Annotated in this window: 51 protein-coding genes (1 of these 51 only partly in view); 29 read left to right on the top strand and 22 right to left on the bottom strand. The window is 58.4% G+C overall.

Annotation, left to right across the window (positions count from 1 at the left end; all coding sequences use genetic code 11):
• Positions 1–31 precede the first annotated feature (31 nt).
• From JI75_RS06800 to pxpB, 6 genes are all read right to left on the bottom strand, one after another.
• A complete protein-coding gene (locus tag JI75_RS06800) occupies positions 32–787 on the bottom strand; it encodes a LamB/YcsF family protein (protein ID WP_039689753.1) in 756 nt (251 codons plus the stop codon).
• A 53-nt stretch (positions 788–840) separates the two neighbouring features.
• Complete coding sequence (locus tag JI75_RS06795) at positions 841–1,665, bottom strand: putative hydro-lyase (protein ID WP_052241661.1); 825 nt, start codon at positions 1,663–1,665, stop codon at positions 841–843.
• A gap of 75 nt (positions 1,666–1,740) precedes the next feature.
• Positions 1,741–3,090, bottom strand: a complete 1,350-nt coding sequence (accC, locus tag JI75_RS06790; RefSeq protein WP_039689751.1) for an acetyl-CoA carboxylase biotin carboxylase subunit — start codon at positions 3,088–3,090, stop codon at positions 1,741–1,743.
• A 9-nt stretch (positions 3,091–3,099) separates the two neighbouring features.
• A complete protein-coding gene (gene accB / locus JI75_RS06785; protein WP_039689750.1) occupies positions 3,100–3,585 on the bottom strand; it encodes an acetyl-CoA carboxylase biotin carboxyl carrier protein in 486 nt (161 codons plus the stop codon).
• Between the two features lie 9 nt (positions 3,586–3,594).
• Positions 3,595–4,698 carry a 5-oxoprolinase subunit C family protein gene (locus JI75_RS06780; protein ID WP_039689749.1) on the bottom strand — a complete coding sequence of 368 codons (1,104 nt, stop codon included), beginning with the start codon at positions 4,696–4,698 and terminating at the stop codon, positions 3,595–3,597.
• Complete coding sequence (gene pxpB / locus JI75_RS06775) at positions 4,698–5,426, bottom strand: 5-oxoprolinase subunit PxpB (RefSeq protein ID WP_039689748.1); 729 nt, start codon at positions 5,424–5,426, stop codon at positions 4,698–4,700. The genes JI75_RS06780 and pxpB overlap by 1 nt, the downstream gene beginning before the upstream one ends.
• 144 nt (positions 5,427–5,570) lie before the next feature.
• Between pxpB and JI75_RS06770 the strand changes: the two genes are divergently transcribed.
• Together JI75_RS06770 and JI75_RS06765 are read left to right on the top strand one after the other, a co-directional pair.
• Positions 5,571–6,377, top strand: a complete 807-nt coding sequence (locus JI75_RS06770) for a sulfite exporter TauE/SafE family protein (RefSeq protein WP_240993151.1) — start codon at positions 5,571–5,573, stop codon at positions 6,375–6,377.
• Positions 6,378–6,514: 137 nt separating this feature from the next.
• Positions 6,515–7,003 carry a MarR family winged helix-turn-helix transcriptional regulator gene (locus JI75_RS06765; RefSeq protein WP_039689746.1) on the top strand — a complete coding sequence of 163 codons (489 nt, stop codon included), beginning with the start codon at positions 6,515–6,517 and terminating at the stop codon, positions 7,001–7,003.
• A gap of 176 nt (positions 7,004–7,179) precedes the next feature.
• On the opposite strand, the gene JI75_RS06760 is transcribed toward JI75_RS06765, so the two are convergent.
• On the bottom strand, positions 7,180–7,833 hold the full coding sequence (locus tag JI75_RS06760) for a TetR family transcriptional regulator (RefSeq protein WP_039689744.1): 654 nt from the start codon (positions 7,831–7,833) through the stop codon (positions 7,180–7,182).
• Positions 7,834–8,109: 276 nt separating this feature from the next.
• Here JI75_RS06760 and JI75_RS06755 point away from each other — a divergent pair, with 276 nt between their 5' ends.
• From JI75_RS06755 to JI75_RS06745, 4 genes are all read left to right on the top strand, one after another.
• The gene (locus JI75_RS06755; protein WP_240993150.1) at positions 8,110–10,251 is read left to right on the top strand and encodes an oxidoreductase; all 2,142 of its coding nucleotides are present in this window, start codon (positions 8,110–8,112) and stop codon (positions 10,249–10,251) included.
• A gap of 87 nt (positions 10,252–10,338) precedes the next feature.
• Positions 10,339–11,523 (top strand): acyl-CoA dehydrogenase family protein, encoded by a 1,185-nt coding sequence (locus tag JI75_RS06750; RefSeq protein ID WP_039689740.1) that lies wholly within the window; start codon positions 10,339–10,341, stop codon positions 11,521–11,523.
• A gap of 66 nt (positions 11,524–11,589) precedes the next feature.
• Positions 11,590–12,438 (top strand): NUDIX hydrolase, encoded by an 849-nt coding sequence (locus JI75_RS09100; RefSeq protein ID WP_144299286.1) that lies wholly within the window; start codon positions 11,590–11,592, stop codon positions 12,436–12,438.
• Positions 12,407–13,228 (top strand): MBL fold metallo-hydrolase, encoded by an 822-nt coding sequence (locus JI75_RS06745; protein WP_144299285.1) that lies wholly within the window; start codon positions 12,407–12,409, stop codon positions 13,226–13,228. Before JI75_RS09100 ends, JI75_RS06745 begins: the two co-directional genes overlap by 32 nt.
• On the opposite strand, the gene JI75_RS09095 is transcribed toward JI75_RS06745, so the two are convergent.
• From JI75_RS09095 to JI75_RS06735, 4 genes are all read right to left on the bottom strand, one after another.
• Positions 13,209–13,976 (bottom strand): phage tail protein, encoded by a 768-nt coding sequence (locus JI75_RS09095; protein WP_144299284.1) that lies wholly within the window; start codon positions 13,974–13,976, stop codon positions 13,209–13,211. The two genes, JI75_RS06745 and JI75_RS09095, sit on opposite strands and share 20 nt — an antisense overlap.
• A 19-nt stretch (positions 13,977–13,995) precedes the next feature.
• Positions 13,996–14,562: a hypothetical protein gene (locus JI75_RS09090; RefSeq protein ID WP_144299283.1), complete on the bottom strand. Its 567-nt coding sequence runs from the start codon at positions 14,560–14,562 to the stop codon at positions 13,996–13,998.
• A gap of 9 nt (positions 14,563–14,571) precedes the next feature.
• Positions 14,572–16,221, bottom strand: a complete 1,650-nt coding sequence (locus JI75_RS06740; protein WP_039689736.1) for an AMP-binding protein — start codon at positions 16,219–16,221, stop codon at positions 14,572–14,574.
• A gap of 312 nt (positions 16,222–16,533) precedes the next feature.
• Positions 16,534–17,745 (bottom strand): acyl-CoA dehydrogenase family protein, encoded by a 1,212-nt coding sequence (locus JI75_RS06735; RefSeq protein ID WP_039689733.1) that lies wholly within the window; start codon positions 17,743–17,745, stop codon positions 16,534–16,536.
• 238 nt (positions 17,746–17,983) lie between these two features.
• Between JI75_RS06735 and JI75_RS06730 the strand changes: the two genes are divergently transcribed.
• The 4 genes from JI75_RS06730 to JI75_RS06715 all read left to right on the top strand — a co-directional run bounded on the left by JI75_RS06730 (position 17,984) and on the right by JI75_RS06715 (position 21,869).
• Positions 17,984–18,862, top strand: coding sequence for an enoyl-CoA hydratase/isomerase family protein (locus JI75_RS06730; protein WP_039689731.1), 879 nt, complete (start codon positions 17,984–17,986; stop codon positions 18,860–18,862).
• Positions 18,863–19,002: 140 nt separating this feature from the next.
• Positions 19,003–20,463, top strand: coding sequence for an MFS transporter (locus tag JI75_RS06725; protein ID WP_144299282.1), 1,461 nt, complete (start codon positions 19,003–19,005; stop codon positions 20,461–20,463).
• Between the two features lie 57 nt (positions 20,464–20,520).
• Complete coding sequence (locus JI75_RS06720) at positions 20,521–21,093, top strand: hypothetical protein (RefSeq protein ID WP_039689727.1); 573 nt, start codon at positions 20,521–20,523, stop codon at positions 21,091–21,093.
• Positions 21,094–21,104: 11 nt separating this feature from the next.
• A complete protein-coding gene (locus tag JI75_RS06715; RefSeq protein ID WP_039689725.1) occupies positions 21,105–21,869 on the top strand; it encodes an SDR family NAD(P)-dependent oxidoreductase in 765 nt (254 codons plus the stop codon).
• A 90-nt stretch (positions 21,870–21,959) separates the two neighbouring features.
• On the opposite strand, the gene JI75_RS06710 is transcribed toward JI75_RS06715, so the two are convergent.
• Positions 21,960–23,270: a CaiB/BaiF CoA transferase family protein gene (locus JI75_RS06710; RefSeq protein ID WP_039689723.1), complete on the bottom strand. Its 1,311-nt coding sequence runs from the start codon at positions 23,268–23,270 to the stop codon at positions 21,960–21,962.
• A 351-nt stretch (positions 23,271–23,621) separates the two neighbouring features.
• Between JI75_RS06710 and JI75_RS06705 the strand changes: the two genes are divergently transcribed.
• Both JI75_RS06705 and JI75_RS06700 read left to right on the top strand, forming a co-directional pair.
• On the top strand, positions 23,622–24,815 hold the full coding sequence (locus tag JI75_RS06705) for an acyl-CoA dehydrogenase family protein (RefSeq protein ID WP_240993149.1): 1,194 nt from the start codon (positions 23,622–23,624) through the stop codon (positions 24,813–24,815).
• Between the two features lie 161 nt (positions 24,816–24,976).
• A complete protein-coding gene (locus tag JI75_RS06700; RefSeq protein ID WP_240993148.1) occupies positions 24,977–26,335 on the top strand; it encodes an MFS transporter in 1,359 nt (452 codons plus the stop codon).
• 115 nt (positions 26,336–26,450) lie between these two features.
• Here JI75_RS06700 and JI75_RS06695 read toward each other — a convergent pair whose 3' ends face one another.
• On the bottom strand, positions 26,451–26,867 hold the full coding sequence (locus tag JI75_RS06695) for a PaaI family thioesterase (RefSeq protein WP_039689720.1): 417 nt from the start codon (positions 26,865–26,867) through the stop codon (positions 26,451–26,453).
• Between the two features lie 276 nt (positions 26,868–27,143).
• On the opposite strand from JI75_RS06695, the gene JI75_RS06690 reads away from it, so the two are divergent.
• Both JI75_RS06690 and JI75_RS06685 read left to right on the top strand, forming a co-directional pair.
• Positions 27,144–27,605, top strand: coding sequence for a universal stress protein (locus JI75_RS06690; RefSeq protein WP_039689718.1), 462 nt, complete (start codon positions 27,144–27,146; stop codon positions 27,603–27,605).
• 109 nt (positions 27,606–27,714) lie between these two features.
• Entirely contained in the window at positions 27,715–28,896 is a 1,182-nt protein-coding gene (locus JI75_RS06685) for a pyridoxal phosphate-dependent aminotransferase (protein WP_039689716.1), read from the top strand.
• A 5-nt stretch (positions 28,897–28,901) separates the two neighbouring features.
• On the opposite strand, the gene JI75_RS06680 is transcribed toward JI75_RS06685, so the two are convergent.
• Entirely contained in the window at positions 28,902–32,351 is a 3,450-nt protein-coding gene (locus JI75_RS06680) for an ABC transporter ATP-binding protein/permease (RefSeq protein ID WP_039689714.1), read from the bottom strand.
• 271 nt (positions 32,352–32,622) lie between these two features.
• Here JI75_RS06680 and JI75_RS06675 point away from each other — a divergent pair, with 271 nt between their 5' ends.
• Positions 32,623–33,138, top strand: a complete 516-nt coding sequence (locus JI75_RS06675) for a ferritin (protein ID WP_039689712.1) — start codon at positions 32,623–32,625, stop codon at positions 33,136–33,138.
• A gap of 134 nt (positions 33,139–33,272) precedes the next feature.
• On the opposite strand, the gene JI75_RS08830 is transcribed toward JI75_RS06675, so the two are convergent.
• Both JI75_RS08830 and JI75_RS06665 read right to left on the bottom strand, forming a co-directional pair.
• Positions 33,273–33,467, bottom strand: coding sequence for a hypothetical protein (locus tag JI75_RS08830; RefSeq protein ID WP_052241660.1), 195 nt, complete (start codon positions 33,465–33,467; stop codon positions 33,273–33,275).
• 181 nt (positions 33,468–33,648) lie between these two features.
• The gene (locus tag JI75_RS06665; RefSeq protein ID WP_039689707.1) at positions 33,649–34,020 is read right to left on the bottom strand and encodes a phage holin family protein; all 372 of its coding nucleotides are present in this window, start codon (positions 34,018–34,020) and stop codon (positions 33,649–33,651) included.
• A 117-nt stretch (positions 34,021–34,137) separates the two neighbouring features.
• On the opposite strand from JI75_RS06665, the gene rlmD reads away from it, so the two are divergent.
• Entirely contained in the window at positions 34,138–35,442 is a 1,305-nt protein-coding gene (rlmD, locus tag JI75_RS06660; protein WP_039689705.1) for a 23S rRNA (uracil(1939)-C(5))-methyltransferase RlmD, read from the top strand.
• Between the two features lie 51 nt (positions 35,443–35,493).
• Here the strand turns inward: rlmD and JI75_RS06655 are convergent, their stop codons facing one another.
• The gene (locus tag JI75_RS06655; protein ID WP_039689703.1) at positions 35,494–36,417 is read right to left on the bottom strand and encodes a Fic family protein; all 924 of its coding nucleotides are present in this window, start codon (positions 36,415–36,417) and stop codon (positions 35,494–35,496) included.
• A 248-nt stretch (positions 36,418–36,665) separates the two neighbouring features.
• Between JI75_RS06655 and JI75_RS06650 the strand changes: the two genes are divergently transcribed.
• Positions 36,666–37,022, top strand: a complete 357-nt coding sequence (locus tag JI75_RS06650; protein WP_205911724.1) for a DUF1905 domain-containing protein — start codon at positions 36,666–36,668, stop codon at positions 37,020–37,022.
• 288 nt (positions 37,023–37,310) lie between these two features.
• Positions 37,311–39,077: a Cys-Gln thioester bond-forming surface protein gene (locus tag JI75_RS06645; RefSeq protein WP_039689701.1), complete on the top strand. Its 1,767-nt coding sequence runs from the start codon at positions 37,311–37,313 to the stop codon at positions 39,075–39,077.
• A gap of 126 nt (positions 39,078–39,203) precedes the next feature.
• Here JI75_RS06645 and JI75_RS06640 read toward each other — a convergent pair whose 3' ends face one another.
• Together JI75_RS06640 and JI75_RS06635 are read right to left on the bottom strand one after the other, a co-directional pair.
• Positions 39,204–39,677, bottom strand: a complete 474-nt coding sequence (locus JI75_RS06640) for a DUF3021 family protein (protein ID WP_039689699.1) — start codon at positions 39,675–39,677, stop codon at positions 39,204–39,206.
• A gap of 21 nt (positions 39,678–39,698) precedes the next feature.
• Complete coding sequence (locus JI75_RS06635) at positions 39,699–40,139, bottom strand: LytTR family DNA-binding domain-containing protein (RefSeq protein WP_039689697.1); 441 nt, start codon at positions 40,137–40,139, stop codon at positions 39,699–39,701.
• A gap of 425 nt (positions 40,140–40,564) precedes the next feature.
• Between JI75_RS06635 and JI75_RS06630 the strand changes: the two genes are divergently transcribed.
• The 8 genes from JI75_RS06630 to JI75_RS06595 all read left to right on the top strand — a co-directional run bounded on the left by JI75_RS06630 (position 40,565) and on the right by JI75_RS06595 (position 50,517).
• Positions 40,565–42,745, top strand: a complete 2,181-nt coding sequence (locus JI75_RS06630; RefSeq protein ID WP_039689695.1) for a MucBP domain-containing protein — start codon at positions 40,565–40,567, stop codon at positions 42,743–42,745.
• A 198-nt stretch (positions 42,746–42,943) separates the two neighbouring features.
• Positions 42,944–43,417, top strand: a complete 474-nt coding sequence (locus JI75_RS06625) for a pyridoxamine 5'-phosphate oxidase family protein (protein WP_039689692.1) — start codon at positions 42,944–42,946, stop codon at positions 43,415–43,417.
• The gene (gene tilS / locus JI75_RS06620) at positions 43,414–44,538 is read left to right on the top strand and encodes a tRNA lysidine(34) synthetase TilS (protein WP_039689690.1); all 1,125 of its coding nucleotides are present in this window, start codon (positions 43,414–43,416) and stop codon (positions 44,536–44,538) included. Before JI75_RS06625 ends, tilS begins: the two co-directional genes overlap by 4 nt.
• A gap of 44 nt (positions 44,539–44,582) precedes the next feature.
• Positions 44,583–45,314: a Maf family protein gene (locus JI75_RS06615; protein ID WP_082019877.1), complete on the top strand. Its 732-nt coding sequence runs from the start codon at positions 44,583–44,585 to the stop codon at positions 45,312–45,314.
• A gap of 137 nt (positions 45,315–45,451) precedes the next feature.
• Positions 45,452–46,012, top strand: a complete 561-nt coding sequence (hpt, locus tag JI75_RS06610; protein ID WP_039689688.1) for a hypoxanthine phosphoribosyltransferase — start codon at positions 45,452–45,454, stop codon at positions 46,010–46,012.
• An 88-nt stretch (positions 46,013–46,100) separates the two neighbouring features.
• Positions 46,101–48,398 carry an ATP-dependent zinc metalloprotease FtsH gene (gene ftsH, locus JI75_RS06605; protein ID WP_082019799.1) on the top strand — a complete coding sequence of 766 codons (2,298 nt, stop codon included), beginning with the start codon at positions 46,101–46,103 and terminating at the stop codon, positions 48,396–48,398.
• Positions 48,399–48,460: 62 nt separating this feature from the next.
• The gene (folP, locus tag JI75_RS06600) at positions 48,461–49,732 is read left to right on the top strand and encodes a dihydropteroate synthase (protein ID WP_240993147.1); all 1,272 of its coding nucleotides are present in this window, start codon (positions 48,461–48,463) and stop codon (positions 49,730–49,732) included.
• A gap of 23 nt (positions 49,733–49,755) precedes the next feature.
• Entirely contained in the window at positions 49,756–50,517 is a 762-nt protein-coding gene (locus tag JI75_RS06595; protein ID WP_039689683.1) for a biotin--[acetyl-CoA-carboxylase] ligase, read from the top strand.
• A gap of 4 nt (positions 50,518–50,521) precedes the next feature.
• On the opposite strand, the gene gltX is transcribed toward JI75_RS06595, so the two are convergent.
• The 3 genes from gltX to JI75_RS06580 form a co-directional block, all read right to left on the bottom strand.
• Positions 50,522–52,018: a glutamate--tRNA ligase gene (gltX, locus tag JI75_RS06590; RefSeq protein ID WP_039690720.1), complete on the bottom strand. Its 1,497-nt coding sequence runs from the start codon at positions 52,016–52,018 to the stop codon at positions 50,522–50,524.
• 220 nt (positions 52,019–52,238) lie between these two features.
• Positions 52,239–53,048, bottom strand: coding sequence for a lipoprotein intramolecular transacylase Lit (locus JI75_RS06585; RefSeq protein ID WP_039689682.1), 810 nt, complete (start codon positions 53,046–53,048; stop codon positions 52,239–52,241).
• Positions 53,045–54,430, bottom strand: a complete 1,386-nt coding sequence (locus tag JI75_RS06580; protein ID WP_039689681.1) for a carboxylate--amine ligase — start codon at positions 54,428–54,430, stop codon at positions 53,045–53,047. The genes JI75_RS06585 and JI75_RS06580 overlap by 4 nt, the downstream gene beginning before the upstream one ends.
• Before the next feature lie 218 nt (positions 54,431–54,648).
• Between JI75_RS06580 and JI75_RS06575 the strand changes: the two genes are divergently transcribed.
• The 3 genes in view from JI75_RS06575 to JI75_RS06565 are tightly spaced (at most 1 nt apart) and all read left to right on the top strand, a layout consistent with a single transcriptional unit that may run on beyond the window.
• Positions 54,649–55,299 (top strand): MptD family putative ECF transporter S component, encoded by a 651-nt coding sequence (locus tag JI75_RS06575; protein WP_039689678.1) that lies wholly within the window; start codon positions 54,649–54,651, stop codon positions 55,297–55,299.
• 1 nt (position 55,300) lies between these two features.
• Positions 55,301–56,020, top strand: a complete 720-nt coding sequence (locus JI75_RS06570; protein ID WP_039689675.1) for an energy-coupling factor transporter transmembrane component T family protein — start codon at positions 55,301–55,303, stop codon at positions 56,018–56,020.
• Positions 56,020–57,370, top strand: the 5' portion of a protein-coding gene (locus JI75_RS06565) for an ABC transporter ATP-binding protein (protein ID WP_039689673.1). It continues 65 nt past the right edge of the window; 1,351 of the gene's 1,416 nt are visible here — the first part of the coding sequence; the start codon lies at positions 56,020–56,022; the stop codon falls past the right edge of the window. The genes JI75_RS06570 and JI75_RS06565 overlap by 1 nt, the downstream gene beginning before the upstream one ends.

The following is a 57,370-nucleotide window of genomic DNA, read 5'->3' as shown; positions in this document are numbered from 1 at the left end:
CCTCTCGTTTTTTGGCGCCGTCGGGCGCGCCCTAGACCGGTTTGATCTCCACGTTCGCCTCTTCAAGCGCACAGCGCAGCTCGCGTACGAATTCGAGGGCGCGGACGTTGTCGCCGTGCGTGCAGATGGTGTCGGCCGAAACCCGAATGGTCTTCCCGGTGATGCTCTCGATGGTGCCCTCGCGCACGGCGCGCACGGCGCGTTTCACCGCGAATGCTTCGTCGGTGAGCGTGGCGTTGGGCATCGAGCGCGGTGCGAGCACGCCCTCGTCGGTGTAGTTGCGGTCGGCGAAGAACTCGCTTGCGCATCTCAGCCCAAGCGATTCCCCGGCTTCGACGAGCTGTCCGCCCGCAAGCCCCACCAGCACGAGCTGCGGGTCGAAGTCGCGCACGGCTGCGGCGATCGCGTCGGCCAGCGCCCGATCGGCCGCGGCTCGGTTGTACAGCTGCCCATGGGGCTTCACGTGATGGAGCCGCGCCCCTTCGGCCGCGCAGAACCCTGCAAGCGCCCCGATCTGATACAGGACGAACGAGTAGGCCTCGTCGGGCGAGAGGTTCATATCGCGTCGACCGAATCCCTGCAGGTCGGGATAGCCCGGATGCGCCCCGATCGCCACGCCCGCCTGCGTTGCCATGCGCACGGTCCTGCGCATGACCATCGGGTCGCCCGCATGCATCCCGCACGCGACGTTCACGCTTGAGACCAGGGGGATCACCTGGTCATCGAGCCCCATGGTGTATCGGCCGAAGCTTTCTCCCAAATCGCAGTTGAGGTCGATGGCGCGCATATCGTTTCCTATCTTTCCAGGTCGGACGGCGGACGGATCTTGCCGCAAGCCGACTATCCCTTCAGGTCGATGTTTTTGGTGTCGGTGACCAGCATGCAGCCGGGGGCGTGCGTGATGGCGAGCGGCGGCTTGGAGTTCATCACAACCGATTGCGGGGTGACGCCGCAGGCCCAGAACACGGGAACCTCTCCTTCGCGGATATCGACCGGATCGCCGAAGTCGGGCTTGGACACGTCGTCGATCCCGATGGCCGAGGGGTCGCCGATATGCAGGGGCGCCCCGTGCACCTGCGGTATGGCCCCCGATATCTGCGTCGCCCGAACAACCTGGTCGTAGGGGATGGGGCGCATGGACATCACCATGTTTCCCGACATCGATCCAGCGGGCCGGCAGGCGACGTTGGTGAGGTACATCGAGACGTTTCTGCCCATGGTGTTGTGCCTCATCTCGATACCGGCTTCGACCAGCTCGGACTCGAACGAGAACGAGCATCCGATGACGAAGGAGACGAAGTCGTCCCTCCACAGCTCGGAAACATCCGTCGTCTCGTCGACCAGCTCCCCGTAGCGGTAGATGCGGTAGCGGGGGAAGTCGGTGGCGATGTCGCAGTCGGTCGCGCAGATGGAGGTCTGGCGCGCGCCCGTCTCGGTCACCTCCAGAAGCGGGCAGGGCTTGGGGTTTCTCTGGGCGAACAGCAGGAAGTCGTATGCCTGCTCTTTCGGTAGGACGATCAGGTTCGCCTGGGCGTATCCGGGGCACAGCCCGCTGGTGGGAGCCGTGTACGCCCCGGTGCGGATCAAGCGGCGCAGTTCGACGGGGGAAGCGCCCAGGGCCTTCTCCCAGGTTTCGGGGGAAACGTTTTCGGGACGAGCGAGCATCGCAGCCTTCCTTTCGTCTCTATCGGGCGCGGTTTAGCCCGTGCGGAGCGGTTCCCGATCGAACGCGACAGCCCGCTACACCTCGCCGCGCAGGAACTTCTCGATGAAGCTGGTGTCGGCGAGCCCGGCCTTGAACGTCTCGTTCTCCATGATGGAGTACTGGAAGTCGAGGTTGGTGGAAACGCCCACTACCACCATCTCCTCAAGCGCCGTGCGCATCTTGGCGATAGCCTCGGTGCGGGTGCGCCCTCGGACGATGATCTTAGCGATCATGGAATCGTAGTAGGGCGAGATCTCGAACCCGTCGTAGGCGGCGGTGTCGACGCGCACGCCGTTGCCCCCGGGAAGGTGCATCTGCGAGATCACGCCCGGGCTGGGGAGGAACCCCTTTTCGGGGATCTCGGCGTTGATGCGGCATTCGATGCCGTGCCCGTCCAGTCGGATGTCGTCCTGCGTGAACGAAAGCTCTTCGCCGGCCGCGATGCACAGCATCTCGCGCACGATGTCGCGGTGGGTGACGAACTCGGTGACCGAGTGCTCCACCTGGACGCGCGTGTTCATCTCCATGAAGTAGTAGTTGCGGTCCTTGTCCATGAGGAACTCGATGGTGCCCGCAGACGTGTAGCCGACGGCCCGCGCGGCCTTCACGGCGTCTTCCATCATGCGTTGCCGGGTTTCCCCGTCGAGGAAGGGGGAGGGCGACTCCTCGATCATCTTCTGATGGTTGCGCTGCACCGAGCAGTCGCGCTCTCCCATAGCGACGATATGGCCGTGGTTGTCGGCGATCACCTGGACCTCCACGTGGCGCGGATCGATAACGGCCCGCTCGAGGTACATGGTGTTGTCGCCGAACGCGTTGATGCTCTCGCGCTGCGCGATGTTGAACTGCTCGATGAAGTCCTCGGAACTCTCGGAGATGCGCATGCCCTTGCCGCCGCCTCCCGACGAGGCCTTGATCATGATGGGCCATCCCACGTCGGCAGCGGCCGCCTTGGCGCGCTCTGCGTCGTGGAACGATTCGCGGCAGCCGGGCACGACGGGCACGCCGGCGTCCATCATGGTGCGGCGGGCCTGGCTTTTGTTGCCCATGCGGTCGATCACCGACGCGCGCGGTCCGACGAAGATGATGCCGTTGTCGGTGCACATCTTCGCGAACGTGGCGTTCTCGGACAAAAAGCCGTAACCGGGGTGGATGGCGTCGGCGCCGCACCCGAGGGCGGCGGTGATGATGGCGGTGGTGTTCAGGTAGGAGTCGCGAGCCGGGGCCGGGCCGATGCACACCGACTCGTCGGCCAGGTACACGTGCAGCGCCTGGCGGTCGGCGGTCGAGTACACCGCGACCGTCTTGATGCCCATCGCGCGGCAGGCGCGGATGATGCGGACGGCGATTTCCCCGCGGTTGGCGATAAGGACCTTGCTGAGCATGGCGGGTCCCTACGCCGATGCTTCGGTGACGATGCGGAACAGGGGCTGGTCGTACTCGACCTGCGTTCCGTTTCCGGCCAAGATCTCGGTGACGATGCCCGGTGCGGGCGCCGTGATCTCGTTCATCATCTTCATGGCCTCGACGATGGCGAGGGTCTGGCCGGTAAGCACCTCCTGACCAACCTTCACGAAGGGCTCTTCGTCGGGGGAGGGGCCGGTGTAGAACGTGCCCACCATGGGGCTGCGCACCAACGCGCTGGAGTCTTCGCTGCTGGCTACGGGCGCGCAGGCGGCGCCGGTGGTGACGTGCGAGTCGTCGTGGCTGGCGATGAGTTCCTTCACGCGGTCGGCCATCAGCGGAAGGGCCATGGCGCTGGCGATGGACGGGGTCGCGCGCTCCAGCTCGATCTTTATGGTGCCGTCGTCGTAGCGCACCGCGCTGAGGTTGGCCTGATCCATGATCTCCAGGAGATCCTTGATGTTCTTGGTTTCCATGACGCTCCTTTACGACTGGCGCTTCTCGCGGTGATGGGCGGTTTCTTCGGTTTCGATCCAAAGCGCCTGACCGCCCGAGGCCAGCGCCTGCGCTTCGAGGATGGGGGTGAGCCTCCGCGCGGTCTTGCGCGGGGAGATCCCTCCGTAACTGGGTCTTCTGACCATTTTAGCAAGAGCTTTGAAATGCAGTGTTTCTCTGCGGTAAAGCTCTTGGGCCTCCTGCACGCTGACAGGGTCGAAGCGGACGGTGCGCCCTGGCGGGCTTTGCACCAGTTTGGGAATGTCGACGCTGGCGATCGTCCCTATTTTCGCATAACCTCCCGTAGTTTGCCGATCGGCGAGCATGATGATGGGACGGCCGTGGTTGGGAACCTGGACGGCTCCCAGGGCGATGCCGTCCGAAACGATGTCGGATCCGCTGACGGTTTCGACGACGGGCCCGTCTAACCGAAAGCCCATCCGGTCGCACTGGGTGGACACCTGGTACGGGCTGCCGTAGAAGGCCTCGATGCCCGCCTGGGTGAACATGTCCTGTTGGGGGCCGGCAACGACGCGCAGCCTTACCTCTTCGCTGTCGAACTCGTAGTAGGAAGCCTCGCCTTCCAGCGTATGGGAGGCCAGGTTGGGGATGAACTCGGTCGAGCGCGTCTCGAACGACAGGTAGTCTCCCGTGGTGAGGGCGCGGCCCTTCCATCCGCCGATGCCGCATTTCAGGTTCGTGGACGCCGAACCCATGACGCGCTCGATCTTCGGGCCCCCTCCCGCGAGGGCGAGGTAGCCGTACACGCCGGCTCGCGGCGCGCTGAACGAAAGGACCGACCCGCGTTTGACGGGGAGGGCCGTATAGGCGGGCAGGGGCACGCCGTCCAGGGTGGGGCGGAAATCCCCGCCGGTCACGGCGATGAACGTGGCCGTGGTGAACCGAAGCGTGGGCCCGGCGAGGCAGAACTCAAGAACCGGGGCGTTCGGATCGTTGTCTACCAGCAGGTTCGCAATGATGGCCGCGCGCTTGTCCATGCACCCCGAGGGCGAGAACCCGCTTCCCAGAAACCCGGTGCGCCCGAGATCCTGGATGGTGGTGCATACGCCGGGCTTGTTGGCGGTCATGCCCATCAGTTTTCCTCCATCGTGATCTCGTAATGGTACGTTCCGTTGTCTACCTGCGCCTGTATTGCCTGGTAGCGCTTTTCGGAGATCGGCGAGAAGCGTATGTAGTCTCCGGCGGCGTACAGGATGGGCTGTGCGCGGGCGGGGTCGTAGGGCAGCACGGGCGTGCGCCCGATGAGCTGCCAGCCTCCGGGCGAGGCCAGCGGGTAGATGCCGGTCTGTGCGCCCCCGATGCCCACCGATCCTGCGGGGATGACGGTTCGGGGGGAGGCGAGGCGCGGCGTGTGGAGGCGCTCGTCGAGCCCTCCCAGGTAGGCGAAGCCGGGGAGGAATCCCAGCATGTCGATGAGGTAGTCGCGCCCGCTGTGCAGCTCGATCACCTCGCGGGGGGACAGTCCCGCATGGTCGGCCACCGTTTGCAGGTCGGGGCCGTATTCGCCCCCGTAACATACGGGGATGGTCACGATGCGGTGGAGGCTGTCGGCCGACCCGGTGATGGTGCGCAGCTTTCCGGTGACGCGGGCGCACAGGTCGTCGTAGCCGATGAGGCCCGGGTCGTAGCACACCATGAGGGAGCAGAAGGTGGGTACCAGCTCGGTGACGCCGAGTATGCGGTCCTCGGAAAGCGTCTGCGCGGCGGCGCGCACCAGGCGGCTGGTTTCCGGCGAGATGGTGCGCGCGAACTCGAGGTTGATAGCCGAGTCGCCCGCGATCGAGATCGAGAATGAGGCCATGTCCTGCCTTTGTTTCGAAAATCAGAATACGCCCGGCCGTTCCGTCGGGCTGTTTTGCGTCAGCTTATAATTCTACTGGTGAAGGGGACGAAACAGTGTTTCCGTTCTCAAAATATTGCCGAAGAGAGGAAAACGATAGCGAGGATGGGCGAGGCGGTATTCTGCATAGCGTTCTTCGTGGCGTACACGATCCAGGGTATCACCGGGTTCGCGGGCAATATGTTCGCAATGCCGGTGGGGGTCCATACGCTGGGCATGGCCGAGTCCATCGCCGTCCTGAACGCCATGGGCGTTATGGCCTGCGGACTGCTCTCCCTGCTGAACTTCAAGTCCATAGACTGGCGCGAGCTGGGTCGCATCATCGGCGTGATGCTCCCGTTCATGCTGGTGGGTATATGGATCGACAGCATCGCATCGCTCGGCGTCCTGCTGCGCGTGTACGGCCTCATCATCATGGGCGTTGGCGTGTACAACCTGGTGTCGCGGCGCCAGAGGTTCCTTCCGACTTGGGCCCAGTGGATGGTTTTGGCCGCGGCCGGTCTCATTCAGGGGATGTTCATTTCGGGCGGGGCCCTGCTGGTGATCTATGCGGTGCAGAAGATCCAGGACAAGCATCGGTTTCGCGCGACGTTGTCGATGGTGTGGACCGTGCTGAACTTCCTGTATGCAGGGATTGCGTTTCAGGGGGGTTCGTTCACGCCTGCGGTGGTGAACGTGGTTTTGGCGTGCATCCCCCTTGCGGCTCTTGCGACGGTTCTGGGGAATTGGTTGGGTGGGCAAGCGCATCAGCAAAGACCGCTTCCTGAGAATCGCGTACGTGGTTCTGGCGCTGATCGGCGCGGTGCTGCTGTTCTCGGCGTAAGGCGCCTGGCTGCCCACGGCGCTCCGGCGGGGTGCCCCCGTGCGTTTCATGGCTGGCGGCCATCTTTTCCGTGTATTATTCAGTTGTAAGATAGTGAATAATATTTTCAACAGAATAATCAGGTAGTTTATCGATCTTTGAATATTTCATGATTAACTAAAGCGAAGGTGCGTTCGGTCGTATAGTGAAAGAAATCCGAAGGTTGACGCTCGAAGGAGGCTTCCCTATGACCGAGGCAGTGCAGACTCTCAGGCAGTTGAAAAAGGCAAGCAAGCTTACCCGGCTCGCTTTTCACGAGAACGGACCGCGCAGCTATCAGCGGGGCGTCGGTGCCCTGATGCGGTTTCTGTTGGAGGCCGATGGCCAGGCTACTCAGCGGGAGCTGGTGGACAAGCTCGATCTGAACCGCGGTCAGCTGAAAGATGTGGTGAAGAAGGCCGTGCGCAACGGGTTCGCCACCATCGAGGACGCGGACGGCGAACGCACCTATGCCGTGCGACTTACAGACGAAGGGCGCGAGGTGGCCGAGAAGCGTCTCGAGGCGAATGAGCGGGCCGCTGAGGAGATCCTGTCTGCGCTGTCCGCCGAGGAGCGCGCGCAGCTCGACGCGCTTACCGAGAAGCTTATCGTCTCGCTGAAAGAGGCCGGTGTGAGCGGTAAGGGGAAGGGACGCCGTGCCCACAAGCACCACGGACATCGTCACGGCTGCCGATAGTTCTTTGCAGCGTCTCACGTGTGGTTTGAAGCGTCCTGCCTGGCAAGGTCGAACGGCTTTGCCAGGCAGGATCGTTTTTTCGTTCGGCATGGTCGCTGAGCGGGGCATGTTCGCACCCGCTTCCGTTTCCTGCTAGAGCATCCGTTTAAGTTGCTCTAGCTTTTTGGCGTCCATCTTTAAGGGTTTCGATTGAGCTGAGCCTCGTTAATTGAAGTCTCAAGGGAGCTGTGGATTATGTTTGCGAAAGGTCCCGCATCTGCAATAAGGTGCTTAATCGCAGGTTGATCGCACTTACGGATGAAGTAGTAGAGAAACGCTCCCGTGTACAGTTCAGCAAGGAACGTTATATTGCTTTGCGGTAGGTATCTGCCCGAAAGAATGAATTCAATGTCGCTCTTGATTGCGGGGAGGTACAGATTGAACAGGTAACTCCTCAGGGAATCCGGTCCGTTATCATCGAGAGCTTGCGCATAAAAGCGTCGGCGGGATTCGAACACCGAGGCAAATACGCTGTAGAACTCGGAATGATTTAAGGATCGTATTCCCGATTTCTTTCTTATGTAATATGGGAACTGGGAGATAGGTTCGCCATTATCCGTCTCATACATGAGGATCTCTTCAGGAAAACGTCGCTTTAAAGCTTGACCGAGGTCGTATCTGAAGATCCAAGCTATCAGATAGTTCTTGTCTACAAAGTGATAGTAGAACGTTTTTCTGTTTTTCCCGGTTTTATGGACAATATCAGAAATGGATACCTTTTGAAGAGGCATCTCATCGCATAGTTCGACGAATGCGTCAACAATCAAGAGCATGGTATTCATTGCAGTCATGATGGACAACTTTCTCTTTTTGTTCTGTTTCATCTATCAAATCAAGAAAAGTGTGAGAAAAGTATAGGTCAAAAATAAATAAATAGGTAATAAAAGAGAAAAATAGCTGGAAAAATAAATGAATAATATATTTATAGGAAAGCAAGTAGGGAATAAAAGTACCTAAAAATAATTTTTTGTCCCTCGATTCCCCTTTCAACACTACATACAATATATCCATCGATTCAGTTGCAGACCGTTTATTTCAGGTTAAAAGATGCTGAACCCTTAAATGAGGTGCAATTGAATTACGGACAAAATAAAAAATGTGGGTATGAATGGGGGAAAGAGGTAGAAGTGAGTAGATACAGTAATCTCCTTGATCCGATTTCTATCGGTAAGGTTGAGCTGAAAAACCGATTCGTCATGCTCCCTATGACGATCGAGAAAGTCGATAATTATCACGTCGGCGATGATCTCGTAGACTTCTATGAGCAGCGCGCTAAGGGCGGCCTTGGCTTGATCGAAATCGGCTCCTGCTATGTGAGCGATTGTTTTAATACAACCCCGAAATACCATACGACTACTGGCGCTTGTGGAGCTTGGGACGACGAGTTTATCCCGGGGTATAAGCGCATAGCTGACTCCTGCCACCAGTACGGTGCGAAAGTTGCCGCTCAGTTGCAGCTTTGCTATGAATGGAGGGCTAGCGGTGAAGACGAGATGCATTCCTATGCCCCCTCGGCCGACGTGATGAGCGGCCCCTTTGTCGGCATGCCTGAGTTTGAACTGACTGTGGAACAGATTCGCATGATTGTGAAGCAGTACGGGCAAGCGGCGCTCCGTTGCAAAAAGGCCGGCGTAGACATCATTGAGATTCATGCTGGAATCGGATATATGGTGATGAGGTTCCTTTCGAAGTACTCCAATCATCGTACCGATGAATATGGTGGGGACGAGCGGGGCCGCGCGAAGCTTCTTACGGATATTGTTGACGAGATTCACAGTACGTGCGGTGCGGATATGCCCATCATTGTCCGAATATCTGCTGACGACTTGATGCCTGGTGGTAATCGCATTGAGGACACACTGAAGATCATTCCCATAGTGGAAGAGCATGGGGTCGACGCTTGGTCGGTTCAGGCTGGCTTCCATGAGGCACCTCGCCCCGTCGCAAATGCTTTGGTTCCTGAAGGTGAGTTCATCGACCTGGCAAAACAAGTAAAAACCGTCACAAGTCTCCCCGTTTTCCCTGGAACTCGAATCACGGGTCTGGAAATGTGCGAAAAGGTGATTTCTGAGGGGTACGGAGACCTCGTCGGTATGGGGCGGTCCTTTATCGCAGACCCCGATATTCCGAACAAGGTTGCCGATGGCCATCCTGAGCTGGTGAGATCGTGCATCGTTTGCAGTCGTTGCCTGGATAATATTTTCATTGGAAAACCGTGCCAATGCTCTGTAAATGCGAACGTTATGCATTCCGATTTGGGCCTTCCCGAGGATAAGCCCGCGGAAGAAAAGAAGCATATCGTTATCGTTGGAGCGGGCCCTGCTGGTCTTGAGGCAGTGCGCGTCGCGGCCATTCGCGGCCATAAAGTTACGGTGATCGATCACAGCGATCGTATTGGCGGCTTGCTGAATATGGCGCAGGTTCTGAATGAAAAAATTGAGAACTACGTTTCGTATTGGCAGAACGAGATGAAACGCTTCGACAACGTTACGTTCATGCTCAAGACCGAGGCAACCGCTGATCTGATTAAGTCGTTGAATCCGGACGAGGTTTTCGTTGCTCCTGGCGGCGGGGTTATTGACTTTGATTTCCCGGGCAGGGATTCGAAGTACGTCGTTTCTTCGCAGGACATCAAGGACATGGTGTCCGGAAAGGTTCCCGAGGGTAAGGGACTTTTGTGGCGTGCCGCTGTAAGTGCTATCAAGGCACAGGGGGGCACGGTTGGGTTCATGCGCATGGGTCTGAACATGGCCTCCGGACCCACGGCTGTTGTTGGAAAGCGCCTCTTGGTTGTCGGAGGCGGATTTGCCGGACTTGAGACCGCGGGAGCTATGAATTCTAATCGAGAGATTACCGTCATCGATACCGCAAAGAAGTTGGGTAACGGGATCGGGATTATCGATAAAAACCCGGAGATCGCAAAGCTGAAGAAAGAGGGCGTGCGGCTGCTTCCTCTTACCGAGCTTGTCGAAGTGAGCAAGAAGGGCGTTGCGACGATTCGAAATGTTGAAACGGGTGAGACTGAGAATCTTGAAGTGGATACGGTTCTGCTGAGTTTGGGAGTGCAGGCTAACACCGATTTGTTCGATTCGATCAAGGCCGATTTTCCGCAGGCAAAGCTTTTGGGAGACGCCACTACCCCCGATGGGAAAGTGTTCCGAACGCTCGAGGCTGTCGAGGGTGGCTTCGTTGCGGCGATGGCTGTCTAGTTCGGGAGAGATCTTTCGGGAGATCAAAAAGGTTTCTAGCACATAGTGCAAGGAATATATAAGGGTTATTAGAAGGAGGATAAGGAAATGGATTTCGGCTACACAGAAGAGCAGCTGCGCATCAAGCGTGGTATCCGCGAGTGGGCAAAAGAGAACTTGACCGAGGAAGTTATCGCTGCGGGCTATAAGAATCGCGGTATTGACCCCAAGGTTGCAAAAGCGTGGGTTGATAGCGGATGGGGCATGTACGGTCTGCCGGAAGAGTACGGTGGAACTCCCGTCGACCATGTCACCATGGCGATGATTATCGAAGAGCTCAATCACGCTGGCGGCAATATCCCGATGGCTCCGAACCTGCTCATCATGTTCGATGTTGTTGAGTTCGGGTCGCCCGAGCAGATCAAGTACGCAATGGACTACTACAAGGAGAATGGTTATCCTCCGTACTGCCTTGCGATTTCCGAGCCTGGCGCCGGATCTGACAACCAGGGCATGACGTGCCTCGCTACCAAGTCTGGCGACGGCAAGGTGCACATTAACGGCACCAAGACCTGGGTTACTCAGGGCGAGCATTCCGACGGCTTTATCGTTGTGTGCAAGGACGAGGATCCTTCCCGCGAGAACAAGAATATGTCCATGTACCTTGTTCCTGCTGACGCCAAGGGCGTGACCATCGAGCCTTTGAACAAGATCGGCATGCAGATCATGCCCTTTGCCATGGTTCACTTTGATGATGTGGTCATCGATGAGGACCAGACTCTCGGTATTCCCGGCAAGGGCTTCCTGCAGTTGATGAAGAACTTCGAGTGGGAGCGCTGCGTTCTTTTGGCTGAGCTTTTGGGTGAAGCTCAAGCTGCGATGGACGATGCGTGCGCTTGGACTTCCGAGCGTCTGCAGTTTGGCAAGGGCATTAAATCCTTCCAGCTGGTCCAGGAACATATCTGCGAGATGCAGATCGCTCTTTCGAACACCCGAAACTTCCTTTATCGGACTTGCTGGAAGCTCGATAACGGCATTTGGGTCAACAACGACGCTGCATTGCTGAAGCGTTATGGAGCTCCTGCATTGACCGACGTTTGCTCTCGTGCGCTTCAACTGATGGGCGGTCTCGGCTATACCGACCAGACCCGCGTTTCCCGTCTGATGCTCGACTGCCGTGGTTTCCAGATCGGTGGAGGCACTGTGGAGATTATGGTTCACATCGCAGGTCGCGGCATCCTCAAGGACTACGAGAAGGCGGCTGCGGATCCCGATTTCCTGTGGACCATTTAATCAAGAGAGGTTTTTAACCATGGAGGGACGAGCTTTGGTTCGTCCCTCTTTTTGTAGGTGAAAGCTATGATCAAAGATATTCCAATCGAACCAGGTTCAAAGGTTCTGGTTAACGCCAGTGAATCTCAAGTAAAACTGATAGAGGCGTTTCAAACACATGGTGGTGTACCCGTAAAACCGAAGCCGGCCTCTACGGTGATGCTGGTGCGGGGGAGAGAAGGCGGAAACCAAATCGAGACCTTTATGTTGCGACGGTGCAAAACCATGGCTTTCGTTCCTGACGCCATGGTCTTTCCGGGAGGCAGTGTGGACGATCGTGACGATATTCACAGGGTTTCCTGGTCTGGCACCTCTCCTGATGAATGGGGGAAGCTGTTCGGCATTGATTCGCATCGGGCTGGGAAAGTCGTTTATGCGGCTATTCGCGAGTTGTTTGAAGAGACGGGTGTTCTTCTTGCGGAAAGAAAAGGGGAGTTGTGCTCCGAAAACCAAGGTTGGATTGCTGATCGCGGGAAGGTCGAATCTCACGAGATTTCATTCAGCAGCTTTTTAAGAAAGCACAGGTTGACGATTCGTACGGACTTGTTGAAAGCACAGGCTCATTGGACTACTCCCGAGTTTTCGTCTAAAAGATACGACACGTTTTTCTTTTCAGCTCGATTGCCGGAAGGTCAGTCTGCTCAAAAGGTTAGCTCGGAATCCGTTTCGGCTGAATGGCTGGATCCAGAGTGGGTTTTGGAGTGCTGGGAGGGTTCAAAACTTGTAGTGATGCCTCCTACGGTCTATAACCTCAAAACAATGAAGGCGGCCGATGGACTGGATTCGTTCATGAGGGGTAGAAAATCAGTGCGGACCACCATGCTTTGTCCGGTGCGCATCGAAGATGGTGGTTATGTTCTCGAAGGGGAGGTTTAGGTTGTCGGTCGCGGCGGAAAAGCCTCTTGAGGTGCTGCCGGGTGTGTACTTGGTCAGAGCGGACAATTCGTCGGCTATGTCGTTTTCGGGTACGAACACCTGGGTGGTTTTCAATCGATCGACCTACTCGTGCTGCATTATAGATCCGGCGGTTTCCAAGCAGAGACATCAGAGCGCCATAGAGCAATTGTGTGCTGATCAGCGAATTGATCCGTCTGTGATTCTTCTGACTCACGATCACCGAGATCATGCTGGAGGAAGCAATCGCCTTTCCAAGGTCTGGCATATTCCCTGCCTTGGATTGAGAAACGGAACGCTTAGCCAAGCAACTCTCGATTCTTTCTTGGGGAAGGGCTTCATTAGGATTATCCCCCTCCCAGGGCATTCGAGTGATTCGGTGGGGTATTACCTTACGGGGTTGCGCGCTCTTTTCACAGGAGACGTTCTTTTTTCGGAGGGATGGAGCTTTGTGGGATCTGAAGATAGCTCCATTGCAGATTACCTCGATACCCTCGATCGAATCGAGGCGATGCTAGAAAAGGGCTTTGTGAAGGTGGTTTTGCCGGGTCATCTTGATCTAATGAATTCTGAAAGAGCGTCTATTCGGATTCGGGAGTACAGACAGCATAGGAAGGATAGGCTCACCAAAATCAAGGTTTTGCTCGAAAGGGATGGGCTTGTCGATTCTGATGCTATCGTGCAGAAGGTGTATTCCGATCTGCCAGATGAGCGCCTGCGTCTATTTGCCAAGCGGAGCGTTGAAAAACAGGTTAAGTATCTTCTCTCTTAAAGGCTCCGGTTTTTCCATGGCACGTCATTCCAATTGAGCGGATGCTACAGAAGTCCCTGAATTTGCACAGGCCGCAGGAGCGCTTAGGACCCTTGTCGGGATCGAATACCGCGACGATTCCAATGGTTCCGGGGCAAGATAAGCCAAGCTTCCCTTCTTCGGTAACATGCATGCCTAATCTCTCCTCGCCTTTCATGTAGAAAAGGATGTCAGAGACAGACTCAAGTGGGAAACCATTTGATTCAGAATATCCGAGGTAGTCATCGGTGTAACAACCCTCTTCGAGAGCACTTTTCACGATTTCAGCGTTCACAACGTTTGCTGTGTGTGCAACCAAGGCTTCGATCGTTTTTGAGAAAATGGCAGCGTCGATTTCGTCGTGCACCAGTTTTTTCTTTAAATCGTCCTCATCGAAGCTAGGTCCAAGACAGGCTCCCATCAGCACACAGTGGGTTGCCTTGCGAAGTTTGTTGTATACCGCTTCGCCATGAAGCACCGACATCGTTCCCACTAGCTTTATTGCAGGTTCGGTATAGTCGGGGGGAAGGGTGCACGGTGCGGGATTGAAAAACTTGTACGTTCCACAAGGACTGGATGCCGATACGATTTCCTTTTTTATATGATCACAGCGTCTTTGCAGATCACCTGTTCCTTCGAACAGTTCAGGTATACTTTCAAGGCCCGCTATGTGCTCGTCTGGTTTTATAGGGCAGTCAACGTCGATGACTGGGCGATATATTCTAGGCAAAGTTCTTCTCCCGTAAATGCTATCGTGATCGAACGCGCGATACGGGTAATCTGACTAAGCCAGCTTCTTCGAACAAAGCGTATAGAACGAAACCGTATTTGCACTTGAAAATACACTCACGACATGGATTCTCTCCACAATAACAGTAAGCGTCTTCTCCGGCCAAGGCAAAGGTCAGAGCCTTCGTTTCTTTCGATTTAACATACTTGATCTGGAATCCGGAGAAAGTTCTTAGCGCAACCCACGTGGGGTTCTTTTGCTCAATGGGCGCCCAAGAAACGGTGATAGCGTTGTTGTCAAACCCTCCCGATATAGAAAAATCGAGCTCGATCTTTGCTTCCTGTGGATCGAGAAATTGAAGCGCTTCAATCGAAGGAGTTTCCTCTAGCTGCTTATCGGAGGAAACGAGATAGGGAGGCTCGAACACTTGATCATCGCAGGTGGAGCAGCCTGCGTTTGAAATCGTAGCTTTTCCCAGGTCTATTAGCACCCGATCTGTATCGGTATCCAGAAAGAACGAAAGATCGCCCTCGGCTATGCGCGGTTTCTGGGTCGTATAGCTTCGGGCGATGCTTTGCTGACTCATCTTGGTGACTTACTTAGCGCTTTCCTGCTCTATCTTCATGCGGCGTTTGATCTCGTCGGCGAGAAGATGTCTCTTTGTTTTTCCAGTTGAAGTTCTGGGGATGGAGCCGATGACCTCTACCCGTTCTGGCCACAGCCTTTTCTGAATGTGCTTGCTCTCAAGGTATTCTGTTAGGCTTTTTACAGAGGGGAGGACTGCGGGGGATTCTTCTGAGCAGACAACGAATGTGCAGATTCTCTCTCCAAGCCTGTCGTCGGGCATTCCGATAGTTGCATGATCTGTTATGCCCGGACAACCTACTAGAGCAGCGTCAATTTCGTTGGCGCTGATATTTTCGCCGCCACGGATAATGATCTCTTTTTTCCGTCCATTGATACGAATACGACCCTTATCGTCTTGATAGCAAAGGTCTCCGCTTCGGAACCACCCATCCGGGGTTAGGGCTCGCTGATTGGCTCCTTCGTTGTTGTAGTAACCAACGAACAAATGGGGCCCTCTCGATAGTTCTTCTCCCTGTTCTCCGTTTGGAACCTCGACATCGTTGTTGGCGACTTTTACTTCGATTCCATCAAAGGGGATTCCCGACCACGCGCCGCTCCAATCAAGGCACTTTTCAGGCGGGACGAAAGCATGGGGGCAGCTTTCTGTCGAACCATAGATCTCGCATAAAGTTATTCCGTAATGATATGCGCATTGCACCAAGGTTGATGGGAGCGGGGCACCCCCGCACATAAACAGCTTGAGGGTTTCGGCTCGTTTATCCGTTTTTGACATGCATGTAAGCAGGTCGTATATGAAGGGAGTTGCAGCCATTGACCACGTGCATTTCTCGGAGTTTATCCGATCGATTGCCTTGTCGGCCACGAATCGCTCGTCTAGAACGCACGTTCCCCCTGAAATCATAGGAGCTATAAGCCCGTGGAAAAAACCCGTGGCGTGATTTAGTGGCGAGGCCATGTACGCAATATCGTTTTCAGTTAAGTGGAATCCATTTACCATGGAGCGCTCAGAGAAGAGGATGTTGTTATGCGTAAGCAGGACGGCTTTCGGTATTCCCGTTGTTCCGGAAGTTGAGAGAATGCAGGCTACATCATCGGATAGAGCCCCGCTCTTACCTGGTTTGATAGGATCATATTTACCGACGATCGATGAAAGCGTGGGGAGAGAGCTTTTTGCGGGCTGCAGCTTGTCGATTACGGCGATAGCTCGTAGTGAAGGAATGCGGTCCTTTATCAAAAGGGCCTGGTTTTCATAATCGGTTTTGTGTTCGAAGGTCGGGCAAATAAAAGCAACCGATTCCACTAGATTCATGGCACGAACAAGGTCTTCGTCGTTAAAGTTTTTGGGAAGCGGATGCATGACCGCACCGACTTTGAGCGCTGCAACGTAAACCACGCAAAACTCAGCCCACGTAGGCATTTGGAAGGTCACAACATCGCCGTTACGGACCCCAACTTCAGTCAACCATGCTGCAAGCTTTCCAGCCATCTCGTCCACTTCGGCGTAGGAGTGCGAGATGTAGTTGTCTTTTACGTAGGGTTTGTCCGAATATCGATCTACTTGTTTGGTCCAGACCGATTCGATCGTATCGTGAGACCAGAATCCAGCGTCGTAGTACTTCTTCTTGAGTTCATCCAGAATGCGTAGGTCGGTGATCACGATTGTCCCCTTTTCCAAAGTAATCCGCAGACTAAGCTTCTGTTGAGGTATGTCGTTGTACGGTGGGTTTGATCGGGAAGCGGGTCTTTCTCCCGGAAAAGAGCGGCTTCCCGATTCTGTACTTTTTCTTTTCGAACGTCTTCCAGCTCGAGCGCTATCCCCAGTTGCAGCAATTCCGAGCTTGAGACCTTCCTTTTCGATTGCGGTAAGAGTACCTTTATTTCCCGTTTTGGTTAACGGTTATTAATGCGAAATCGTCCCCTTATGAGCCCCCTGATGCCACAAAGTTCTGGAAGGTGGGTAGGCTTTTCCTCAGGAGAGATCTCCTCCAGCAATCCAGTCCTGGTAAAGCAGCCTCCCGCCATTCTTGTAAGCATCGCGCGTAATGGTGATGCGCTGAACAGAAGGGGCGCCCTCTTCGAGCCATAGGGCGCGACAGTCTCGGTACAGGCGTTCGGTCGGTCCATACGGAGAATCCTCGAAGTAACCATCGCCACCGAATATTTCTAGCATTTCGTCTGACACTGTTCTTACGGCATCAATGGAGAAAAGTTTGCACATCGCTGCCTTTTCATTGATGCAAGGTCCATGCGGGTCCCGATCATAGTCGTCGGCAAAATCTATGCACATGGTCCGTAGCGCGTGGATCACAGTGGCCATGTTTGCGATTTTCATTTTTATGGCTTGGCGTTCGGCGATGGGCTTTCCGAAGGTGACCCGGTCGTGTGCTCGCTGTATAGACATCTCGAGCATTTTTTGGGCCATACCAAGATTAGAGTCCGCGATGTGAACTCGCGAAATAGCTAAGGAGTGCATAGCAATCTCCATTCCCTGCCCTTCTTCTCCGAGCAGGTATTTTGGCTCCAAGATCACATTGGTGAACCGCAGGCCGGCATGTCCAGCGCCCCGGCATCCCATCATGTGCGGCATGGGAATGAGCTCGAATCCGGGCTTATCCATAGGGACGAAGAATGCGGACAACCTTTCGTCACCCTTTTTACTCGGATCGGTCACCGCAATAACGTACGAGAACTGAGAGCAGTCGGTGTGAGAGATAAGCCATTTCTCGCCATTGAGCACGTAGTTGCCCTCGGAGTTTTTTATTGCAGTAGAGTGGAGATCGGCGCCCGTACCACCGGTTTTTTCGGTGAGCGCGAAGTTGGTGAAGACGCTTTTGTCGCAAAACTTAGGCATGTATTCCTGGCGCAGCTCTTCGCAACCATAGTCGTTTAGGATTCGCCAATTCAGATCGGCTGCATAGTGAAGATGCATGCGCATTCCGCCTGGTCCGCGGGAGAACTCTTCTTGAACCTGGAGGATTTCTTTTTCCGTGAAGCCCCATCCACCGAATTCTTCGGGTAGGGCATATCTATAAAGATTGTGTTCGCGCGCAAGATCAAAGAACTCTTCAGGGAACTTATTAGTTACCTCGACCTGTTTTTGGAGTTCCTCAAACGGTCCTTCGGTCACTTCGCGTATGGAGCGAAGATACTCCTTGAACTCCTCTTTTGAGAGCTTGCTCATATATCCCCCTTACACCCTTCCAATGTTTCTAATCCTTAATTTCAAGCGATGTATTTTTATGGCCAATAATTAATTAATGACCGTAAATTAATCGGTATACTAATTTTAGTTGTTAAAAAAAATAAAAAGAAGTCAATATAAGCCATCAATATTTCTATCTTGTCCATCGTTAAGTAAAAAATGGCAATCTAGAATGAAGTCAGTGGTTTTATATCTGAGCGAGTGAGAAGGAGTAGGGATGAGCGTTTATCAGGAGAGCTATCATCTTCCCGTGTTCGAGTACGATTACGAGAAGCTGATCATCGAGAAGCGTGGACCGGTATACGTCTGCAAGTTCAACGACGCGGGAAACCTGAACGCTATGTCGTACCATCAGATGGCTGAGTTTAACGACTTTTTGATCAAGGTCCGTATGGATCATGAGTGTCGGGTTATCGTTCTTACGGGAGAGGGCAAGTCGTTCTGTGCGGGCTTTAATCTGAATGATCTCGCGCTTGATCCTCCTGAGGACATGGGTCGCATCCAGCGTGACTTTTACGTTATGCAACGTATGTGCTCGGATCAGATCGTAAACATGCGTCGCTGTGAGCAGCCGATCATCGGCGCGCTTAAGGGTTACGCTGTCGGTGGCGGCCTCTCTATTTCCTGCGCTTGCGATATGCGCGTTCTGGGTGAGTCGTTCAAGATGAATGCCGGCTACCTGTCTATTGGTTACACCGGAACCGATATGGGCGGCGCGTTTTTCCTCCCCAAGATTGTCGGATATGCCCGTGCTGCCGAGATCTTGATGAACCCCGCTCGCCATGATGCGAAAGAATTGTTTGACTGGGGGTTTGCAAATAGGCTTGTTCCGGATGAGGATTGCCTCGATACCGCAATTGCCCTTGCCGAGGAAATTTGCGCAGCTACCGCTCCATTCGGATTGAGGCTGACCAAGGAATGCCTGCAGGCATCCCTTGATGGAACCAGCTTTGAGAACGTTATCCGAATGGAGAATCGTAACCAGGTTCTCGCGTCCAACACCAACGATGGAATTATGGGAACTCTGAAAATGAACCCCAAGAATCGGGAAGACGTGAAGGCTAATCCGGAGAAGTATTCTTTCCGCAACATGTAAGCAACTGGACGGATTGCAAAAACTTTATCCGCCGGCGTGTTTTTCAAAGGAGGTCGTGAGCTTGTGCTCTCGACCTCCTGCAGTATCACGCGACGTTCGTTTTCCATTTCCTGGCCGCCGCTTTGGGAAGGTTCCATTTGTTGGAAGGGAAGGGTGAAGATATGTCGGCCGATAGTCAAATCAATGCTCGAATCGATGGGGTGGATCAGGCCTGTTCTTCCGGCTTGCAATGCTCATACCATGGTATTGCCGCTCGTCTCGATCGCTTGCCTATTAGCGATATGCAGAAAAAGATGTTGTTCCTTTTGGGCGGCGTCGTATTCTGTGATTCAATCGATATGAACATTGGTGGTCCTGTTATCGCTCAGCTGCTTGCAAGCGGTTGGTCGGATTCGGGCTTAAATGCACTGTTTGTATCTACTACTATGGCAGGGTACTTTTTCGGGAGCTTGCTTGCCGGAACAATTGCAGATGCGTTAGGTCGCCGTAAATCGATTTTATTCCTAACAGCCCTGTTTTGCGGAGGGTGCTTTGTTGGCGCATTTGCGCCCGATATGTGTTTTCTCATCGTTTGTCGTTTCGTTATGGGCCTCGGTCTGGGCGGGGCTTACCCCGCAGCCTATTCTGCGCTCAGTGAATTCACTCCGCCGAAGGTACGCGGAAAATGGCAGGCTTACGTTGGCTTACTTGCAAATAGCGGTACCCCTGTGGCTGCTTTCATTAGTATGGTTCTGCTTCCCATTGTGGGTTGGAGGGCTGTTTTTATTTTTGCAGGTATTCTTGCCCTTATCGCTTTGATTCTGTGCGTCAGGTATCTTGACGAGTCCCCTCGTTGGCTCGCCTCTAAACAGCGATTTGATGAAGCTGGGGCTTTGCTTGATAGATACGAACAAAGGCTTATTGCTAAGGGCGTGCAAATTCATCCCGTTGCTGACGAGATTATCGAACAGGCTGCTTCTAAGCATGAGGTTAAGCAGCTTGGATGGAGGTTCTTGTTTTCGAAGAAAATGCTTGGTCGTACGCTAACGGGTGTTGCACTTATGTTTGCAATGAACGTCTGCGTTTATACCGTGGTCACCTGGACCCCTACTATTTTTGTGTCGCGTGGTTTCGATGTTACCTATTCAGTTGCCATGACTGCTGTTATGCAATGCGGAATCCCATGCGGAGTCTTTTTGATGAGCTTGATCGTGGAGAAATTTAAACGCAAACCGTTCATTTGCGTGACGCTTACTATCGTTGGCTTTGCTGGTTTGATCTGGTCTCAGATCCCCGCTGACCAGACGGTTTTGATAATGGTGGTCGGATTTTTACTCTGCATGTGCACTTATTGCTGGTCGGTGGCTGCTTCAGCTGTGTACCTTCCTGAGCCTTTTCCGACTCAGTGTCGCACCCGAGGAACTGGTTTTTGCAACGCCATTGGTCGTATCGCCGGTGTTATCAGCCCCTACTGGATCGCATTCTTTATTGCGCAAGGTAACGTAACGGGTGTGTATCTCGTTTCGGCTGGCATTGCTGTTGCAGCTGTCGTTATCACGGCTATTTTTGGTTACGAAACGCACGGCAAGACTCTTGAAGAGATCAATGCTGGCGTGCTGTGAATCTGATGAACCCCGGATTATGTGGCTGAAATGGGGCCCTAATGGGAGATCGGTCGTATGAGTAAAAGGAACCCGAAAAAAGATGATCTCGTTATCCCGGCGGAAGGCGAAGTTCTTTACGGTGATGATGGCTTGAGGATAGGTGATGACGGCTATCCCATGACTCCCATGAGAACCGCTGAGCATCGTCTTCTCGATATCATTCTGATAATCGGTTACATATTCGTAGTGGTTGCCGTTGTGTTGGTGGTATTAGCGTTATTTCAAGGACAGGATTACGATACGCGCGATTTCAGCATGCATGGAGGGGCCGCGTATAAGGGGTTGAACCTCGCCTTGCTTATGCGATGCGAGGCTTTGGTTGTATTCGTGCTCGGGCTGACTAGCGTGTTTATAAGCCATAGAGGCTTCAACTGGCTTTACGATAACGATTCGCTGCTTGCTGTGCGGCGCTGTATGTTGATTCAGGTCGCTTTGTCTTTTGCGTGGAACGTTTACTTATGGTTTAACGTGCAGCTCGTTGATCCCTTCACCGGCCTTGTCTTTCTGCTTTCGATTCTTCATTGGCTCATCATCGTGCGTGTGATTGCCGAGAGGCCGGGTCTCACGCCTTCAAAATTCTCAAAGTGAAAGGAGGATTTATGAATTCATACGACTTTACTGGCAAAGTGATAGTGGTAACCGGATCCGATCAGGGCATAGGGAAAAGCATTGCACAGAGGTTTTACGAGTGCGGAGGAACCGTCGTTACCAACAGCCGCTCCGAAGAGGGTTTAAAGCGCTTGGAGAGAAATCCGATAGGCGCCGATTCCGAGCGTATTTTCTCGGGTGTAGCCGACGTGTCTAAACCCGAACAAGTATACCGGCTGTTTCAGGAGGTCGTTGATCGTTTTTGTGGTTTCGATATCTTGGTGAATAATGCCGGGATATGGGATCGGGGAGACGTTCTTTCGGTTGACGAGCGGCAATGGGATAAGGTTCTCGATACCGATCTAAAATCAGTTTTCTTTGCCTCGCAGTGGTTTTGTCGTTACCACATAGAAGCGGGTACGCCGGGAGCGATCGTCAATATTTCTTCCATTAATGCTGCACGGAGTCGACCTGGGTGTGCTGTTTACAACATTGCAAAGGCCGGGGTTAAGTCAGCTACGGAGACTTTTGCGCTTGAAGTTGGCAAGTATGGTATTCGAGTTAACGCTGTAGGCCCTGGGAGTATCCCCACAGCCCTTAACGAATCCTTTTACAAAAAGGCCGGCGCTGAAGAAGCATACAACGCCACCGTTCCTTTGGGGCGTCGTGGCAGAAAGGAAGAGGTGGCCAATACCGTGCTCTTCCTTGCAAGCGACGATGCCTCTTACCTTACAGGTCAAACTATTTATGTCGAGGGTGGATGGCTTCTGCATTAAAGTTTGCATTAGGGACATTGCTCGCATCAAAGAAGCGCCTCGGTATTCCGAGGCGCTTCTTATGCATCGCTGCGTGAATCTGATTACAACTTACCAGTTGCAAGGAGCCTCTCCAGCTTCCTGTCGCTTCGACCTGAAGATCACGTCTGGGCACTCTTCTCCGTGCCAAACCTTGACAGCCCCCGATTCATCCATGGTCTTGATCTGTTCGTCGGTGTATCCGAGTCCGGACATGATCTCGGCAGTATGGTACCCGACGGGCTTAGACAAAACGATCGGCGGATCGCCTGCGCTGTCAAAGCGGAGGGGGGACATGGGAAGCGCTTTCTTTCCGAAGGCATCGTACTCGACCCAACGGAGAGAATCGTTATCGTACGCTTCCTCGTCTTTGATGATGTCGGTATACCGGAAGCACTTCTGATGAGGAACTTCGTGTTCGCGAAGGATCTCGTCCCACTCTTCGAAGGTTTTGGTGACGAAAGCGTCACTGAGCCATCCAATGACCTCCGGCTGTTTCCCGGATGCTTTAAGTGCGGGGAGATTGCAGGTGTCGGGCTGGTCAATGTGCTCGTTGAGGCCAGTTATCTCCATCATCATGTTGTAGTACTTATCGTACTGCGGCATGCAAATGAGCATCCACTTTTCGTCTTTCGTCCGATAGGTGTTGTTGAAGGGGTTTGGAACGCGAGTCCTCGATTTGGGGTACGGAGCGCCAAACTGAGTGGCCATGACGCCGATGTTGCCACCCCAGATCGCCGCGCCATAGAGGTTGCAGACGACCTTGTCTCCCTTGTTGGTTCGAGTGCGATTGAACAGAGCGGCGGTAATGCCGCCAGCCATGATCGAGGCGGCGTTGTAGTCACCAAAAGCCTGGGGAGGAATGGCGGGGGATTGCCCATCCTCGCGGAAGACGTTGGCAACGCCGCCTCGGGCGGCCCAGCACACCGCATCAAAGCCGGGAGTATCCTTTTCGGGTCCATACTCTCCGTATCCGCGCATCTGAGCCCAGATCAATCGCGGGTACTTTTCCTTTAAGGAGGCGTAGTCAAGCCCCATTTTCACCAGAGCCTTATCGCGCCAGTTATTGATGAACACATCCGCTTCCGCGAGGAGCTTGTGCATAACCTCGAGAGCCTCGGGGTCCTTAAGGTTGAGGGATATCCAGTTTTTGTTAGTGTTGTTGAGGTCGATGGTCGGATCCTCTACCTCAGTCTGCTCGCATCCAAAACCGGGTCCCTGCGTACGTTGAGCATCCCCCCAGATGGGCTCAACCTTCATGATTTGAGCACCCATTTCGGACAGAATCCTCACCGCAGCGGGCGCCGCAACCCATTCGCAGAGTTCAACGACTTTTACCCCATTCAGAGGTCCGTAGCCGTTAAGCGCTTCGGTAGTTAGCATAGCTATTCCTCTCTTGTCTCCATTGTTATCGGTTGGTTCTCTAAACTAAGTAAATAATCACATCAGGGTCTTATCCAATCTATGGTCAAATTTAAGAAAACGTATATCAATAAAAATAGATAGAATGATATATAGAGATAAACAATCCTACTTCTAGGTATTTTTTGGGACATATAAATCTAAATGGTGTTTGTATCATACACAGTTGGGAGGTTTTGGGTGTAGATAAAGCGAGCGGTGCTGAACTATGTTCGGGCTATCGTCAATTCAACTGAGATGCGATTCCCCTGATTCAAGGTGGACGGAAACTCTAAAATGGGCTGAACGTTTCGTGAGTACGATTAAATAGCAATGAAACGGTTTGTGGAGGCGAAGATGGATTATAGGTTGAGCGATGATCAGCGACAGCTGAGGGACGTCTTTTCTCAAATGGCAGAGCGCCATTTTTCCCCAGAGAATGTTAAGCAGTGGTGCCTCGGGCAGGGGTTGCCCGACGAAGTTGTACGGGACTTTGTAGAGGTTCTTTTCAGGTCTCGAAATTTGCGGACGCAGAATTATTTTAAGTTTTTTGACCTTACATCACGTTGCATCATATTAGATGAGCTGTCGTATCGTGCTGGAACTACACTGCCGTTCCAGCACGAGCTTTTCAATCTTCAGCTTTTGGAGGACTTTTCAACGGGAGAGCTATTCGAAAAGCATCTCGACGAGTATCAGAGAACGGCACGGGTAATGTTTGCTACGGCCATTTCAGATATGGATTCCGGATCGGATACCATGGCTATGGAGACATCCGTGGAAACCGTTGACGGGAAAATCGTTCTAAACGGGGACAAATCTTACGTTTTCAATGGCGAGTATGCTTCGTCGGTCCTGGTGGCAGCGATTGACAAAGACAATAAGACTCCGAGCAGATATCCTCATCTGACGTTATGGCTCATCCCCAGCAATCTCTCTGGGATGCGGGCTTACCCCATTGAGAAGGTAGGCCAGGCGATGATCCCTCTGGCCTCTATGAAGTTCACGAATGTTGAGCTTGATCCCGCATGGAGGCTCGATGTTGACAGGTCGAAGTTCCAGACCCTTTTCCGTCTTCTTGAGAGCGGCCGTCTGTTGATTTGCTCTACATGCGTTGGACTTGCCCGCGCGGCCATGGAGGATGCCGTCCGAGCGTCACAAAGAGAGCGTTTCGGTAGGAAAGTAGGGGATTTCCAGCAAATCGGTCAAATGCTTACCGATATGGAGATCAAAGTTGAATCAATGAAGTCTTTGCTCTATCGAGCTGCGGCAGCAATCGATAACAACGAATCCGATCGTCGGCTTCGCGTTGCCTTGGCTAAGAGGTTTATTCCCAGGGCAGCAACAGAGGTGGCGAGTGATGCCATGCAGATCCTTGGCGGAATGGGCTATACCGAGATGGCTCGGGTCTCTCGGATTTGGCGAGACTGCAGAGGGAACCAGATTGCAGAGGGAACGGATCAGATTATGGTTCGCATTGCCGCTCCCCTTATCATCGAGAAGTACCTCGCAAGCGCTTCAGAGTAAGACCTATATAGACTAGCCAACAAAAAATTATATCTGAGTATATTTGTAATTCGCCTCTCCGATTTATTATAAAAACCAGGAGAGGCGAATTATTCTTAACACCCCAAAAATAAATATATGTGTAGTAAAAAAGGTCATTAACATAGTATTGCCCGTGTAATTTGCACGACGATCCATTAGATAATCAGCCCAATGTAAGAGTTTGTGGGAAAAGGGGAAAAGTCCTGCAAACCTGGGTTAAGGAGGTTCTTTTGGGAGCAACAGGTGCAAAGGAGAGGATGAGCATCCGCCATATGCTCATTGTCGTCACGGGCGTTATGATTACTTTTGGCTGTTCGGCGCTCTGCTTCTCTACATGGGGTTCCTTCCAGCCGGTTGTTGCTGGGTCGCTGGGCATTGAGAAGACGGCGTTCGCGCTTTATGTAACAATCATGTACCTTGCGATGACCGTTGCTTCGCCTTTCGCCGGCAAGCTTCTTCAAACCGTCGATGCTCGTATCCTTCTTAGCGTGTGCGCATGTTTGGTCGGAGGGGCATTTTTCTTGATGAGTCTTGCTCCGACTATCGAGTGGTTTTACGCCGCGGGCATTCTGCTTGGTGTTGGCGAGGTTGTTCTTCTCTGGCTTGCTGTTCCCACGCTGATCAACAACTGGTTTGTAGAGCGTGGTGGTTTCTTCATCGGTATTTGCATGTGCATGACTGGCGTCGGTGGAGCCGTTTGGAATGCGGTGTTTACGGCCCTTGTTTCGAGCGGTATGGACTTCCACGATATCTATCGCATTTGGGCGTTTATCGCATTGGCTACGTCGCTTCCCTTTACCTTGCTTGCCGTGCGTACCCGGCCCCAGGATGTTGGTCTGCTTCCCTATGGTGCTAGCTCGAATTCGGGAGGAGCTTCGGCGAAACCTCGTGGACTGAGCGTCAAAGATGCGATGAAGTCCCCAGTCTTTTATGCAATATGTCTGTTTGCTGGCTTGATTAACATCGCTATTCTTATTGCGATGCAGTTCCCCTCGTATGCTCGGTCGCTTACCGATGCGCCGTTTGATGTGGTTGTGGTTGGCGGTGTGATGGCCACCGTCATGATGGTTGGTCAAGCCATTGCTAAGGTTACTCTCGGTGGACTTGCCGATAAGAATGCTCGCGGCACACTGCTGTTTGCGTTTACCTGTGGCGTCGTCGGAATTCTGCTCTGCTGGTTTGGATTTGCTTCCGAGTATCTGCTGTATTCTGGCGCATTCGTGTTCGGTTTTATGTATGCGACCGCTGTAACCCTTGTCCCCATAATGGTTCGTCAAATCTTTGGGACGAGGGAGTACTCTCTGATCTATTCTCGCATCAGTTCGGTCTTCAACCTCGTTGCTTCCTTCGCTGCTTTGATTTGGGCGGGTATTCAGCAGTCGGTATTTGGCTTTACGGGTGTATTCATCGCGGGCATTTCGATGTTGGTTGTGGTTCTCCTGATCGGCCTGTATTGCTTCGGTAAGCAGAAGAGCATTGTGGATCGCTGGACCGAATAAGGATCAGCGCATGAGAACGGGGCCCGCTTCAAAAGCGGGCCCCGTTTTTTGTTGCTAGCTGATTTCTTGGGCATCGTTAGAAGTTGATGCGCTTTCGGGAAAACCGAATTGACCCTTAGGCGTTACGCGCGGCCTCTCTTTCCCGGGCCTTTTCGGCGAGGCGTGAGAGAGGAACGATTTTCACCATGATCTCTCCTTCTGAGATCACGTCTCCGAGATCGTCGTATGCCGTGCACTTCCAGAACTGCTTGATCCCTTCTTGCCTGTCGAGGGTTGCTACTCCGTGCAGCAGACCGTCTTTACCGCTCTTCTTGTGGCGGATATGGACATCGATTCCAAAGGGGAGTTCATTCGCGAAATCCGTGTTGTTTTCAGACCCGCGACTTGCTAGCGATTCGAGAAACGCGATGGTCGCGCCCCCGTGAAGGTAACCATGCGGTTGGTAGACATCGGGGTTTATGGGCATAACCCCTTCAACGCGATCCTTTCTGTCGACTGTGAATTCAATTCCAAGGTTTTCTACAAATGCCATAAGCTTCCTTCCTTCAAAGTCTCTAAACGGTTTATTAGATTGTAGCTATTGTTTTCTGCTACTTATCTGGCCCGATGGTTTGCGACCATCAGAACTGATTCTTTGAGTAACAAGACCGACTTCTAGCTCTAAAACGGGGAAAGAAGAAAGGCGCCCTGCATCTCCATTAATCCTTTCGTGAGAACCCATTGATTGCAGGTTGCGTTACAATTGGGTCAGATCGCAAGCGGCAACGCGCTTCCGACCTAGTCTGTTACATCCGACTGAGGAGGAAAAATGGCTCAGTACGCTCGAATCTTCGCAGCATTGGACGGAGGGTCGACCCAGGAAGCTGTTGCGCGCCGTGCGGTCCAGGTTGCGCACAACAGCGGGGCGGAATTGCTGTTCGGACATGTCATCGACTCGGTTCCCTACGAAGCGAACGGGATCGATTTCGCGGCGCTGTGCGAAGACGGCAAGAAGAACCTGGAGCACGATCTTGCCGCCATCCTCGCAGAAGCCAAAGAAGACCCCAATATCGTGTCGGTCGATTTGAAGGTGCATGCCGGCCGCATCACCGATACGCTCGCAGAGAGCCTCATCGAACCCTTCGAGCCCGATCTGGTGATCTGCGGCGCCCGCGGCCTATCGAACCTGAAGTACGCGTTCGTGGGCAGCGTGTCCACCTATCTCATCCGCAACATTAAATGTGACGTCTTGGTTGTTAAACCCGAGCATCACGACAGCGTGAAGCTGTAGGCTGATTTAAGCTGTAGGCACAACATCTGCCAGACTGCTGCGCCCGCTGACGACCCCGGCCGAGCCGCGCGTCGTCAGCGGGCTTTTTCGCGAGATGAAGGAGCGTTCCATGATCAACCAGACGATGCTCGATCTTGGCCGTGCGCCGTCACCCATCCGTCAGCTTTTCAACTACGGTTTCGAGCGAAAGAAGGTGGTTGGCGAGGAGAACGTGTTCGACTTCAGCATCGGAAACCCCAGCATTCCCGCGCCCGAAGCGATCCGCGAGCGCATGCGCGAGCTGATCGAGCAGGATCCGGCGGCCCTGCACGGCTATTCTCCCGCATCGGGACTGCCCGCCACGCGCGCTGCCGTGGCGCGGAACCTGCGCGAGCGTTTCGGCATCGAGGCCGATCCCCGTCACATCTACATGACCACGGGCGCTATGGCGGGGGTGAAAAGCGTCATCTGCGCCGTAGCGCGCCCCGGCGAGGAAGTGATCGTCAACGCGCCGTATTTCCCCGAATACCGCATGCTCATAGAGACGGCGGGCTGCATCTGCGTCGAGGTGCCCACGCGCGCCGACGATTTCCAGCTTGACATCGAGGCGCTGGCGCAAGCCGTGAACCCCAACACGGCGCTGGTCATCGTCAACTCGCCGAACAATCCGGTGGGGACGGTGTACACGCAGGACTGCATCGAGCGCCTATCCGATTTGCTGGAATCCCGCGAGCGCGAGTACGGCCACCCTATCTACCTCCTCAGCGACGAGCCGTATCGCGAGCTGTGCTACGGCGACCCCGTCCCGTTCACGGCGAATTTCTACCGCGACACCATCGTGTGCTACTCCTGGGCGAAGAGCCTCTCGCTTCCCGGCGAGCGCATCGGCTACGTGTTCACCTCCAGCCGCATGGAGCGCGCCGATGATGTGGCAGACGCCGTTGCGGGCGCCCATCGGTCGCTGGGCTACGTGTGCGCCCCGGTGATGTTCCAGAAGGTCATCGAGACGTGCGTCGATCTGCCTGCGAACGTGGAGGCGTACCGCAGCAACCGCGACCTGCTGACCGCCGGCCTTGACGAGCTGGGATACCGCTACGTTTCCCCCGACGGCGCGTTCTACCTGTGGGTGAAGGCCCTTGAAGAAGACGCCCAGGCGTTCAGCGACCGCGCCAAGGAGCACGACCTCCTTTTGGTGGCGTCCGATAGTTTCGGGTGCAGCGGATGGGTGCGCGTGAGCTACTGCGTGTCCGAGACCTCCATCAGGAACTCCATGAAGGCATGGAGGGCGCTGAAGGAAAGTTACGGCGCTTAGGGGGCCTACTCGCTGCGCAGCGCTTCCACGGGGTCGGCCTTCGATGCTCGCGATGCGGGTATGAGGCCGGCGATGAACGTGAGCAGCACGCTGATGGCCACCAGCACCACGGCGGCCTGCCAGGGGAGGATCGCCACCTGGGCAACGTTGAACAGCGAGTTCACGACGGCGTTCACCGGAATGCAGGCAAGGGCGGTGACGCCGACTCCCATGATGCCCGCGATCAGGCCCTCGATGACCGTTTCGGCATTGAAGATATCGCTCACGTTGCGCTTGCTCGCGCCGATGGAGCGCAGGATGCCGATCTCCTTGCGTCGCTCGAGCACCGAGATGTACGTGATGACGCCGATCATGATGGACGACACCACCAGCGAGATGGACACGAACGCTATCAGCACGTAGCTGATCATGTCGATGATGGTCGTGACCGAACTCATCAGGGCCCCGACAAGGTCGGTGTAGGTGACGACGCGGTCATCGTCTCCGGCGGCCTTCGCATCGGCGTTGTAGGTATCGAGGATGCCGACCACTTTCTCCTTGCTGTTGAAGTCTTTGGGATACAGGCTGATCTGCTCGGGTTTGGCGTAGTCGGCGTATCCCAGCGTCTTCAGGTTGTCCTCGTAGCTGGCTTTTTTCGTCGTCATCATCGAGGTCAGAAGCCGGGTGAGTTCGTCTTGATCCATGTTGAACTGGAAAGCCTTGGCAAACGCTTCGGGGCTGACGTTCATTGCGCTGGACAGCGACGAGCTGAGCTGCCCCATGTAGCTTCCGACCGCAGACGAGATCTGCGAAGAGAGCGCGGTCATCATCTGGGAGATGTATCCCTGGAGGGATTTCTGCAGCCCGGCAGAAAGCGACTGAGACATCGATCCGGCCAGTTGAGCTCCGATCTGGGACGAAATGGCCTTTGCGATGCGCTGCTGGACGGCCTTGCTCACGGCATCGATGTCCTGTGCGGACAGCTTCGCGCTCAGCTGGCGCTGCACTTCGTCCGACACCGCCTTCTGAACGGCCTCGTTGTTCGCGACGGTGGAAACAACCTGGTTGATCTGGGTTTGGACGGAAGGTTCGGCCAGGTAGTCGCCGATGGTCGCGGACGGGTGCGCGGAGAGGTATACGGGGAAGCCCTGTATGATGCGCGAGGCGGTTTGGGCGATGTCGTTGGATGCGCTGGTTCCCAAAGCGCCGTTCGCCGCCTTGAGGATGGACGCGTAATCGAGCTGCGAGAGCGCCTCTCCCAGCTGGGGGAAGCTCGATGCAAGGTCGCTCAGGTCGACGCTGGACAAATCGACGTTGGATAGGTCGACGCTCGAGAGGTTCATTCCCGACCAGTCGATGCTCGACAGGTCGAGGGAAAGATCGGACGAGGGCATAGACGTCATGTCGAACCCGGAGAGCGCCGCGTTGTCAAACGACAGGTTGCTCAGCGCTGAGGGGTTGAAGCTGAACGCCTGGGAAAGGGCCTGCTGATCGATGGTGAACAGCGACGACATGTCGAAGTCGCCCTTGCTGTCGGCGGCTTCGTCGTCGAAGTCCCTTCCGGTGAACACGTTGGTGTCGGGCTCTTCCAGCTGCTGTTTGACGATGCCGGACTGGGAGGCCTGGTCGATGAGGCGGTCGCGCAGCGCGGGCGTGTAGTACAGCCTGCTGGGGGGCAGCGCGGTCCCGTTGGCATCGGGATCTGCCTGGACGACCCCGACGATGCGCAGATCATCGGAGCTTTCCACGAGCGATTTCATGTAGTCGGCATCGTCTGACTTGTCGACCCACGTGCCGTAGTCGTCGTTTCGCTCGTACAGCTTCGTGCGATCGACCGCCTTGAACGTGGGCGACATCAGCTCTTCGAACGAGAATCCGCCGGATGCCTGGTCGGTGTCGACGTTTTCGCCTCTGCCGAACGCCTCGGCCATCTCGTCGAGCTTTTCCGGGTCCTTCAGTCCCATGCTGTACAGCAAAAGGTCGCTGACCTGCTCGTTGCTGTTGACCACCAAAACCAGCTCGTTATAGGAAGAGGGCCAGCGTCCTGCCAGCACGTTGTAGTTCTTCTCGTACAGATCGGGGTTGCTGGGAAGCTGGGCGAACGCATCGTACGAGGTCATGCTGCTGGAAAGGAGGCCTCCCATCGATGCGCCGGGCGACGAGGGGTCGTAGCCCGCAAGCTTCGTCATGGTGACGTCCGGGTTGACCTGACGGGCGCCCGATTCGGTGTTGCCGCTGAACACGAGGGGCTTGATCCCGTAGTCGTATTCGATGAGGTTCACGTATTCGTTGACGTTGCCGCCGTTTCCGTCAAGAAACGTCTTCAAAGAGGCGAGGTCGTTGGTGTTCACGCTCGAGAACATGCGGTTGAGGGCCCCGAGCTCTTTCACGTCCCCGCCATCGGACGGGCTTGCGTTCTCGTCGGTGGATCCCGCTTTCGCATCGGATGCGGAGGCGCCGCTTCCCGTCAGAGAAACAGGGGAGGAAGAGCTTTCGTCGTCGGATCCGCTGCCTGCTCCCAGCATCGCGCTGAGGTCCATGCCGGTTTTGGCGATCGTCAGCGGGTATTCGGACAGGGTCTGCTCTTCGACGTCGGCGATGTAGTCGTTCACGCCGTTTGCCAAAGAGAGGATGGCCGCGATGCCGATGATCCCGATGGATCCGGCGAACGCGGTCATGATGGTGCGCCCTTTTTTGGTCATGAGGTTGTTGAACGAAAGAGACAGAGCGGTGAGGAAAGACATCGAGGTCTTGACGGCCTTCTTGCCGTGGGCGGCCGCGATTTCGCTTTCGGTGGGACGATAGGGCATGCTGTCGCTGCGAATCGTTCCGTCGGCGAGGTTGACGATGCGCGTAGCGTATTGTTCGGCCAGTTCGGGATTGTGCGTGACCATGACCACCAGGCGGTCGCGGGCGATCTCGGTGAGAAGGTCCATGATCTGCACGCTGGTTTTCGAGTCGAGGGCCCCGGTCGGCTCGTCGGCGAGCAGGATCTCGGGGTCGTTGATGAGGGCGCGCGCGATGGCGACGCGCTGCATCTGCCCGCCCGAAAGCTGGCTGGGTTTCTTGTTCACGTGGTCTTTCAGCCCCACGCGCTCGAGCGCTTCGACGGCGCGCTTCCTGCGTTCGGCCTTCGACACGCCCGACAGGGTGAGCGCCAGCTCGACGTTGGCCAGCACGGTTTGGTGGGGAATGAGGTTGTACGCCTGGAACACGAACCCGATGCGGTTGTTTCGGTACGCGTCCCAATCGCGATCCTTGTACTCCTTGGTCGAGATGCCCTCGATGATCAGGTCGCCCGAATCGTAAGCGTCAAGGCCTCCCAGGATGTTCAGCAGCGTGGTCTTGCCCGATCCGGACGGGCCCAGGATGGCGACGAACTCGTTGTCGCGAAACGATATCGATACGTCGTCGAGGGCCTTTTGGGTGAAGCTGCCGGTGGTGTAGGACTTGCTGATGTTGGTGATCTGAAGCATGGGCCCCTCGTTCGCTCGGGCGATGGAAAGCGTCAGTTTGCACACTACCCCGATAGGAGGCGGCGGTGCGCTCGGTCGCGAGAATGTAATGTGTTCTCCATGTCCGATGGCGCGGGGGTGCGCAAGCTCAGAGTTAGCCTCAGGTAGCCAAAAGCACGGTTGGGTTTCATCGAGGGTGTTCGGTCGACGGCGCTCTTTCTCTCGTTAGAATGGTTGATAATGTAGCGAGGAAGGCGGGGCGAAGGGCCCCTGGAAATCGAGGAGGAAAAGCATGGACGCAAAAGTCGCTCAGCTGCTTAACGACCAGATCAACAAGGAGCTGTACTCGGCATATCTGTACATGTCGTTTGCGAACTACTACGAAGAGGTGGGTCTGAAGGGCTACGCCAACTGGTACATGATCCAAACCAAAGAAGAGCGCGACCACGCGCTGATCTTCCGCAATTACTTGCTGGAAAACGACGAGAAGGTCAAGCTGGCCGCCATCGCCGAGCCGGACATGACGTTTTCCAACAACCTCGAGCCCCTCGAGGCCGCGCTCGAGCACGAGGAATACATCACGGCGTCGATCAACGAGATTTATGCAGCTGCGGTCGAAGTCAACGATTACCGCACCGTCAATTTCCTGAAGTGGTTCGTCGAGGAGCAGGGCGAGGAAGAGGCCAACGCCCGCGACATGGTGGCCGATATGAAGCTTTACGGAAGCGACCAGGGCTCTCTGTTCTCGCTCGATCGAGAGGCGATGTCGCGCACCTATACCGAAGCGGCTCCGCTGTCCGCAAACTAGCGCGTTTGGTCGAGGCCGCCGGGCGTGTGAGGCGCGCGTTCGGACGGCTTCGGAATATAGAGGGGCGCCCTGCTCGCAGTTCCATGCAAGCAGGGCGCCCCTGTTTCGGTCTTGCCCGGTGCGGATCGAGCTTCCTAATTCGCCTTGGGTTTAAGCACCAGCGTGATGATAAGGCCGATCAAGCCCAAGAAGAATCCCAGGAAGAAGCAGCCCACCGCCGAGCGGCCCTTCTTCTTTCCGATGGTCATGCAGACAACTCCCAGGATGACTGCGATAACCGCTCCGATTCCCAGCTGCAAAGTGTAGAAATCGCCGCTCAAGTACTCCATAACGCCCCTTTCTCCGTTTCCTATCGGAAAACTAACTGATATGCATTAAATCATGGTTTGACGCGGTGTTAGCCACGATCGGCAAACTTTTATCGAAGCAGTCCGAATTGCGTTGCCGAGGGACAAAAAAGCGCGCATCCGCTGGGGATGCGCGCAGCAGCCAGACGCCGGAGGATCGCGCCTAGGCGTCGGCTCCGGTGATCCCGTTGATGATGGACGAAACGATGCTGATGACGATGCTTGCGAAGAAGGCGGAAAGGAAGCTGTCGATTCGGATATCGACTCCGAACAGGAATCCGGAAAGCCCTGCGGCCAGGTACACCATAAGCGTGTTGATGATGAGGTAGCCGATTCCCAGCGTGACAACGGTGAAGGGCAGCCCGAGAGTCTGGGCCAGGGGTTTGATGCTCGCGTTGATCAATGCCATGATCAGGCCGAACGCAAGAGTCGACATAAGCGTCGAGCTGTCGGTCCCAAAGCCGATGCCGGGGACGAGCCAAAGGGCGGCCGCACAGGCGACCGAAGTGACGAGCCAGCGTACAATGAAGTTCATGGTTCCTCCTCGTGTTGGTTGGCTTTATTATCCCTTTGTTTTCCCCATTCGGGCAAAACGGGTGGGGAAACGTAGAATATGACGATAAACCGGGTTGTAAAACGAGAGGGTTGTGCGATGGCGCAGACGGCTTCCGAGAGGGAAACGGGTGGGTTTCCGCGATGCCCCCATGCGAGGGAATGCGGCGCCTGCCAACATGTGAACGAGCCGTACGAGCGGCAGGTGGCCCGGAAGCAGGATCGGCTTGTCGCGCTGCTTCGCGAGGCGGGGCTGCTTGACGGTGCGGAGGCGCTGCCGTTTCAGGGCATGGACGAGCCGTACCGCTACCGCAACAAGGTGATGTCGCCGTTTGCCGCAGGTCGTCGCCAGGGTAGTGCAGCCCGCAAAGGCGGCTTCGCCAAAGACGGCCGCGGCTTCGGGAAAGGCGCCGCCCGAAGGAAGGGGCCCTCGCGCGAGATCCTCACGGGCATGTACGCGGCCGGCACCCATCGCATTGTGGACACCCGGCATTGCCTGGTCGAAAACGAGCGGGCCCAGAAGGTCGTCCGATCGGTGAAGACCCTCATGATGCGCTACGGGATCGAACCTTACGATGAAGACGCCGGAACGGGGTTCATGCGCCACGTTGTAGTGCGCGTGGGGCATGAAAGCGGCGAGATGCTGGTCACGCTTGTTACGAACAGCGAGGAGTTCCCCGCCTCTCGGTCGTTTTGCCGAGAGCTCGCGCGCATGTGCCCTTTCGTCACGACCGTGGTGCAGAACGTGAACCTGAGGAAGACGAACGTGGTGCTTGGCGGGAAGGAGCAGCGCCTGTACGGGCCCGGGTTCATACTCGATACGCTGTGCGGGTTGTCGTTCCGCATTTCCAGCCAATCCTTCTACCAGGTGAATTCGGTTCAAACCGAGGCCCTGTACCTAAGCGCGATCGGGTTCGCGCAACTGGACGGAACCCAATCGGTGATCGACGCGTACTGCGGCACGGGAACCATCGGGCTCGTGGCGGCGTCGCGCGGCGCAAGCAGCGTGGTGGGGGTGGACACGGTCGAATCGTCCATCCGCGATGCGCGGGAGAACGCACGGCACAACGGGATCGAGAACGCGACGTTTCATGCAGCCGACGCGAGTTCGTTCATGCGCGGCCTGGCGGCAGAGGGCCGCTCGACCGACGTGGTGTTCATGGATCCGCCGCGTGCGGGATCGACCGAAGAGTTCCTCGACGCGCTGGCGGTTCTAGCCCCTCGACGCGTGGTGTACATCTCGTGCAACCCCGTTACGCAGATGCGCGACCTGCGCTATTTGGCGGCGAAGGGCTATCGGGTGGAGAAGGTGCAGGGGGTCGATATGTTCCCCCATACCGACCATATAGAGACGGTGTGCCTCTTGACCCGGGAAACCGGAAAAGCTCGTCCCGAAAGACCTTAACGTTTTCTCCTGTTCAAGCGCAGAGGATTTGCGCTTCGGCGGTTCCGGGTCTTACGGAGCAAGGATGTCGAGGTACTGCTCGAGCCTGTCGTCAACATACCCAGCCACCAGCTCGATCATGGCACCCGCTTTTCCATCGCGATAATAAGAGTCGAATGCGCCATAGTAGCGCCTGCGATCCTCGAACTTCACATCGATGGCGGGGTATCCGCTTTGAATCAGCTCGAGGTTCAGCAGCAGCCGTCCGGTGCGGCCGTTGCCGTCGATGAAGGGATGGATGCCCTCGAAATCGAGGTGAAACAGGGCGATTCGCTCGATCGGATGAAGCCTCTTTTCGCGTTCTTTGTTTCTGCGTAGGAGGGCTTTCATCTCCCCTTCGATCTCGTGCGGGCGGGTCGGTTCGGCAAACGCGCCCGCGATTCGCACGGGGATCCTGCGATAGGCACCCTTGTCTTGCGGACGGTGCATAAGCACGAGGGAGTGGATGTCTTTGATCTCGCGCTCGCCCAGCCTCGCACGCGCTTCGGCAAGTTCCTCGACATAGCAGAAGGCATCTTTATGCCCCACGACCTCGAGGTGATCTTTGAGAGGCTTCCGATCGATCGTCATACCCTCGAGAACCAAAGCGGTTTCTTTCAGAGTGAGGGTGTTTCCCTCGATCGCGTTGGAGTTGTAGGTGAAATCCACCAAAAACCGTTCGCGTAACCGGGTCACTTCGCCATCGGTGAGTGGCCGCATGGCATCCAAGCGCAGCTTCTTCTCGTCAATCGATCGGAACAATGGGGCGAAGGCGGGATCGCCAGCTTGTCTTGGGAGCCTCCTTCGGTCGATCGGACGTGTGGCAGTGACGGGGATCAGGTATTTCTTACCTGAGCGCACCACACCCTCGATGTCGCCGTTGGCGCAGAGCAGGCGCACTCGACGGGTCGACAACCCCCATTTCTCGGCTGCTTGGGTGACGGTCATGTAATCCATCTGCGCGCCTCCTATCCTGTAGCCACCTTAGCACAAAACGGAATAAAAGATATGCAACTATGTATAGTAATGGCTTTGTTTATTCCGGTTGATGTACGGTCGGTCGGAACCCGACAACGGATGACGCCGCGCTGCTCACTGAAAACCGGGAGGCGAATGGGTGTCGTTGCCGCCTCGGTCAACGGGGCTTGACGATACGGCGAAAATGCCACAGAGTTGCTCGGGAGCATCGATGAAGGGAGCGTCTTGTGACGCTCGACTCCGCCGATCTGCAGGCTGATTGCGGATCCGAGCCGGCGCAGACGTCGGTAGAGAGGATGAAGATGGACCAGCTGTTCGAGTTCGATGCGGTGATCCACGAGATGAAGGAGCGCGGTGGGGCCTACGTGGTCTTTCCCTGGAACGTCCGAGAGGCGTTCGGGGCGGGGAGGCAGAAGGTCCACGCGACGTTCGACGGGATTCCCTACGACGGCAGCGTGGTGAACATGGGGGTGAAAGACGAGGCGGGAAACGTCTGCTACATCATCGGCATGCTGAAATCGATACGGACCCAACTGGGTAAAGGGGAAGGCGATACGGTGCATGTGACCGTGGTGAAGCGGTAGCGCTCGCTAGGACAGAACACCAACGCGAAGCAGGGGATCGCATTGCGGTCCCCTGCCTGCTTTTCAGGTACGGTTGCGCAACGGATCGAATCGGATCTGGGGCAGACTTCCTGCCTTCCAGCGTGTTCTGCCAGCCGAACAGCTCAAATATCGAACATATACTTGATTGGTCGTTGTTATTTAGAGTATGGTCGACCAAGTGGCTTATCGTTGATGAGGGTATCCAACGTAAGCGGTTGGCTCAAAAAGAGGGAACGGTTTGAACGGGATAAGAGAAGGCGAATATCTGTGTTGGAAGCGGGGGAGAAGATGAGGGCTCTGAGAAGATCGGCCGTGTTCGCTGTGCTGGCCGCGGTCGTGTTCCTGTGTATGGCGGGGCAGGTTCCCAATGCTTTCGCAGAGGGCGCGAGCGGCCCGCTTGTGGCAAACGCCTCTCCGATCGGTCCCACCAAGGTGCTGGTGAAGAAGGTGGAGAAGGGGACCGAAACCCTTCTGCCCGATGCGACGTTGACGGTGTACCGGGGAGAGGGCACCTCCGGCGAGAAGCTCTTGGAGCGAAAGACCGCCGGCGATGTCGGCATCGACCTGGAGCTTTCCGACGGCATCTATACGCTTTCCGAAACCGAGGCGCCGCAGGGATACGCGAAGGCAAGCGATATCGTGTTCAAGGTCGAGGCCGGAAAGCTGTATGTGAAATCGCAGGGCGTCTTCGTCGAGTCCCAGGATGCCGAAGAGATCGCGTCCAATAATTACGAGGCTTTCGCGGACAGGGACGACGACTCGTTCTCCTGGGGAACGACCCCCTACGGGAAGCATTACTACCTCAGGGACAACGGCGGTATGGGAGAGGTGCTGTACTGCTTCAACATCGATCTGCACGAGCCTCCCGAGAGCTACGACAAGGGGGCCCAGATCGACTACGATCCGTTCGACGGCGATGTGAAGTACACGAGGATCGTAAAACCCGGCAAGCTGATCGACCACACCCAGCATCCCAGGGTGAGCGACCCCGCCTTGTTCTATCAGAAGATCCAGAAGGTCATCTACGCCGGGTTCCCGAACGATGCGAACGGGCTGGGGTCGGGCCTGACCCCGACCGAGTTCAAGACGGCAACCCAGCTTGCGATCTATTACTACACCGACAGCATCGACGCGAATACGATCGAGCACGGTTTCCAGGGGATCCGAGAAGAAGAGGGAAAGAAGGTGCGCGCCGCCTTCGATGCGCTGATCGCGTATGCCGAATCGCCCGAAACCGCGCCCGCCGACTTCAAGCTGAACATGTTCTCCTGCAACAACGGCAAGTACCAGAACCTGATTGGGACGAACTACAAGCAGGACGGCTTGCTGTACACCCTGCTGATGGAGGACGAGAAGCTTCCCGCGAGGAAGAGCGTCTCCGTCGAGAAGGTGTGGATGGGCGAGGACGGTGCGCCTATCGCGGCTCCCGTCGAGTCGATCGAGGTCGAGCTGCTCAAAAACGGGGAGGCGACGGGTTCGAAGAAGAGCCTGGGCGCTGGCGGATCGTGGAAGGCTTCGTTCGACGACCTTGACGTCAAGACCGCCGACGGGACGGATATCGTGTACACCGTGAGGGAAACGGGCGAGTCCGACGGGGTTGTCGAGGTGGCCGGCAAGAAGTTCGAGGTCGCCTATGGCGGGAACATGGGCGATGGGTTGACCGTCGCCAACAAACTGAAGAAGGCCGCCGACCCGGTGGATCCGGTTGACCCCGTCGATCCCGCCGACCCGGTGGATCCGGTTGACCCCGTGGATCCCGTTGACCCTGTGGACCCCGTCGATCCCGTCAAGCCGGTGGACCCGGTCGACCCCGTCGATCCCGTGAAACCGGTCGGCCCGGGCGACCCTGAAGGCCTGACCAGCGGCAAGGCGAATGCGTCGGTCGATCGGGATGGCTGGCGGGTCGTCGCCCCGAAGTCCCCCGCCATTCCGGCGACGGGCGACTCGTTTGCCTTCGGAGCGGCAGCGGGTACGGTCTTCCTGATCAGCATGGTCACCGCCCTGGTGTGCGCGAGGCGCGCAAAGCGCCGCTAACGGGTTCGGCGCTTCGTCCCTAGCGATTCGCTCGCTGCGACAGGGCGCCAACGCGAAGCAGGGGGCCGCATTGCGGTCCCCTGCCTGCTTTTCAGGCGCGGTTGCGCGGAGGCGACGACCACCTCGCTAGGCGTCCTTCCTGCGGTACTCGGCCAGCTTTTCGTCCAGCTCGCGCTGCTGGCGTTTGTGCGAGAGGCTGAAAACCACGGAGAGCACGGCGAAGATCAGCAGGTAGGTTATGGTGAACGACACCCAGGCCATCGGGTTGTGCGAGGGGAACCAACCCATGGCGGTCGCCGTTACCGCCAAAACCGCATACAGGCACAGGCCGAACAGCGCCGAGCGCAGTGCGTTTGGCATGCGGCGGATGATCGTCGAGGTGAAGAAGACGAGCTGCAAAGCGGCCGCCGCGACGCACACGCCGAAGATCGACCAGCACAGGTTGATGCCCTGTTTCGCTTCCTCGCTGGCGAAGATGGAGCCCATCACCATGGAAACCAGCATGATGACGGTGAACCCCACGCAAAGGGATATCGCGAACGATCGGACGTTTTCCCCTGCGGTCCGGTACTCGGTGTCTATGGCGTTCCTAGAGGTCATGACGATTCCTTTCCTTGTTTTCTATCGTATTCCGATCTTGCGTTTGACCTGCGGTGCGTATTGGCGGGAGATGACGATCCGCTCGCCGTTTTCCAACGTGGCCAGCATCCTTCCGTTCAGGTCGGGAGAAAGGGCGCCTATCCTGCGGAAATTCACGATGCAGTTCTTCGATATGCGTAGGAAGTCGCAGTCGGAGAGCCTTTCCTCCATCTCGTAGAGCTTCAGCCGCGTTTCGAGCACGGCGTCGTTCGTGTAGAAGAAGGTCCGCCCGTCGATCGATTCGATGTACAAGACGTCCTCTACGCTCACAACGAGGGTCTGTCCATTCGCATACCCGGTGATCTTGCGGTCGTGCATGCGGAGCCGCGCCACGATATCCAGCACTTCCTGATCGGTCCTGGCGCACAGGATGGTGATCTCGATGTCCTGGGCGGAAGGCTGCTCGTCGATTGTTATTCTCATCCCAACTCCTTTCGGTGGGACCATCTTACGGTTTCGCAAGGGGATGAGGGATTTCGTGCGGCCAAGTTGCCCAGGGGCGGATGCAAGTTGCACGTATGATCGGCAACATGCCAGAACCGCTCCGGCCTGGCGGACGCCTTGCGGATACGGAGGGGGATCGGCCCTCCGTATCCGGGTTGCTCCGCTTTCCCCGCAATCGCTGAGAATTCAAGTTAATAACGAGAAAATTTTCATAGCTTACCTCATTTGATGGAGAAAGATGCTGTATAAGTATTTCTGGGTTTATAGGCCCTCCGTCGGTTTCGGCTGTGACTTTTCCAGTGAAGCGAAGATGGAGCACGAGAAGGAGAGAAAAAGGAATGAGAAAAGGGAATGCAGTGCCCGAACCCGCGGTTCGAAGATTTGGGCGGAGGTGCTCGGCGGGCGTGTTCGGCGCTCTTCTGGGCTTCTCGCTGGCTTTCGGGCCGGTCGCAGCTCACGCTGAAAACGTGCCCAACAACGGAACCTGGGACGAGAAAGAGACGGTTCTGAACAAGGATGCGGCCGCCGCTGCCGCTACGGTTACCCCTGCGAAGCCGGTCGCTCCGGCGGGCTTCCAGTTCAATCAAGGAGCGAACCTCGAGACGTTTTTGATCTACCACCTGTCGCAGTCCGAGGATGCGACCCTTCCCTCTGACGGTGCATCGGGGTCGTTCAACAAGAGGTTCGGCACCGACTGGTACATCACCGCCGCCATCGATAGGACCGGGGCGGACAAGTCCCTGCACGTCCAGCTGGTCGACAAGGCCGACGGCAACAAGGTCATCGAAGAGAAGGTGATCCCCGCCGGGCAGACGGTGCAGTTCGACGCGATAAAGAACAAAGCACAGGGTTCGGCCTTCAAGTTCACCATCAACTACAAAGAGACTGTGTTCACGGGTGCAAACGGAGAGCAGGCTCCTTACCGCGATATGAAGATCACGTCCGGCGTGGGTGGTAGCACCAAGAGCACGGTCGTGTATTCCTCCGTCGAGCCGAAGAAGCAGAGCGAGGAAGTCAACGACTTCTCGGGCATCGTTCCCATCCTGAGCCCGAAGCAGACGACCGAATACAGGGAGAAGAAGACGGGCGATCTGCTGGCTTCTTACACCCAGACCGGCCAGATCTCCGGCGACCTGTACACGATTGCCGACGCAGCGGAGTTCCAGCGCTACGAGCTTATCGAGTCACCCCAGCCCACTGAGGGCACGCTCGGTTCGAGCTACGCCGTCGGATCGACGTTCATCACCTACCGTGCAGACTACAGGGTGGGCGCTGCGAAGGTGGTCGTGGACAACGACGGATCGATCAGGTTCATACTCTACGCAGTCAATCCCGATCATCCGAACTTCAAGCAGAATTACAACAGGGCCGATACGCCCACGGCAGACGAGCTTCAGATCCCGCTGGTCATGAGCCTTCTCAAGGACGATTCTCTGACGGGCGAGGAGAAGTACGCGAGGATCAACAGGCCCGACGCTCCCTACCTTGTGACCTTCGTCTCCGAAGTGACTGCTCCTAACGAGTACAACTCGGAGAAGAACGCCTTCACGGGCTCGGATTCTTGGTCGCACAAAACGACCAAAAAGTGGCAGCCGGTGAAAGCCGCTGGCTTGGACGTCAACACGGACGTAACCGACACCTTCACGGTGAAGCTGGGTGCGTTCACGACCCATCCCAACGCGCTTTTCAGGTTCGGTCAGTACCATTTGGTGAACGACGAGGGCAAATTCATCGATCTCGATGGCACTGTTACGGATAAGCCTTCCGTCTCCATCGGCGGCATGGAGCAGGGAATGGTCAATTCCAACTCCCTGAACGTTCAGAACGTTTCCTATTACTACGCCGGCAAGGGCGGAGTGAAGGTCTTCTACGTCGACACCAAGGGCAACGTGATCAAAGACAGCGTCACCATTGTCGATTACGGCAACTCCGGTGCCCAGTACAGCACGGAAAAGGCCAGGGAAAACAAGATCGTCACGTCCGACGGCAAGGTCTACTACTACAAGCAGATCGACAAGACGAACCTGAGGCCGGCATCCAAGCCCACCGATAGCGACAAGCGCGACGTCGAGACGACTCCCGAGGAAAACGGCCAGATCAAGCAGGATACCGTGCTTGAGGTCACCTACGTGTACGAATTGGCCGGCAACGTGAACGTCAACTACATCGACGAGAACGGCAACGTCATCAAGGATCCGGTTCCCGATGTGGAAAACGGCAAGCCCGGCGACCCTTATGACACCGACAGTGACAACAAGCCCAATAGGATCACGACGTCTAACGGGAAGACCTACGAGTTCAAAGAGGTGTTCAAGGACTCCGAGCCCACTACCGGCGAGGTAGAGGGCGGCAAGACCAAGGAGATCACCTACGTGTACCGGGAGATCACCCCGGATCCCGAGACGCCCGTGGTGACTTCGGAAGACAAGCCCAAGCCTGGGAAGGTGTCCGCCAGCGCTGAGAAGCCTGCGACCATCGCTCCCCGCACGGGCGACTCTGCCGGCGCTTTCGCGTTTGCCGGGCTACTCGCCCTTTCTGCCATGGGGCTGGCGTTCTCTGTGTACAGGACGCGCTTCGGCAAGTAACCGCACGTAAAGTCCGGTTGACCGAACCCCCTGCGATCATAAGGTCGCAGGGGGTTTTTGCGTGAGGGCCCCTGAAAAAGGGGCGGTCGCGCGGGGTTTCCGGGGCGGCTGAATCGTCGGATACTCTGTTTTCCCCACCGAAGCTCCGGCGCGCGGGTTAAGATTCCAGGTGCAGGTTTCGTTGGCGGGAGGTTCGACATGCGAAGAGGCGACAGGGAAGTGGTCGGAGAGGACCGCATCCGCGAGATCCTCGACAAGGGGGGTGTGGTTCGCATCGCGTTCAACGACGGCGACTTTCCCTACATCGTCCCGATGAACTACGGCTACGACCTCAGCGAGGGCCGTCTCGTCCTGTTCACGCACGGGGCCCTCGAAGGGCGCAAGGTCGATCTGGCGCGGCGCAACCCCAACGTCGGGTTCGAGATAGACTGCGAGGTAGCGTCGTTGTCGGGCGGGGACAATCCGTGCAGGTACAGCGCGCATTACTCCTCGATCATCGGCTTCGGGCGCCTGTCGGTCCTCGAGGACCCCGCAGACAAGATCGCCGGGCTCAAGTGCCTGATGAAGACGCAAACCGGGCGCGATTTCTCCTTCACCGAGCAGATGGCCCGCCCCGTGAGCGTGTTCAGGCTCGATTGCGCGGGGTTCACGGCCAAGAGCAGGCAGCCGTGACGGTCGACGCGAAGGCGATGCCCGATCGAGTGGCCGCGTGCATCGACGCGCATGGGCTTGCGCAGCCCGATGCGCCGGTTTTGCTGATGGTGTCGGGCGGGTCCGACTCGACGGCTCTGGCCTATCTTGCAGCCGACCTGCATCGCCGGGAAAGGCTGGGACCGCTTGCCATGCTGCATGTGAACCACAGGCTGCGCGGTGTCGATTCCGATGGGGACGCCGTGTTCGTCGCCCGGCTCTCCGAGCTGCTGAGCATCCCTCTGTTCAACTGTGAGATCGATGTGGGCGCTCTGACCAGGGAGGAAGGGGGCAACCTCGAGGCGGTCGCCCGCCGCGAGCGCTATGCCGCCGCCAGCGAGGCGCTCAAGAGCCTGTGCATGCACGAAGCCCGTCCGCTTGCGCAGGGCCGCATCTTCACGGCCCATACCGCCGACGACCGCGTCGAGACGTTCTACATGCGCTCCATCGTGGGCACGGGGCCGGGGGGCTTTCGTTCGATGAGGTACCTGAACGGGCGCATCGCGAGACCCTGCCTCGACGTGGGTCGCGACGACCTGCGCGCCTACGTGCGCTTTCTCGCTTCGGCGGGAGAGCGGGTCGTGCGCGACGAAGAGGGTGCGCTGTGGCGCGAGGATGCGACCAACGCACACACCGATCGGTTCCGGGCCTACGTGCGCCACGAGGTCGTTTCGCGGGCAAAAGAGCGAAATCCCCAGCTCGCTCAAACGCTCGTGCGCACGATGAACCTCATCGCGGACGAGGACGACTACCTGAACGGCCAGGTGGACCGCCTGTTCGACAATGTGGTTTCGTGGATCGCGGTCGACGAGGCCAACGGGCCGGATTTCGGTGCGGGCTTCGTCCTGTCGCCCGAGATGGGAAAGGCCCATCCTGCGCTCGGCCGCCGCGTTGCGGTTCGCGCGCTGGGTCTGATGCTGCCCGAAGGGGCCCGCGTCGAGGCCGCGTCGGTCGAATCCGTGCTTGCCGGCTATGCGGACGGGCGGATGAACAGCGGGTATGTTTCGAACATCCAGGGAAATCTGGCGGTGAGCGCCAACAAGCGGGGCGTGCGGGTCGAGCCGATGGCGGCGTTTCGCACGCGTCGCAACAAGAAGAGCTGACGATCGGAGCGACGTCGAGCCTCGGAAGGAGAATGGGAAAGCGTATGGGACAGAAAGCCGATCGGCCCGCCGAGGCCAACGGGGGTGTCGCGTCCGAGCAGCGCGGTTGCGGGGCGCTCGGCGCCGAGGCCGCCGTGGTCGGGGAGGTCATCGATTTCGAGATCGTTTTGGCAAGCGCCTCTCCGCGCCGCCGCGACATTTTGGAGCAGGCCGGCATTCCTTTCACCGTTTGCGCCAGCGACGTGGACGAATCGCTGGAGCCCGACGATCTGGCGCAGCCCGTGGAGGCGGCCAAGAAGCTCGCCCAGCGCAAGGCGGGCGCTGCCGTGCAGGAGGTCCTGGGGGTCGATTACGTGGGATCGCTCATCGTCATAGGCGCCGATACGGTGGTCGATTGCCGGGGCGAGATCTTTGGCAAGCCGAAAGACGCCGAAGATGCGAAGCGCATGCTGCGGCGCCTGTCGGGACGCACGCATCAGGTGCATACGGCGGTTTCGGTGTGGATGATCCACGCGCCCAACGCAGAAGACGTGTCGCTGGGATACCGCACGTTCTCCGACACCACGCACGTCCGGTTCAAAGAGCTGGCCGAACGAGACATCGAGGACTACCTCGCCCAGGGAGAGTCGTTCGACAAGGCGGGCGCCTACGCCATCCAGGGGCGGGGGGCGGCGCTGGTCGAGGGCATCGAGGGGTACCGCAGCACGGTGGTGGGCTTTCCCATCGAGCGCGTCTTGGACGAGTTTCCCGACATTGCGCGCATGAGGCGCATGTAAATATCGTACCTTCTGGTGCGCCGTAGCCGTATCGTAAGGTGCCCTGATGAGCCCAATGGTAGAATACCGACGATACTGAACAGCTTAGATGCCTGCTCATCAGCGATGTTGGGCGGCTCTTCGTTTTTCCGAGAAGGATGTCGAGCGTGGATCAAGACGTCGAAGAGATTCTGTATACCGAAGACGAGATCAAGCAGCGCGTTGCCGAGATCGGGGCGGCTCTCACCGAAGAGTACGCCGAGAGGGCCGCGCGCGGCGAGGAGATCGTTCTGATCTCGGTCCTGCGCGGTGCGGCCATCTTCATGGCCGATCTGGCGCGCGAAATCAAGCTGCCGGTCGAAATGGACTACATGGCCATCTCGTCATACGGCTCCGGAACCAAGAGCTCGGGTGTCGTGCGCATTCTGAAGGACCTATCGTCCGAGATCAGCGGCAAGCACGTCATCGTTGCCGAGGACATCCTCGATTCCGGCCTCACGCTCACGTACCTCCTGAAGAACCTCGCCTCGCGCGAACCTTTGTCGATCGAGGTGGCCACGCTTCTTCGGAAGAACACGAAGGCCCAGGCCAAGATCGACTGCAAGCATGTGGGCTTCGAGTGCCCCGACCGGTTCATCGTGGGCTACGGTTTGGACTACGCCGAGAAGTACAGGAACCTGCCTTATATCGGCGTCCTCAAACCCGAGATCTACCAGTAACGGTGAAGCCCGCCTGATGCCACAGGCGGGCGTTTCGATATTCTAGGCAACAGGGCAGACGCATCTTGTCTGCGGAAGGTAAGGCGCCATGTCAAACAACAGCAAGAAAAAACCCCCGATCGAGGGTGCGAATCTGCGCACCGCCATCATCAGCGTCGTCCTGTTCGCGTTCGTGGCGTTTTTGGCCGGACGGCAGTTCTTCGCCATGACGGGCTCCGACGGGAAGCCCACCGACAGCCTCATCACGTCCGAGTTCGTCCAGGCGGTCGAGCAGGATCGCGTGGTCTCGGTCACCTACGACGCCGGCTCCCACACGGTGAGCGGAACCTACTATCCGGCCGTCACGGCGGGCTCGACAGCGGCCGGCGCCTTCAACAAGTCGTTTGCGGCCCTGGGCGCGCTTGCGAACGCCGAGGCACCGGCGGGGGTCAGCCTTCAGGGCATCGCCACCGAGGCCATCGAGAGCAAGCAGCTGGGCACCGAGCGCAAGTACACCTCCACCTACGTCGGTCAGGACTCGCTCATCAACCTGGTGACGAAGCACCCCAACACCACCTACCAGATCAAACTGCCCTCACCGTTCGCCGACATCCTCACCACGCTTCTGCCGATCCTCATCATGGGAGCGCTTCTGTGGCTGTTCCTCACCCAGATGATGAAGGCCCAGAACTCCCAGATGGGGTTCGGGCGCGCTAAGGCGAAAAAGACGATGGAGGAGCGCCCCGACGTGAAGTTCTCCGACGTCGCCGGCGTGGACGAGGCGGTCGAGGAGATGCAGGAGGTCAAGGACTTCCTGGCGAACCCCGAAAAGTACCGCCAGCTGGGAGCCAAGATCCCGCGCGGCTGCCTTCTGGTGGGCCCTCCGGGCACCGGCAAGACGCTTCTGGCGCGCGCCGTGGCCGGCGAGGCCGGCGTCCCGTTCTTCAGCATTTCGGGCTCGGACTTCGTCGAGATGTTCGTCGGCGTGGGCGCAAGCCGCGTGCGCGACCTGTTCCAGCAGGCCAAAGAGGCCTCGCCCTCGATCATCTTCATCGACGAGATCGATGCGGTGGGCCGCCAGCGCGGTACCGGTCTGGGCGGCGGGCACGACGAGCGCGAGCAGACGCTCAACCAGCTGCTGGTCGAGATGGACGGCTTCGAGAAGAACGACTCGGTGGTCCTTATCGCCGCCACCAACCGCTCCGACGTCCTCGATCCGGCGCTGCTGCGCCCGGGCCGCTTCGACCGCCAGATCGTGGTGGATGCACCCGACGTGCGCGGCCGCGAGAAGATCCTGAAGGTCCATGCCCAGGGCAAGCCGCTGGGCAGCGACGTCGACCTGAAGGCCGTGGCGGGCATCACCCCGGGCTTCACCGGCGCCGACCTCATGAACCTCATGAACGAAAGCGCCCTTCTCACGGCGCGCCGCGGGAAGAAGGTCATCACCCAAACCGAGGTGAGCGATGCGATGGAGCGCATCATCGCCGGTCCCGAGCGCAAGGGCCGCGTGATGAACGCCGAAACCAAGAAGACCATCGCCTACCACGAGAGCGGTCACGCGCTTGTCGGGTTCACGCTCGACCACGCCGACCCGGTGCACAAGATCTCGATCATCTCGCGCGGACGAGCGCTGGGATACACCCTGTCCATCCCCGAAGAGGACAAGGTGCTCTCGACGGTGGGCGAGATGAAAGACGAGCTGGCGGTGTTCATGGGCGGCCGCGTGGCCGAGGAGATCTTCCGCGACGACTTCACCACCGGGGCCAGCAACGACCTCGAGCGCGCTACGAAGATGGCCCGCGCGATGGTCACCCAGTACGGCATGTCGCCCGTGCTGGGACACCAGGTGTTCGGCCAGCCCAACCACGAGGTGTTCCTGGGCCGCGATTACGGCAACACGCAGGATTACTCGGACGAGACGGCCCGCGCCATCGACGCGGAGGTCGCGCGCATCCTGAAAGAGGCGCACGATCGGGCCTACGAGATCCTCTCGGCGCGCAAGGACCAGATGCATAATATGGCGAACGTCTTGCTCGAGCGCGAGACGGTGGAGGGCGAGGCGTGCCAGGCCCTGCTGGAGGACAAGTGGGACGAGTACGTGGCGCGCGAGCCCGAGCTGCTCGCCCAGCGCGAGCGGGAAGAGGCCGAGGCCCGCAAGCGCGACGAAGAGGAGGCGAAGGCCCGCGCCGAACGCGAGCGCATGGCGGGCGTTCCCGGAATGGAGGGCTTCGATACCGCCGCCCCTGCGGCTCATGCGGGCGAGCCGGCGATCCCCGGGATGGAGTCCCCCGTCGCGCGAACCGAAGCTTCCGCCCCCGATGCCTCGGACGCCCGATCCGGTGAAACGAGTGCGGACGGCTCTGCCGGCGCGCCTCGCGACGCAGCTGGGGACAAGCGGCAGGACTAACGGATCGTCTCGAAGGAGATCGTCGCATGTGGCGCTGTTCAACCTATGAATTCGATGAGAGGATGCCCATTATCATGGGCATCCTCAACGTTACGCCCGATTCGTTTTCCGATGGAGGGCAGCACAACCGTCCGGACGACGCGATCGACCACGCTCTGAAGCTGGTCGAACAGGGTGCCCACATCATCGACGTGGGCGGGGAGTCCACCCGTCCCGGCGCGGCCGAGGTTCCCATCGAAGAGGAGCTTCGCCGCACGGTGGGCGTCGTGGCCGAGCTTTCCCGGCGCGGCGTGTGCGTGAGCATCGATACGCGCCATGCCGAAGTGGCCCGCGCCTGCGTGGCGGCCGGCGCGGCGATCATCAACGACGTGTCGGGTTTCCGCGATCCTGCCATGGTGGATGCGGCCGCAGCCTGCGATGCGGGGCTGGTGGTCATGCACATGAAGGGCGAGCCTTCGACCATGCAAAACGATACGTCTTACGTCGATGTGGTCGCCGAGGTGCGCGACTACCTGGCCCGTCGCGCAGGCGAGCTGGAGGCTTCCGGCATCGCGCGCGAGCGCATCTGCCTGGATCCCGGTCCCGGTTTCGGAAAGACGCCCCAGCAGAGCCTCGAGCTTATGCGCAACCTCCAAGAGCTGGTGCGGCTGGGGTATCCGGTTATGACCGCCGCGTCGCGCAAGCGCTACGTCGGGTTTGCCTACGGCATCGACGATCCGAAAGATCGCGACGTCGCCTCGGCTGCCGAGGCGCTTCTCGGCTGCGAGCTGGGAGCCACGATCGTGCGCACGCACAACGTCGAGGCCACCGCATCCGCGCTGAGGGACCTGCGCCCGCTCGCGGTTATCGCGTTGGGCTGCAACGTGGCCCTGGTCGCCCAGCCCGGGGAAGAGCGGGAAGCCAAGATCGCCCAGCTGAACATGGCTATCGGAGCGCTGTGCACGCTGCCCGACACCGATATCGTCGACATCTCGAGCTTCTACGAGAGCGAGCCGGCCTACTACGAGGATCAGGATCCGTTCGTGAACGCCGTCGCGCTCGTGCGCACGGGGATCGCTCCGAAAGAGCTTCTGGGCTATCTGCATGCGATCGAGAACAGCCTGGGCCGCGTGCGCGAGATACCCAACGGCCCGCGCACCTGCGACCTGGATATCGTCGACTACCAGATGTACGTGGCCGACACCGAGGAGCTGACGCTGCCCCATCCGCGCGCCCTCGAGCGCGATTTCGTGGTGAGGCCCCTGTCCGAGATCCGTCCGAACTTCGCGTTCGCCGACGGCTCGACGCTTTCCGACGCCGACGTGAAGTACGGCGCGGCGGTTCGCATCGGCTGAGGCAGAGGGGTCGGGGCTGCATCATGGGGCTGTTTCGCCTGACGGTACGGGATTCGGTGACGTCCACCAACGACTTGGTGAAGCGGGCGATAGACGAAGGCGCGCCCGAAGGGCATGCCGTGCTGGCTTTCTCCCAGAGCGCCGGCTACGGGCGGCAGGGACGCGTTTGGGCCAGTCCGTACGGCGGCATGTACCTGTCGTTTCTGCTGCGCCCTTCCGTGCCGGCCGATCGGGTCGCCACGGTGGGCCTGGTGGTCGCGCTTTCCGTGCGCTCGGCGGCGCGCAAGGTTTTCCCGACGGTTGAATCCCAGGTGAAATGGCCGAACGATATCGTGTGCGCAGCGGGCAAGCTGGCCGGCGTCTCGTCTGAGTACCGCAAGGGCGCTCTTTGCATCGGGGTCGGCGCGAACGTGGCGGTGCCCGAGGGCGATCTGGACGTGGGCGGGAAATACGTGCCGGCGTATCTGTCGGACGCGTCGGTTGAGGCGGGCACGTTCGACAGATACGCGATCGAGCGGTTCGCGCGGGCCGTGCTCGAAGAGCTCGAGCCGCGCTACCTGCAGTGGTGCGCCTGCGGGTTCGAGCCGTTCGCAGACGAGTACCGCGCCTGCCTGTCTTTGATCGGCGCGCAGGTCGAGGTGGTGAACCGTGCAGGCGGCCCGATCGCCCGAGGGGCGGTCGAGGGCATCGACGCGCAGGGCCGCCTGCTCGTGCGCGCGGATGGGGGCGGCCTTTCGGCCGTGGCCTCGGGCGAGGCCCACATCGCGCGCATCGGGCGTTCCTAGGCCGCTACTTCCCGAACACCCGGGCCGATACGGAGTCGATGCGGGCGACGACGTCTGCGCGCTCCATCAGCTCGAAGCTCTCGAACAGCGGGGGAGAGACCATGTTCCCGCACACCGCGACGCGCACGGGCTGGAACACCATCTTGGGTTTCAGGTCCAGCGTGTCGCACAGGCCGCGTACCTTCTCTTGCAGGCTCTCGCATTCCCAGGCGTTCGATTCGTCGGCGATGATGGCGCGGGCGGCTGCCAGAACCTCGTCGGCGCGGGCTCCGTCTTTGGCCAGCACCTTCGCCACCGATTTCTCGTCGAGCTGGGGCACGTCGCTGCCCCAGAACAGGAAGGCCAGCTTTTCGGGCACCTCGTCGAGGCGGGTGAGGCGCTCGGCCAGAAGCGGGTAGGCTTTCGATGCCCAGTCGGGGTGCGCCGAGAACCACTCTTCGGTCGCGCCCGCCTGCTCGATCCAGGGCCTGGCGGCGGCCTCGAAGGCCTCCGGTCCCATTTCGCGGATGTAGACGCCGTTCATCCAATCCAGTTTGGTCTCGTCGAACACGGCGTCTTTCTTGGTAATGCGGTCGAGGTCGAACGACGCGCACAGTTTCTCGCGGTCGATGATGGTGGTTTCGCCGTCAAGCGACCAGCCCAGAAGCGCGAGGAAGTTGACTACGGCATCGGATAGGTAGCCGCGGTCGCGGTACTCCTCGACGCTGGTGGCCCCGTGGCGCTTCGAGAGCTTCTTGCCGTCGGCGCCCAGGATCATGGACAGGTGGGCGAAGGTGGGAACGGGCCGCCCCAGGGCCTCGTAGATGAGAATCTGGCGCGGGGTGTTGGACAGGTGATCGTCGCCGCGGATTACATGGGTGATGGCCATATTGGCGTCGTCGCAGACCACGGCGAAGTTGTAGGTGGGGCTGCCGTCGCTGCGCACGAGGATCATGTCGTCCATGACCTCGGCGGGAAAGCTCATATGGCCGTAGACGGCGTCGTCGAACTCGATGGGGCCGTGATCGTCGGGAACCCTCAGGCGCCAAACGTGCGGCTCTCCCGCCTCTATGCGCCGCGCCGCTTCGGCGGGATCGAGGTCGCGGCAGGTGCGGTCGTAGCCAGCGTATCCGCCTTCGGTCGCCTCGGCCGCCGCGCGCTTCTCGTCGAGCTGCTCTTTCGTGCAGAAACAGGGGTAGGCGGCACCGCTTGCCTTCAGCTGCTCGAGGGCTGCGGTGTAGGTGTCCATGCGCTGCATCTGGCGGTACGGGCCGAACGGTCCGCCCACCTCGGGGCCCTCGTCCCAATCGAGGCCGAGCCACTTCATGGCGTTGAGGATGACCTGGACGTTTTCCTCCGTGGAGCGCTCGGGGTCGGTGTCTTCGATGCGCAGGATGAAGTCGCCGCCCTTGGCGCGCGCGTAGGCCCAGTTGAAGATGGCCGTGCGGGCGCCTCCGATGTGCAGGCGGCCGGTCGGCGAGGGTGCGAAGCGGACGCGCACCTTCTTCTCGGAATCAGTCATGGTCATGCCTCTCGTCATAGGCTCGAAGCCCGGTAACTTCCAAACGTTAAGACTTTACCAATTCGACGTGCGATCGGCCATTGCCGGTCCTGTTTTTCTCGGAGTTCACAAGGGAGGGCGCGCTTGGCGGTCGCGTCGGGTGCGCTCGGGGACCGTCTGCCGGCGCGCATGAGAGGTCGGGGCGGAGGGGAGTCGGCCCGCAAAGCCGCCAGCCCGCAGGCTAGCGCTGCGGAGCTTCCTTCAACAGGCGGATCCCGGTGCGGCAGGCCAGAACCGATGCAAGCGACGTGACGGTCAGCCAGATCGCGCCCAGAGACATCCAAAGCTCGGTGGGAAGCGCGCAGATGAGCAGGCTGTTCGCGGAGAACTCCCAGGTTCCCCGGGTGAAGAACAAGCTGTGAAACGCATCGAACATCCCTGTGAAATCGATGGCGGCCCACAGGCCGAGAACCGAAAACGAACCGATGACCAGCGCCGACGAGGCGATGAGCGGAACCGCGAGGGCACGCCTACCCCCTGTGCGCACCAGGGCGGCCGCTGCGCCGATGGCCGCGACGACGCAAGCCGCGAGGACGGGAAGCGCCGCTGTCGCCACGCGGTTCACGTCGTCGAGGTGCTCGATGGCGGCTCGGTCGAACACGTAGGCGTCGCGCGCCTCCGAGAAGGCCGACGCGAACGCGGCGGCATCGCTTTCGTCCGACAGGCCGTCGAGGTCGGGCGCTCCCTTCGCCGCGCCCGAAGCCGGGGAGGTGCCGGCAGGGTCGCTTTGCAGCTCTCGGTTCACCTGGTAGATGGTACGGTACAGAGTCGTCTCGTCATGCGATCCGAACGAGAAGTCCCGCGTTGCCGAGGCGACGCGGGACAGCTGAGCCTTCGAGAACGGCGACAGGTCGTCCCAGGCCAGGGTCGAGGAAAGCGCGGGCGTGACGGCCGGTGCGGTGCAGGCCAGGTACCCGGTGCCCACCAGCGCGGCGGCCAGGGTCAGGGCGAGGGCCGCCTGGGCGGCGATACGGAGGGGCGCGCCTCTCACCGGGCTTCGTCGCCTTCGCGGTCGACCCAGATGGTGGCGGCGGTGATTCCCTGCATGTCCTTCGAGATGGTGGGCAGCGGCCCCAAACGGCTGAACACTCCCTGGAACACGCCGTTGTACAGGTACAGGCCGTTGAGGTTGTTGTACGGCACCGCCTCGCGCATCACCTGGTGGTCGGCCAGCTCGGCGATTCCCGTGTCGGGCGGGAGGGTGTCGGTTTTGAAGGGCACGACGTAGTGCTGGGCGATGAAGGGGAAGCCCGCCTTGCCGTCGGCGAACCGATCGACCAGGTCGTTCCATTCCCCTTGATCGAAAAAGCAGCCGGCGTAGACGTTGTCGGCCCCGTAGTGGTCGGTGGGCTTGATGATCCACCCGTCCTTGTTCGCCTTCACGTCGGCCAGGTCCACCTGGTCGCTTTCGAGGAAGGCGGTGAGCGGTACGGTGGCGCGCACGAACGCGTTTTCCTCGTCGGTGAGGATGGCGGCGGTCGCCGGATGGTAGAGGACTTTGAAGATCTGCTTGTCGTGGACGATGTGGCCTGCGAAGCTGCCGATGAGGGCCACCTTTTCGGCGCGCACCGCCTCGATCATGCCCTGGGACTCCTCCCAGAACTCGATCACGTCGTTGGTTACGCTGCGGCGCCAGATGGCGTCGATGGCGGTGCCGTCTTTCGCGCGCAGGGCCCGACCGTCGAAGGACAGGTCGCGCACGTCCGCGACGATGCAGCGGTAGCCGCGCTTCTCGAACAGCTCGGCGAAGATCTCGAACTCGTCGACCACGCCGTGGTCGAGGTAGTCGCAGATGGCGAACGTGGGATTGTCGATGCGGCGCTCGTAGGTCGCGTAGATGTCGATGAAGCTGCCCACCCAGCTGTCGAACAGCTCGCAGGCTTCGACTTCGTGGCGGGACGCGAACTCCTTGAACGTGGCGGTTCGCTCGATCGAGCGGGTGATCTCGCGGTTCTCGTTCATGCCGCTTGATCCGTCGCCGTTGAACTCGCAGAACTTGACGGAAAGCGTGTCTTCGTCAAGGAAGGTGTCGACGCGGGCGAAGGGGAGCAGCGCGTCGTACCCGCGCGGGAGCAGGATCAGCTCGCGCAGGCGCTCGTCGAAGTCGAACACCTCGCGGTAGGCCGGGTCGTCCAGGTAATGCGCGATCACCTTGCACAGGATGCGGTGCGCCGTTTCCGACGCGTCCTTCATCGCATGGTAGGTGGCGCTGTCGAACAGGCGCGGCACGAAGGCCGAGTCGACGACGCGGTGGTGGACGATGGCGGTGGATCCCTCCATGTAGGCCCGCGCGGCGCGGCGCCCGGCGATATCGCCGTCGAGCTGCGCGGCGATGTCGAGGTATTCCCGAGTGTAGTCGGCGTTGTTGCTCATGGTGTTCCTTCAGCGAAAAGGCGGTCCGTCGCCACAGGGTCAAAGGGTTCGGCGACTTACGCGAGATTCTATCCCACCGCGGCCTTCGACGGGGCCGATTCGCTCAAAACAGCACCGGATCGTTGCGTTCGCGGGCGCCTTGCTTGCCAACGGTCGGTTTCAAGTATATGCTCTGACTGATAACTGTTAACTATGTATAACTTAGGAGGGAACCGGCTATGGAAAGGGAGAAAGGCAGCGACGTGCAGCGTGTGAGCAAAGGGCTTTTCCAGGCGTGGGGCGTGAGGGAGGTGGTGACGGCGGTGCTCATGAACGTCCTCACCCTCGTGCTGATGTTCGCGGGATCGTCCGTGACGATGCTCCACCCCCATCTCGCCATGCTCGCATCGGGGGGAGCGGCGGTGTTTCTCGGGGCGGCGGTGTTCATGCTGATGGTGTTCCGCGTGAACCGCTTCGGGGTGACCACCCTGTTCGCCACGATGGCGGCGCTGATGTTTTGCACCATGGGAAACTACGCGATCATGATCCCCTTCTACATCGCCGGCGGCCTTGTGCTCGACCTCGTCTTCCTCAGAAGCGAGGAGCAGCGGCGCAGCATCCGATGGGTCACGGCGGCCTGGTCGACGTTCAGCGGCCTGTACCTTCTGTCCACGATGATCCCCGTGATCAGCAACCTCGACGCCTATATCGATAACTTCATCCGCAACTTCGGAAGCGATCAGGCGTTCATCGACGCCTTCCTGCGCTACTACACCGATCCCCTCTGGGTGTTCGGCATCGCGATCGCCACGGTTATCTGCGGATTCGCTGGATGCTTGGCGGCCCGGGTGCTTATGAGGAAGCACTTCTCGAAGGCCGGGGCGCTGTAGCATGGAGCTGGTCGGGGATGCGGTCGACGATCGCGGGGGAAGGTTCTCGGTCGCAACCAAGGTATGGGTGCTGGTCTTGGTGATAGCGGCGACGATGTTCGGCCTGGCCGACGCGGCTCAGGCGTTTCTGTCCCTGGCTTCGATCGCGTACGCCGCCTGTGAGGGGCGCCTGCGCATAGCGTGCTGGCTCGCAGCGTCCTTCGCGGTCGTCGCGGCGATCTACGTGTCCTTCGCGTACTTCGGGATGCGCCCGCTTTTCTTCTCGCCGCTGCATATCTCGCAGAGCTGGCATTCATTCCCGGCGGTGGCTGCGCTGTCCGTTCTCGTCACCTCCCCGCCCGGCACGGTGAGCGCCGCGCTTGCCCGCGTGGGGTGTCCCAAGAAGGGGATACTGGGGGCGCTCGTGATGCTGAGGTTCGTCCCCACGTTCGCCTCGAGCTGGCGTCTGCTGCGCGACTCGCTGCGCAAGCGCGGCCTTCTGGCCGTCCGGCAGGTGGTGGGAAACCCCCTGGGCACGTACGAATACGTCATGGTGCCTTCGATCATGGCGCTCATAAACAGCGCCGACCAGCTCTCTTCGTCGGCGGTCACGCGGGCGGCGGAGGCCCCCACGTCCCGAACCAGCTACTACTGCACCTCGATGACCTTTGCGGACTGGGCGTTCATGGCTGCATGGGCCGTCGCGTGCGCTGCAGCGGTGGTGCTGGGGAGGGCGGCGTGATGGGGGCCGCAGGCGTTCGCCTCGATCGCGTGTCGTTTTCGTACCGCGGCGCACCCGAGACCGTCCACGACGTGTCGCTTTCGGTGGAAGGCGGGGAGTGCGTCGTGCTGTGCGGGCCTTCGGGAGGAGGCAAGACCACCGTTATTCGCCTGATCAACGGGCTTGCGGGGGGTTACTACGAGGGCGAGGCGCGCGGTCGCGTCGAGATCGGGGGAACCCGGCATGCCGACCTTCCCGCATGGAAGCGCGCCGAGAGCGTGGGCAGCGTGTTCCAGGATCCCGCATCCCAGTTCTTCTCGAGCCAGCTTGCCGGGGAGATCGCCTTCAGCTGCGAGAACCTGGGATACGACCGCGACACCGTGGTGTCCCTGACCGACGGGTCCATCGCCGCGTTCGGCCTGGACGGGCTGCGCGGCACACCGAACGACCGTCTGTCCAGCGGCCAGAAGCAGAAGGTGGCCATCGCCTCGGCGGTTGCGCCCCGCCCCCTCATCGTCGCTATGGACGAGCCTTCGTCGAACCTGGACGAAGAGGCGGCGATGGCTTTGGGCCGCACGGTAGCGCAGATGAAGGCGGAAGGCTACGCGCTGGTGATCGCGGAGCACCGCATCGCGTACCTGGAGGGCGTCGCCGATCGCTTCCATTACGTGCGCGACGGCCGCATAGAGCGCTCGTTCACCCCCGCGCAGATGGAGGCGCTGCCGCTCGAACAGCGCCGCGCCCTGGGGCTGAGGAGCACGTCGAGGGCGCCGCGTCCGGCGCTGCCCCGTCCGCTGGCGGGCTGCGGGGCCCAGAAGGGCGCTTGCGCCCTCTCGCTTAGGGGCGTCTCGGCGGCGTTCGGCGCGCGACGGGTGCTCCAAGACGTTTCGTTTTCCGTTTCGAGCGGTCAGATCGTCGCTTTGACGGGGAAAAACGGCGCGGGCAAAACCACGCTCGCCCGCATCGTCGCGGGGCTTTCGGCGCCTCGCGGCGGCACGGTCGAGGTCGGCGGTGCGCGGCGCACGCGTCGCGCGCTCAGGCGTCTGGTGTGGTTCAGCCCGAACGACGTGCGGGCCGAGTTCTTCTCGCCCAGCGTGCAGGAAGAGGTGATGCTGCTGGTCGATCCCGCAGACGAGAACCGAGAGCGTGCCCGGCGCGTGCTGGAGGGCTTGGGGCTGTGGGATCTGAGGGAGCGCTATCCCTCGACGCTTTCGGGAGGGCAGAAGCAGCGGCTGTCCATCGCGTGCGGGCTGGTCATGCGCCGACCCGTCCTGGTGCTGGACGAGCCGACCAGCGGCTTGGACGCTCTGAGCATGGAGAAGCTGTCGGCCTCGCTGAGGTTCGCGGCCCAGGAGGGGCAGGCGATCCTGG

The organism is Berryella intestinalis, assembly GCF_000814825.1.
Lineage (GTDB): Bacteria > Actinomycetota > Coriobacteriia > Coriobacteriales > Eggerthellaceae > Berryella > Berryella intestinalis.
Note: the sequence above shows the minus strand (reverse complement) of the source record. Positions and strands in the feature narration are given on the sequence as shown.

Coding starts and splice junctions, on each gene's coding strand:
- JI75_RS06800 (WP_039689753.1), bottom strand. CDS start 787: ATGCGCGCCATCGACCTCAACTGCGATTTGGGAGAAAGCTTCGGCCGA.
- JI75_RS06795 (WP_052241661.1), bottom strand. CDS start 1,665: ATGCTCGCTCGTCCCGAAAACGTTTCCCCCGAAACCTGGGAGAAGGCC.
- accC (WP_039689751.1), bottom strand. CDS start 3,090: ATGCTCAGCAAGGTCCTTATCGCCAACCGCGGGGAAATCGCCGTCCGC.
- accB (WP_039689750.1), bottom strand. CDS start 3,585: ATGGAAACCAAGAACATCAAGGATCTCCTGGAGATCATGGATCAGGCC.
- JI75_RS06780 (WP_039689749.1), bottom strand. CDS start 4,698: ATGGGCATGACCGCCAACAAGCCCGGCGTATGCACCACCATCCAGGAT.
- pxpB (WP_039689748.1), bottom strand. CDS start 5,426: ATGGCCTCATTCTCGATCTCGATCGCGGGCGACTCGGCTATCAACCTC.
- JI75_RS06770 (WP_240993151.1), top strand. CDS start 5,571: ATGGGCGAGGCGGTATTCTGCATAGCGTTCTTCGTGGCGTACACGATC.
- JI75_RS06765 (WP_039689746.1), top strand. CDS start 6,515: ATGACCGAGGCAGTGCAGACTCTCAGGCAGTTGAAAAAGGCAAGCAAG.
- JI75_RS06760 (WP_039689744.1), bottom strand. CDS start 7,833: ATGACTGCAATGAATACCATGCTCTTGATTGTTGACGCATTCGTCGAA.
- JI75_RS06750 (WP_039689740.1), top strand. CDS start 10,339: ATGGATTTCGGCTACACAGAAGAGCAGCTGCGCATCAAGCGTGGTATC.
- JI75_RS09100 (WP_144299286.1), top strand. CDS start 11,590: ATGATCAAAGATATTCCAATCGAACCAGGTTCAAAGGTTCTGGTTAAC.
- JI75_RS06745 (WP_144299285.1), top strand. CDS start 12,407: ATGGTGGTTATGTTCTCGAAGGGGAGGTTTAGGTTGTCGGTCGCGGCG.
- JI75_RS09090 (WP_144299283.1), bottom strand. CDS start 14,562: ATGAGTCAGCAAAGCATCGCCCGAAGCTATACGACCCAGAAACCGCGC.
- JI75_RS06735 (WP_039689733.1), bottom strand. CDS start 17,745: ATGAGCAAGCTCTCAAAAGAGGAGTTCAAGGAGTATCTTCGCTCCATA.
- JI75_RS06730 (WP_039689731.1), top strand. CDS start 17,984: ATGAGCGTTTATCAGGAGAGCTATCATCTTCCCGTGTTCGAGTACGAT.
- JI75_RS06720 (WP_039689727.1), top strand. CDS start 20,521: ATGAGTAAAAGGAACCCGAAAAAAGATGATCTCGTTATCCCGGCGGAA.
- JI75_RS06715 (WP_039689725.1), top strand. CDS start 21,105: ATGAATTCATACGACTTTACTGGCAAAGTGATAGTGGTAACCGGATCC.
- JI75_RS06710 (WP_039689723.1), bottom strand. CDS start 23,270: ATGCTAACTACCGAAGCGCTTAACGGCTACGGACCTCTGAATGGGGTA.
- JI75_RS06705 (WP_240993149.1), top strand. CDS start 23,622: ATGAAACGGTTTGTGGAGGCGAAGATGGATTATAGGTTGAGCGATGAT.
- JI75_RS06695 (WP_039689720.1), bottom strand. CDS start 26,867: ATGGCATTTGTAGAAAACCTTGGAATTGAATTCACAGTCGACAGAAAG.
- JI75_RS06690 (WP_039689718.1), top strand. CDS start 27,144: ATGGCTCAGTACGCTCGAATCTTCGCAGCATTGGACGGAGGGTCGACC.
- JI75_RS06685 (WP_039689716.1), top strand. CDS start 27,715: ATGATCAACCAGACGATGCTCGATCTTGGCCGTGCGCCGTCACCCATC.
- JI75_RS06680 (WP_039689714.1), bottom strand. CDS start 32,351: ATGCTTCAGATCACCAACATCAGCAAGTCCTACACCACCGGCAGCTTC.
- JI75_RS06675 (WP_039689712.1), top strand. CDS start 32,623: ATGGACGCAAAAGTCGCTCAGCTGCTTAACGACCAGATCAACAAGGAG.
- JI75_RS08830 (WP_052241660.1), bottom strand. CDS start 33,467: ATGGAGTACTTGAGCGGCGATTTCTACACTTTGCAGCTGGGAATCGGA.
- JI75_RS06665 (WP_039689707.1), bottom strand. CDS start 34,020: ATGAACTTCATTGTACGCTGGCTCGTCACTTCGGTCGCCTGTGCGGCC.
- rlmD (WP_039689705.1), top strand. CDS start 34,138: ATGGCGCAGACGGCTTCCGAGAGGGAAACGGGTGGGTTTCCGCGATGC.
- JI75_RS06655 (WP_039689703.1), bottom strand. CDS start 36,417: ATGGATTACATGACCGTCACCCAAGCAGCCGAGAAATGGGGGTTGTCG.
- JI75_RS06640 (WP_039689699.1), bottom strand. CDS start 39,677: ATGACCTCTAGGAACGCCATAGACACCGAGTACCGGACCGCAGGGGAA.
- JI75_RS06635 (WP_039689697.1), bottom strand. CDS start 40,139: ATGAGAATAACAATCGACGAGCAGCCTTCCGCCCAGGACATCGAGATC.
- JI75_RS06625 (WP_039689692.1), top strand. CDS start 42,944: ATGCGAAGAGGCGACAGGGAAGTGGTCGGAGAGGACCGCATCCGCGAG.
- JI75_RS06615 (WP_082019877.1), top strand. CDS start 44,583: ATGGGACAGAAAGCCGATCGGCCCGCCGAGGCCAACGGGGGTGTCGCG.
- hpt (WP_039689688.1), top strand. CDS start 45,452: ATGTCGAGCGTGGATCAAGACGTCGAAGAGATTCTGTATACCGAAGAC.
- ftsH (WP_082019799.1), top strand. CDS start 46,101: ATGTCAAACAACAGCAAGAAAAAACCCCCGATCGAGGGTGCGAATCTG.
- folP (WP_240993147.1), top strand. CDS start 48,461: ATGCCCATTATCATGGGCATCCTCAACGTTACGCCCGATTCGTTTTCC.
- JI75_RS06595 (WP_039689683.1), top strand. CDS start 49,756: ATGGGGCTGTTTCGCCTGACGGTACGGGATTCGGTGACGTCCACCAAC.
- gltX (WP_039690720.1), bottom strand. CDS start 52,018: ATGACTGATTCCGAGAAGAAGGTGCGCGTCCGCTTCGCACCCTCGCCG.
- JI75_RS06580 (WP_039689681.1), bottom strand. CDS start 54,430: ATGAGCAACAACGCCGACTACACTCGGGAATACCTCGACATCGCCGCG.
- JI75_RS06575 (WP_039689678.1), top strand. CDS start 54,649: ATGGAAAGGGAGAAAGGCAGCGACGTGCAGCGTGTGAGCAAAGGGCTT.
- JI75_RS06570 (WP_039689675.1), top strand. CDS start 55,301: ATGGAGCTGGTCGGGGATGCGGTCGACGATCGCGGGGGAAGGTTCTCG.